This window comes from Pseudomonas sp. Pse35, assembly GCF_024519715.1.
GTDB lineage: Bacteria > Pseudomonadota > Gammaproteobacteria > Pseudomonadales > Pseudomonadaceae > Aquipseudomonas > Aquipseudomonas paracarnis.
Genome location: NZ_JALJRP010000034.1, coordinates 1 through 57,671 on the forward strand (window position 1 = coordinate 1; position 57,671 = coordinate 57,671).

A 57,671-nucleotide genomic window follows, 5' to 3' on the forward strand; every position below is an offset into this window, starting at 1 on the left:
CGGGAGCAAGCTCCCTCGCCACAGTTACCGATTCTGTCTTAACTGACTGGCATTAGCCCCATGGGCGCCTGTTTTTTATCACTCACCGTTTCAGCTTTTACGCTGCTGCGCCATTTCACGCTTGGGTCCGAACATCGCCCACGCAATCAACCCCAGCAACGGCACGAACAGCAGCACCACGACCCACAACCCCTTGGTCTCCCATCCGCCAGTGCTGCGCAAAACGATATTGATCGCCCAGAGTTCCAAGAGCAGCAGAACCACCGCCAATACGATCCAGATATATTCAATTTGCATGATTCACCTCCTGAAGTCTAAGCGTTAGGTCAAGCAGATGCCCCAAGGGTTCCATTAGAATTTTCCTGGCCACACTTTCTGGCCGCCCGTTGCGCTGGAGCGTCAGCAACCGGTTGTGCGTTGTGCAATCTCAACGCGGCCCGACCATGCAAGCTGCACGACCTCCAAGCATACAAAAAAATACAACCAACTGATTTAGAAGATAATTTTTAACCATGAAAGTTGGTACGCCTGATGCAACCTTCCTCACCACGAGGCGTGCACTTCGACACGCCCGCATACCCCCCCGTGAGGTTACCTATGAATGCCATCGACCTGCTCAAAGCCGACCATGAACGCGTCAAGACCCTGCTGACCCAGTTAAGCGAATCCACTGAACGCGGGGTAAAAAAGCGTACCGAGTTGTTGGCCAAACTCGAAATGGAGATCACCCTGCATACCCAACTCGAAGAAGAGACCCTCTACCCCGCGTTCAGGAAAGCTGGTGGCAAGGAACAGGACATCATGTACCACGAAGCCAAGGAAGAGCACCGTACCGTCGACTCGCTGGTACTGCCGGACTTGAAGAAAACCGACCCCTCGTCCACCGAGTTTTCCGGTCGCGTCAAAGTGGTCAAGGAGTTGCTTGAGCACCATATCGAAGAAGAAGAAACCGAGATGTTCCCTCAGGCCAAGAAACTGCTGGGTAAAGCGCTGCTCGAAGAGCTGGGAGCCGAGATGGAAGCGATGAAGGCCGCGCACAAAAAAGCCATGGCGAAAAAACCGCTGGCGGCGTAACGGCTACCTCCTCGCAGCAAGGTTCGCGCGACAGTGACCCACAGGCCCTGTCGCGCTATCGATTTGCACCGATGATTTCTCCTCGCTCACTCAGCGATCCGGCCGACCGAGCCGGCCTGGCGCCCCATGCTAGCGTGCCATTGCCCTTGGCAGTGGCCGGGGGCTTTCAGGAGATTCATCACAATGGACACGCACTCCCCCACCTATACCCACCTGTTCAAAGAGGACTGGCACCTGCTGTGTTCGGCCTCTTCCATGGCGGCAATCGACTCCCCGATCGCCTACCTGAAGGCGTTATACCTGTTTGCCCAAGCGCTGGAAAAAAGCGGTAAAGGCAAACAGCCCAAGATCACCCTCGACCGGCGACGCCCCGAACTCAAGACACTGCCCCTGGACGAACGCGGCCTCAGCGCTGTGATTCCTCAACTCTCGATGATCAACGAAACCCTGTCCCGCCAGATCGACGCTCATCTCAAACAAACCCGCCGTGAATACCGCGGCCGCTCCCTTGATGAGGTGCTCGGCAGGCAACGCTTCCCCTTCGTGCTGCCGTTCGAACGCGCGCATCGCCAGTGCTGGCTCGGTTTGTCCGGCGGCAAGCCACAATTGGGCGAACTCAGTTACCGCATCAGCCTCAAGCTGCCCACCAGCCAGCGCGCGCAAAACACTTACGGCGTGGTCCGGCACGAGGCCTATGAAGCGCAACGTTTGCTGTCCGGGCTGAGCCCTGCCCAGCAGGTGTTATTGATCGAGCCTTTGTTAATAAGAACAGGAGACGTACAGGCAGAAGATTTTTTTACCCAGCACTATGGTACCCAGGAGCAGCCCCTTGAGGAGTTGTCCCACTGGTTGCAGAAAACCGGACTCACCGCCGATCAGACCGAAGCGCTACTGGCCTGCGGCAAGTATGTGCCGGTGCTGTCGAGCAATGTTCTGGCAAGCGCCCTGCCAACGCCGCCGGCCAAGCTGCGCCTGCACAACGGTGCCGCGTACGTGAACGGGCCGATCACCGAGGCCGGCGCGACCCAGTCGCCCCTGTCGATCAATGCGCAGGACAAGGATGGTGCGCGCCTGCTCAATACCTCATGGGAACGTTATCAGCGCCTGCACCGAATGATCCGCCTGCAACGCTGGACGCAATTGCCCTTCGACGCACTCGACGCCCTGTCGACGAGCGTGGTGCGGCGTGAACACGAGGGCGACCCGGCGCAGCCCGCCAACGACAATACCCTGCGCGCACTGGGCGTCTATCGCTATCTGGAGCGCCGCTACAGCCTGTCATTGCAAGCCTTTGCCGCCGTGCTGGATGAGATACCGGTGTGGGCACCCGGCACTCGTCTGTCGCTGTACGACCAGCTGTTCAATCCCGGCCCGTTGCCAGGCCAGGCATTGACCCTGGACAGGCCGACCCTGGCCTTGAGGGAGGAAATCCCGACAACCCTGCGCCACCAGCTCTGCACCGGCCTGCACCTGAGCGACACCCCAGCCTCGTTGCACTGGCTGATCAAGCAGGCCCGCCTGCATCTACCCGCTTCTTGCCCGACGCTTACGTTTTATAGCGCGCTGTATCGCCAAACCCGTATCGCGCGATTGTTCGGGCTGTCAGTGCTCGACAGCTACCATGTGGCGGCGCTGCTGGGCGGTAAGGATTACACCGCACAACTGGTCAACCCGAGCCTGCGTCGCTCCGGCGTCAATGCCCCTGCCGACCTGCTCGATGTGCTGATGCAAATGGACTGGCTGGTCCGCTGGCTCAACGACACGGGTCAAACGGTTGATCAGCTTCGCCGCCAATTGCTATTGGATGCCCAATCCCCACCGCCCCACGTGCAGACGTACATCACCCAACTCGATGAGGTAATCGAACTGACCCGCCATGGCCTGTTGGCGCAAGAAGACCTCGCTGACCTGTCATTGCCCCAGCCCGAGTCTGACACCAAAGCGGCGCCCATTGCCTGGCATGCCCTCATCGTACAAGGGCTGCTGCACAGCCAACCGCTGCTCAAGCCCGCGCCGCCCAAAGAACTGCCCAATGGGCTGGTGCAGCTTATCGAAGCCCAGACCCTGAGCCTCGACCCAGAACGCAACACGGCTCTGCACAGCGATGCCAAACAGGCAGTGACCAAGAAGCTGGGCGCGTTCTACCCACAAATGCAGCCGCTGAAAGCAAAAATCGACACGCTGCTCAACGCTCCCTCACACCTTGCCGGTGACCCCGCCGCGTACCTGCAATGGCGCAAACTCGTGGTTCGACAAATTGCCCGAACCGCCACTGCCGAATCCACCACGGAGCTGCACAAAAATGTATTGCTGAGCCTGCCGGATGCCGAAGTGTCCTTGGGGCTGGCAGTGAGTCGTGAGGCCTTGCAGACCTTCGTGCTCCATCCGCACTGGCTGAGCCCGGACCACACCGCGGCCTCGCTGCTCAAGCTGACGCTGAGCACGCTGTACCTGCTGCAACGCTTTGCCCATTGCCTCAGCACCTACGGGCTGGCCCAGGACAGCGTGCTCGCCTATTTACAATGCGCCAATTCATCCTCCGTCGAAGGCTCCGCCATAACTGACAATGGGGCTTGCACCTCGCAACTGGCCGCATTGCTCAAGTGGGATGTCGATGAAATCAACCTGCTCGTTGAATCTCTGCCTGCCAAACAGGTGAGGACCCTGGCCGACCTGGACTGGCTCCTGCGTTGCCATGAAGCCGTCAGGCTCACCGGCCTTTCCGCCAGCGCCTTGCTCAAGGCTGCCGACCTGCATGCCACCTTGATGAATGAAGACTGGCAACACGTTGGCTCGGCATTGATCGCCACAACCCCCTAACCCCGTTGTATTTCGCCTGGTTCAAGGAATGACCATGTCTGACACCCTCACCCAACACCTCAACGAACACCTGCGCGACGCGATGCTGGGGTTCTACCTCAACAGCGTGCTGCCTGAAGACACGGCAGTGGCCGATACCGTCAAGACCGTAGACGATATCTATACCTATTGGCTGCTCGACCCCCAGGTCAGCCATACGGTGCCCACCACCCGTATCGCCAGCGCCATTGCCAGCCTGCAGCAGTACATCACAGGCATTTACCTGGGCCTGGAGCCCGGCTACGACGAACAGGGCATGAGCGCTGACGAGCAGAGCGAGTGGCGAGACCAGTTGCTGTCCTATTCACTGTGGCGTGCCCACCAGCAACTCCAGCACTACCCGGCCACCTACCTGAGCCCTGCATTGCGCCATGACAAAAGCGACAACTTCAGGCAACTGGAGAACCAGCTCAACCAATTTCGCATCGAGCCTGCGCCGCTGCAGACAGCCGTCCACAGTTACCTCAGCCGCTTCGAAGCACTTGCCAACATCAAGACCCTCAATGGTTATATCGACGGTGATAAAGACAGCTTTGCCAGCAGCACTTATTACTTCACCGGCAAGTCCAGTCCGGAAAACACCTATTACTGGCGCACGCTGAAAATGGCCTCGGGCGACGCGGCCACTCCGCCAGCCTGGTCCTCCTGGCAAAAGATCCCGCTGTCGATTGACGATAACGTCCCCGAACAGACGATTCGCCCGGTGGTGTTCAACGGGCGCCTCTTCGTGGTGTGGGCCCAATGCATCAACCCGACGTCCTCGTCGAGGGACATCACCCCGATTGGACGAGGTGATGTCGAATCGGAGAGGGAATACCAACAACGGCTGGAAACCCGGATAAAGACCACCTATCTACAGTTGCGCTTGTACTTTTCCTATAAAAAACTGGATGACAGTTGGAGCGTGCCGCAGGCCTGCATTCAGGAATACAGCCTTGCACAGGGCCTTGACGAATTGAGCTCGGAAGACCTGATGAGTGCCACTGCGTCCATCGCCGTACTCGATTCAAAAAGCCAACCGCCGTCACTGTTCCTGGGCCTGAGCGCACAGCCGAACCATCAAACGGCTTCCTCGCACAACGGCGTGCATCGGCATTTCTTTCAAGCGGTACGGCTGGATCAGCACTTCAACGTCCATTGGCTGGAAACCCTGGGCAGCACTCGGCGGATGTTCTCCTGGCATAAAGAGTCTGAACTGGCCGGGCGGTACCAGGCCCTGTTCGGGCACCACAACAGGTCAAGATTTCAATTCAGGGCGCCCGAAACGGTCCAGGTCAAAGTTCACTCCCTGACCAACAATGCGCCCCATGGCACCACCCATGGCTGGAATTACGAAGACAATCAACAGCATATCCGCAGTCTTTCGGCTGAGAGCGATATCCGGTTCAACCGAACGACGTCAGTACTGGAGGTCACCACTCGCCTGGCGAAACGCTTCGAACCGCACCGCACTGTCAGGTTCAGCAAGGCAGACGCAATGGCCAATTTGACCATCACCCTCAGCAGCAGTGGTCCTGCCCAGAACGAGATGCTGGCGTTAGGCCCCACTGCCGAGATTTTCCTGGAAAGCGCCAGGCTGGCAACCTTTTCCAACGTGCGCATCGACTTGACCCTCAAGTGCAACGAGACCGGCGTCAGCTATGCCCAATTCATAAAAAATGCAGCGAATCAGCCGACAACCTTTACCCTGCCGCAGATTGAAAAAGATCAAGAAACCCCGAAAAGCGCGACATTCAATCTGCGCGACCAACGCATTAGCCAAGAAGCCTTCGATTATTTTTTCAATACGCCGGACGCCACCTATACCGTCATTCTCTCGTTCTACAACAATCAAGCGGAGTCCAGCAGCCATGCCTACGACTTGGTACTGGACAAGGTCCAGGTCCAGCAGAAACAACGCCTGTACAAACCCGTGTTGATGTATCCCAGACAGGGAGACAGCGCTTTACCGGAAAGCCCTCATCGCAATAACACGGTACTCGTCGGCCTGGCAGACGCCTCTCGGCGCACCCTGCGCGACACGTTCACTGAACTCTCCGAAACGCACACGCTTGAGGCGCAGATCGAACTCTCCCCCTCGACCTTGCACCCCTACGACGAGGACTCCACTGACACGACGGCTTCCACATTGACGCTGATTCACGGCGTGTTGCTACTGGAAAGCGATGTGCATTACCCCGACCCCATCATCCTGGGCTACGCGCTGAAAACCGCGACTTTCACCCTGCCGCCCGATAACAGCACCCCCATCATTCCACTGGCTCCGTTTATCCGGCGACTCGCTACCCCGCCCTATGGCACGGCAGAGTTCATCGACTTCAGCGGGTCCACTATCGAGTCTCTCGATAAGCCTGAAAACAAACGAGCGCCCATACGCACCAACACCTGCGTGGCCGGGCTGCTGGCAAAAACCGCGGGCGCAGGTTTGCATGAGCTGTTTGCGTTGGCGCCGGATGCCTGGCGCGAGCCGCCCTTGCCAGGCGAGAAAAAGCCCAGTCCACTGGACTTTCACGGCCCCCATGGCACCTATTACTGGGAGTTGTTTCTTTACCTGCCCTGGCTGTTGGCACAACGCCTGAACCAGGAGCAACAATACGCCGAGGCCGAAACGTGGATACGCTACGTGTTCGATCCCGTACACCCATCCGGGTTCTGGCGCCTGCCTGCGCTGCTTACCAGTGCGCCACAACGCCACGACGTCTCGTCCGTGTCCCACCCATTGGCGACAAGCAGCGCGGTACATTTTCGTCAGGCGCTGTACCTGCTGTACGTCGACATCCTGCTCAATCGCGGGGATGCGGCCTACCGGCAAATGACCCGTGACGGCCTGGCCGACGCCAAGTTGTGGTACATCCGCGTCAAGGGCTTGCTCGGGCCAAGGCCGCCGCTCAACCCGGTCGATCCCTGGGCAGCCACGACCCTGGACAAACTGCAAAACCCTTCCACGCTCGACAGCACGACAGTACCTGCGGGCACCTCGCGGCTGTGTCGGTCCCTGAGCCCTGATTTGCTGCTGCGCTGGGACAAGATCGAATCTCGCCTGCACAACCTGCGCCATCACCTGGATCTGACCGGCAAACCCTTGAGTCTGCCGCTGTACGCCGCGACCCTGACGCCTCAAACGCTGCTTGCCGCGTACCAGCAAGGGGCGGTCGGCGCCAGCCTGCGCCCGTCCCTACGCACCGCCCAGGCCGCGCACTATCGCTTCCAGGTGCTGCTGGGACACGCCTTGCAAGCGGTCGACAACCTGATCCAGTTGGGGACGACCTTATTGTCGTTGTTCGAACGCAAAGAGCAGGCCCAGTACCTGGAAACCCAGCAGCAGCAAGCCTGGGACTTGGCGAGGCTGGCCGTCGAGCAACAGGCCCAGGCCGTACAGTTCGATGCGAGGAACCAGGAGGCGCTGTTGGCAGGACGCCGCATGGTCGAAGCGCGGGTGGCGTTCTTCGAACAGCAGCTCAAGCGAGGCATCAGCCCGGCCGAGGCCCAGGCCACCCAGGAGTACCAGGACAGTGCGCGCTGGGACACCGCCGCCGCCGTGGCACAAGCCGGCGCGGGGCTGGCGATGCTGATACCGAATATTTTTGGCACCTCCAACGGCGGCGTGCGCTACGAGGGCGCTTTTCACGCCCTGCACGCGGCGTCCCAAGGCATTGCCAATGAAAAGCGCGCCAACGCTGCCCAACTGGACCGCACCGACCTGTTTGCCCGACGCGCCGCCGAGTGGGCCCATTCGCTTGAACAGGCACGCCTTGAGCTGGCCCAGGTCGACGCCCAACTGCAGGCTTATACCGAACAGCAAGCCCATACCCGCTTGCAACTGGCCCTGGCCCAGACCAGCCTGACCCAGGCACGAAGCCTGTACGACCAGCTCGGCAAACGCTTTACCAACGCCCAACTGTATCAATGGCTCAATGGCCAACTTTCCACTTTCTACTACCAAGCCTATGACTCGACCCTGTCGCTGTGCCTGGCGGCCGAGGCCTGCTGGCAGGAAGAACGGGCTCAGTGGGACAAGCACTTCATTCAAACCCAGCATTGGACCCATCAATATCGAGGCTTCAGCGCCGGCGAAGCGCTCAAGCAAAATCTACTGAGCATGAGTAACGCCTACGTCACCCACAACGAACGTTTGCTGGAGATCACTAAAACCGTGTCGCTGCGCCATCTGCACAGCCAAGACCCGATGGCCACGCGCGACATGCCCTGGGCCGCGCTTAAAGCCGACCTGGTAAAAACCGGCACCTTGACCTTTGAACTGACCCTCAAGCTGTTTGACGACGACTACCCAGGCCATTACCTGCGGCGTATCAAGCACGTCAGTGTGTCCCTGCCCGCCACGCTGGGCCCCTATGAAGACATCAAGGCCATCCTGACCCAAACCGCCAATACCACGCACGTCACCCCAGCGACCAGACACACCGAAGCCGCGGTAAAAAAAGACCTGCGCGCCAAACAGCAAATCGCCCTGTCCAGCGGGCTCAACGACAGCGGATTGTTCACCTTGAACTTCGACAGCGACGAGCGTTACCTGCCGTTCGAATACACAGGAGCGATCTCCACCTGGCAACTGACCTTTCCCAACCATGCCCGGCAAAACGCTCTGCTCGAATCCCTCACCGATATCATCGTGCACCTGCGCTACACCGCTAAAAACACCGGAGGTCAACGATGAGCGTGCAGTCGCCCGAACTCTTGGAACCTAAGATTCCTGCGTTGCCCAAGGGCGGTGGCGCCATCCAGGGCCCCGGCGCGCAATGGGGCGCCGTGGGCACACGGGGTGAGGCGTGCCTGGAGGTGCCCTTGCCCATTTCGCCGGGCCGTGGCTTCACGCCGGCCTTGAGCCTGGGTTATCGCAGCGCCCAAGGCAACGGGCCCTTCGGCCTCGGCTGGGCGATGTCGGCAGGCGCCATCAGCCGTGATACCCGCAAAGGCGTACCGGCCTACGGTGATGACGACCGTTTCATCAGCCCCCAAGGCATCGACATGATCCCTGAGCGTGATGCCGACGGCGCAATTCAGGCCACGACCTGGGACCACTATAACGGCCTGGCCCTGGGTGAATCCCACCGAGTGGTGCGCTATTTTCCGGTGATAGAAGCGCGCTTCGACCGTATCGAGCATTGGTCTTGCGACAGCGACAAGGCCGGGTTCTGGTTGGTTCAGGGGGCCGACGGCTGCGTGCACCTGTTCGGCAAGACTCTGATCGCGCGCTGTGCAGACCCGAACGACGATCTACGTGTTGCCCAATGGCTGTTGCAGGAAAGCCTCAACCCCCTGGGTGAGCAGATCTATTACCACTACAAACACGACGACCAGCCGCCAAGCGCCGCCAGGGACTATCGCGCCCAGCGTTATCTGGCGCGGGTGTGCTACGGCAACCTCAAGCCCCTTGAGCACCTGGCGCTGTGGCGCGCGGACGCCCTCGCTGACAAGCAATGGCACTTCGAACTGCTGCTGGATTATGGTGAACGCCACGCTGGCCTGAGCCAAGTGCCGACCTATGCCGAACAACACGCCTGGCCGGTCCGCAACGACCCGATCAGCAGTTATGCCTATGGCTTTGAACTCGGCACCCTGCGGCGGTGCCAGCAAGTGCTGATGTTTCATTACTTCCCCGACGAGCCGAGCCTGGGCGCCGAGCCGGTGCTGACGCGGCGTCTGTTGCTGGAGTACACCCATCGCCACGCCATCGGCAGTTGCCTGAACGCCGTGCACAACCAGGCCTTTGACGCCCAGGGGAACGCCAGTGCCTGGCCGCCCCTGGAACTGGCCTACAGCGCCTTCGTGCCGACGCTGGACGCCGCGCGCTACCAAGCGTTCGACGCCATGGCGGGCGTCAACGATGGGCAGCATTATCAACTGGTGGACCTGTACCGCGACGGTTTGCCGGGCATCCTGCACCGCACCGATAAAAGCTGGTATTACCGCGAGCCGCTCAGGGCCCCCGGCACAGCCAGCAGCAATGCGCTGATCTATGGTCCATGGCAGGCCCTGCCACGCATCCCCCTCGCCGATACCGTCCAAGCCACGCGCCAGGCACTGGCGGATCTTGACGGCGATGGGCATCTGGAATGGGTGGTGGCGCAACCGGGGCTGAGTGGTTTTTTCAGCCTCGACTCGCAGCGGCAATGGTCGGGTTTCGTGCCTTTTGCGTCGATGCCCCAGGAGTTTTTCCATCCCCACGGGCAACTGGCCGACCTGATGGGCAGTGGGAGGCTGGACCTGGCCTTGATCGGCAGCCGTAGCGTGCGCCTGTATGCTCAGCGCCAGGACGGCGGGTTTGATCCTGGCCAGGAGGTGCGCCATGCGCCCGACGATGAGGGGCTACCCACCCTCAGCCATTCGCCGGCTGAATTGATCGCCTTTTGCGACCCCCTGGGCAGCGGCCAACAACACCTGGTGCGTATCCGCCATAACGAAATCAAATGCTGGCCCAACCTCGGCCGTGGACGCTTCGGCAAAGGGTTTGTCTTCGCCACACTGGCGTTCGACCACGCCAGCTTCGATGCCGCCCATATTCGCCTCGCCGACCTGGATGGTTCAGGCGCGGTGGACCTGATTTACCTGGCGCCTGAACACGTACAGATCTATATGAACCGCGCCGGCAGCGGGCTGGCATCGGAGCCACTGACATTGCCTTGGCCCGAGGGCGTGCGACATGACGCGACGTGCCAGGTCAGCTTTGCCGACCTTCAAGGCCTGGGCTGTTCCAGCCTGATCCTGAGCGTGCCGCACATGACCCCCCAGCACTGGCGGTATGACTTCGTCAGTCTCAAACCGTATTTGTTAACCGCCACGCTCAACAACCGGGGGGCCACCACCCAGCTGAGCTACCGCAGCAGCGCCCAGGAATGGCTCGACGAAAAACAGCACTGGCAAACCCTGGGAGTGCCCCAAGGCAGTAGCCTTGCGTTCCCAGTGCAGGTGGTCAAGCGGCAACAGCAAAAGGACCTGGTCAGCGGCAACCGCTCCACCCAGTATTTTCGTTACCGGCAAGCCTGCTATGACCGTGAGGAGCGCCAGTTCCTCGGCTTTGGCCTGGTGTTGCACACCGAGCAACCCCCTACGGCCGATGCGCAGCCTGGGGTGTTGACCAAACGCTGGTTCCACACCTTTGAGCCCTCGCAGGAGGCTTTTTACCCGGGCGACCCACAGGCGCCCGCGCTGGGGCCAACCCTGCTGGGCCAGTTGGAGGCCGGGCGCACGGGAGACACGCTGATCGCCACGCCCGTCGCAACCACCCGCCGCGCGATGCAGCGTGCATTGGCGGGGAGCCTGCTGCGTGAAGAGGTGTATGCCGCCGCCGATGCGCCACCCCAGGCAGTGCCCTATTCGGTGCAGCAACAGCGCTATCTCATACGGCAATTAAGCCCGTCGGCCAAGGCCGGCGAACCGGCGGTGCTGCTGCCACTGTTGCTGGAGTCGCTGACCTGTCGCTACGAGCGCCAACCGGACGACCCGTGCTGCCGGCACATCCTCAATCTGCGCTGGGACCGCTACGCCGGCAATCTGCACAGCGTGGTGGTCGACTATGCCCGTCGCAGGACAGCCAGCGACTCCCCACCGCCTGGGCCAGCCCACCAGCAGCAGTGGTGGCGTGACGCACACGACTCAGCGCAGCAGACGTATTACCTCAACGAAACCCGCGCCCGCTTCATTCACCTGGACGCCGCGCAGCGCTGGCGCTTGCACTTGCCCTACCAGCAACGAAGCAACGTGCTGGTGCTGAGCAAAGAGGCGTTAGCGATTGAAAAAATAAGCTATGAACACTTCATCGCGCAGGGCCCGTCCGATCCATTGGGAACAGCGGCCGAACGCAGGCTGGGGGGGCTGTCGGTGCAGCACTACTGCGTGGCGGAGCACACCGAACCCTTGCCGGCCGGCACCGCGAGTTTTCAGGCGCTGCCTGCCTATATCGAGACGGCCGAACTCGATCAGCAAGCGCTGGAGGTATATGAGGGCCGCACTGTCACTGCTACGCTCAGTGCACAGCACTATCGGGCCATGGCCGCGTTCCTGTCACCGGACCCCGGGCAGGACGAGGCCATCACCCTGTGGTCCCTCGGCCAGGGTTACACCCGCTACGGCCAGGCCGAAATGTTCTATCGGCCTCGTCGGCATCAGGCGAGCCTGAGCCATGGGTTCACGCAGTCCGAGTACGACCGCTATGGGCTGTACATCATCAAAGTGCAATTGGCGGACGGCTGCACGACCCAGGCGCAGTACGACTACCGCCTTGGCCTGCCGGTGACGGTGACTGACGCACAACGTACACAACGCTACGCGCACTACGACGCCCACGGGCAGCTGCTGGCGACCGGCCTCAAGGGAGAGGAGCAAGGAAAGCCCGTCGGCCATGACGCCCCAACGCCCTTCATCCGCACGCCCGATACAGGCCCGGCGCAGGCCCTGGCTGATCCGAAGGCGGCGTTGCTCAACGCTCAAAGCGCGTGCTTCTACGACGTGTTCAGTTGGATGGGGCGCATTCCACCCGCCAGCATCCAGGCGCAATGGGTAAGCAACGGTTACCTGCTGCCCAGCGGGCATATTCGTGCCTCGGCGTTGGCACGCCTGAACAGCCTGAGCGCTGCGCTCCCCCATCATCAAACCCTCAAGCGCCTGATTCAGGCGGCCAGGCAAGTGCCGGTGCACGTCGTGGTACTGCACGCCGACCATTGGCAAGGCACGTCGCAAACGGCGCAGATCCAGGTAGCCCTCGCCTTCAGCGACGGCTTTGGCCGCGTGCGGCAAACCCAGGAAAAGGCACAACCGGGCCCGGCCTTTGCAGTCGATGACGCCGGTATGTTGAGCGCGGGTGCCGAGCCAACCGATGCCACTCGCCGTTGGCGGATCAGCGGCCGTGTGGAGTATGACAATCAGGGTTGCCTGGCGCGCACCTGGCGACCTTACTTTGCCGACCGTGCCGGCTATATCGACGATGCGGCCTTCAACACCTTGCGTCCCAGCGAGCAGCACTTTCATGACGCGTTGGGGCGCCCGGTACGCGTGCTCAATGCCAATGGCGACACGCGGCGCCAGACCTACCACGCCTGGTACAGCATCGCTGAAGACGAAAACGACACGCACGCGCCGGCCTGACAACAGAGCCGGGCCGTTACACGGCCCGCGCTCCTTGGCCTGACGTTGCGCGTATTAACGGCGGTGAGGGTCCATCACCCTGACCGCCCGATAGTTAAGCCCACTGATGTGCTGGATCATCACCCGATAGGCGCCACGACCGCGCTGCCCGCGATAACGCGGCAAGTCAAAACTGCGGACATTCTGCCCACCCGCCATGGCATGGCCGGTATGAAAATCCAGTGTGCGGTCTTCCAGCCGATCAATCACCCTTCTGAGAATTTCACCTCCCGGGCCATGTAATTCATTCTGAATAGGTGTGACGTCAATCTCGAGGGGCTCAGGCACCAGCCCGGAGGAAGGTCCCGGGCTTACCGGCTGCGCGGCGGGCACCTCAGAAGCGGAGCCTCTGCGGCCCACGCTCGTGACCCTGGTTTGCGGTTGTACTTCGGTGTGGGTCAGCCCAGCCGCTGGCAGCGGGCTGGCGCCCACTTTGCGTGCCGGGGCGCGCAGTTCTATGCCTACAAACCCCAACCTGGCAAGCGTAAAGCTAGGGTTACGCTCCGTTCGTGAGGCTGTTTCAGCCCGGTCCCGATGCTCGGTGGGCCCAACGTACCCATAGAGACCGCCCCGCGCTGCCGGGGTCAGCCCGTAGGACAGACTTTTAGTGTCAGCGGTAGCCAGACGGTGTTCCAGGAAAAAGTCCGCCAACTCGCTGACTTCATGTTCGGTAGCGCCCTGTCGGCGGCCCAGCTCTTGCGCACCGACCGTTACGGACTGCTCATAGAACGCTCTGCGCTGAACGTCAGTGGTGCCTAATCGCTGAAGCGCGTAAAGCGCCACGCCCACCACACCTGAAATCAGCCCGAAATAAGCCAGTTCAGCCCTATAGCCTATCTCTACCCCTACTCCGTGCCCGATCAACAACACCAGGAGCAGAACCGTCACCACCTCCAGCATCGAGCGGCGCTGCAAACCGTCTTCGTCTACATAACCCATGGGGTTGTTCCCCACCATCGCATACAGGTTCAACCCATCCACATCCCCCGCCGGGTCAGCGCTGATCCACCGCAACAACCACGGCGCGTAGTACCTGAAGCCGTAGTAATACAGCCCGCTGGCGTCGCGCTCCTTGCCCGAATAACGTCGGGTTTTATAGTTTGCCTCCAAGGCACTTTTTGCCGCCCACCAGGCAGTTGCGCCGAAGGGGTAATAACTTTCCTGGCTCAACAGGCCGGCTGCCTCGTCCAGCTCCAGAGTGCCGCTGCCCAAATGATCGTCGAGGCTGAACCGCAGTTGCTCGTCCTGCATCTCGTCGGGGCGCTGCTGCTCCCACTGCAGCCCTCTGACCGAATGCCGCCCGCCCGGAGCAAGCACCACGTTCAACCACTCGCCATCCGGCCCGTGGCGATGCAGCTCCAGCCCTGGCAGATAAAGCACTTCATGGGTGTGAGTCTGCGTCTTGCCATGTGCCACGCGACGCTTGATGACTCGCTGGCCGGTGCCGTCATACAGATACACCTCATCGTCATGTTCGCCATTGTCACGCAGCACCTGCGCAACGCGAACCAACTGGTTGCGCCCATTCCAGGTCAACGCCTGACCAGGCGCCAGTGCCTGGAGATTGCCACGTTGGTCGAAGCCGTTGCCCAGGCCCGGCGCCTTTGCGCCCTCGCGGGCAATCACGCTGTGATTGCTGTGTTCGCCCACCTGCATCCGTTGGGTATAACCGCTGCCGGTGCTGGGCACATGGCGCATCTGAGTCAGGTTACTGGCCGAGTCGTAGGCATAGTGGCGGGTGTAGTTGCCCCAGAGATTGTCGTCTGTGGCGCCGAACGTGATTCGCCCCGGCAGTGCGGATGCGCCAGTATTGCGCGCGTTTTCACGACCGGTGGCCTTGATCAATCGCGACAGGCTGTCGTATTCGAATGTGCTTACTGCCTCCACCTGCACGTTGCTGGCCCAGCGGGTCGGCTGCGCCGCATCGCGGATGCGCAACACATTGCCGACCCGGTCGTAGCTGTAGAAGAGGTCTTGCAGTCGCTTGCCTGCCGAATCCTTGAGGTGGGCGCTCAAGCGTGTCAAACGTCCATCGGTGTCCGAATACTCGGCAACGCTGAGCACGCCATTACCCAAGCGTTCGCTCAACACCTGGCCCGAGGCGTTGACGCTGCGTTGATCCACCAGGGTCTTGCGCGCTCCGCTTTTGAACAGGATCTCGCTTTTCGTCAATTGGCCGTCGACACCGTATTGAGATTGCTGGCGATTGCCGCGCGCGTCGACCTGCTCCAGGCGTTGCCCCAGCGCATCGTGCTGCCAGGTGGTGGTGAAGGTCTGGGCTTGCAACTGTGCATCCCGCTCACTCACGGGCAGCGGCCAGTCGGGCGCGGTGTGCGACGTGCAAAGGCGCCGGGTTTGCTCGGTGATGTTGCCTTGCACGTCGTAGCGCTCAACGAGCAACGTGCCTGCCGGGTCATCGTGACGAATCATGCGCCCACAGCGATTGCGCGCCGCCTCCGTGGACGTCATGCCCGCGTAACTCATGCGCTCGACACAGCGTTCAACTGCCGCCTCCTCCGCGCGCTCGAATACCGCGACGGGGCGCAGCAACGGGTCGTATTCGAACCGCTGGCGCGTGCCTCGACTGTCCCACTGTTGCACGACCTGGCCGCCACTGCCGAGCAAGCGCGTCTGACGGCCCGCATCCGCGCTGTCGGTGCTCAGCACTTGCCCGCTCAAGCTATAACGATGAGACAGATTGGGCAGCACGTCGGGATCGGCAGCGTGCAACTCGAACAGCCTGGGGTCCCACTGTTGCTGCAACAGGCCGCGAGCGTCGAACACCTGCCGCGTGACCTGCGCGCTGGGTGATTGCTGCGCGGTATTGCGATGGTACGCCACGCTGCGCACGGTCAACCCTCGCGGGTCGACCACCGTCAGCGTGGGCGTGTTGTGATGCAAAGAAGACATAACCTGATGACCTGGAAACCAAAGAAGCCTAGAGCCTAGTCATCAAGCCGGTGCCAGCCTGCGGGCTCCGCACGCTGCGCAGTGTGCGGCGCTTCCGAGGGTGTCGTGAGGCTTACCGGACGCGGCGCTTCATGGCACCGGCAGCCAACCGCTGAAAGCACCTTGGGCACCCAACGGGGACCAGGCAAAATCCCAGGCGGGCGGCGGCAATGCCGGTCGCGGCGCGGCTATCGAAGGGTGGCCCTTCCAGTCGAACAGGGTGCAATCGCGCCAGCTCAAGACAATGCCTGCCGCCGGGCTGTCATCCGTCAGCACCCAGCGCGCAGCAGCGGCGGCCATGAAGGCCTCGATCGGCTCCTCATCGACCTGCGTGCGGTACGTCGAACTCAGCAACCAGCGGCATACGTTCAGATGGTACGTCCAGTCCAGCGGCGGCTGGTTGCGATAGGCCCAGGTCATGAAGGCGCGAAACAGGTTCAAGCCCTCCGGTGGGTCGAGCTTGAGCAACGCCGGGCAGATGTCGAACAAGGTATGCCAGTGAGGCAGCAGGCGTGCATCCAGGTGCACGAAGCAGCGCGAATTACTCGGGTAATCAGACAGCGCCGGTTGCGCACGCAGGCGCCGCGACGCCTTGCTGACCAGGCGGCCGGCGCCGGCAGGCAATTGAGGGTTCATAGAGTGTTCTCACAATCGTGACGAGAGAATGCCTCCTGGTTACAGGAAGCCCAAGGCACACGTCAGGATGCGGGAGAAGCGCGGGGGTTGGCCGAGGGCCAGGAATAGCGTGGCGGCGCCTTATTGCGCCGCTCATGGGCGACACGCGGGGCTTGGGTGAGGCCGAGCAGCCAGGCTAGGCCGATCAGAAACACCAGGGCAACGGTAACCGCGTTGCACACCGGGCAGGCAAAGTAGTTCGAGATGTTGCTGGAGGACGGGTTCGCCAACCCTTTGTCGGAAATTGGCGACTGACCGCCGTCCACCGAACAGAACAGCCCGCCGATGCCGTTGAGCTGCTGCCCCATCATCTGGCCATGCCCCAAACCGCAGGCGAACAGGTTCATCAGCACGCAGAAGTACAGGGCCCAGGCGATCAGTGAGCGGTCAGAGTGGCGCAATTTCATGGCGGCGACTCTACCACCGAAGCCATAAAAGAAAGAAATGCGACGCGCCCCTGTGGCAGAACGTCGCAGATTACGCGCGCCGGCCAGGGTTGCTAGACTCTGCACCCTTCTCGTTACTCCTTTTCAAAGCCTGGCGGAGCAGCTCCACGGCCCTACAGGCGTTTCACAGGATGCACAGTTGATGAGTACGTTATTCACCCGCCGCAAAGTGCTGACCGGCATGGGCCTATTGGGTCTGGGCAGCCTGCTGGGCGGCTGTGACTACAGCCCCAAGCTGAACTTCAAGTACGGCAAGGACCTCAGTGACAAGATCATGGGCCGCACCTTCAAGCTCAAGAACACCGACGGCGAAACCGTCACCCTGAGCTCGTACCGCGGCCTGATGCCGGTGGTGTTCTTCGGCTTCACCCAGTGCCCGGCCGTCTGCCCGACAGCCCTGGCCCGCGCCGCCCAGGCCAAGAAGCTGATGGGCCGCGATGGCAAGATCATGCAGGTGGTGTTCATCACCCTGGACCCCGAGCGCGACACCCCCGAAATTCTCGACAACTACGTCAAGGCCTTCGACCCAAGCTTCGAAGCGCTCTACGGCACCCCGGAAGAAATCGCCGTGGCCGCCAAGGAGTTCGGGATCTTTTATGAAAAGATCCCCGCCGGCGACACCTATACCCTCTCCCACACCGCCACCAGTTTCGTGTTCGACACCCGTGGCAACCTGCGCCTTGGCTTGCAGGCATCCCTTACCGCTCAAGAGTGCGCAGAAGACCTGCTCACCGTCATGGAGGTCTGCTAATGACTGCCGTTCAACACCTCAAGCGTCTCACCCTCGGTCTAACCCTGCTGGGCCTCGCTGCCCACGCCAGTGCCCAGGTACAAGTCACTGACGCCTGGGTACGCGCCTCCGTAGTGGGCCAACCGTCCAGTGGCGCCTTCATGACCCTCACAGCCGACAGCGACAGCAAACTGTTGAGCGTGGCATCGCCAGTGGCCAAGGACGTGCAGATTCATGAGATGAGCATGAAGGACGATGTCATGCGCATGGGCCCGGTGGGCTCGGTGGCCCTGCCTGCCGGCAAAGCCGTCAAGCTCGACCCCAACGGCTACCACGTCATGTTGATGGGCCTGACCGGCCAGATCAAGGAAGGCGACCAGGTACCACTGACCCTTACGGTAGAAGATGCCAAGGGTGAAAAGCAGGCCGTCGAAGTGAAGGCAACGGCGCGTGGGCTGGATGGCATGGACCACAGCAAGATGGACCATAGCAAGATGCATTGATTGCGCAAACAAGCCTGCAGCTCTTGCTCTGCTCCCCGGTAACGTTGGTTGAGGGTTGCCCCTCATCCATAGAATCTCCCACAGTTTGATTGCCGGGAGTGATCAGATAGGCTGTCAGGCCGCCCTCCCCAGGAATCATCGGTAATGCTGTTTGTCGTCATGCTCGGGGGCAAGCACCCGCGGGCCAGGATCGAAGTACACGATGTGGTGTTCGCCGTGGCGGACACCCTGCAAGCCACCTACCCGCAATTACGCGACGCCTGGTTCGGCAGCCCCAAAGGCGTACACATCGATTCATGGATGGCCGTCGATGGCGTCGACGGCTGGAAGGTTGAACTGAGCCACCTGGCGCCCCACGGCGATGCACTCCGCCTGTACTTCATCAACCTGGGCGGTTACGAAGCCAATAGCTTTGGCGAGTCCCATCACTACCTACTTGTGGTCGCCCGTAACAAAAAGGAGGCCATGGGCAAAGGCAAGCAGCAGATGCTCAGCCACTGGTCCCAGGCCCACACCGACGCGGTGCTGGATATCGACGACTGCCTGCCCATCGACCTGGTGGACGGCCGCTATATCCACCTGGTGCAAGCGGCGCACCGCCCGATCGTGCAGCGCAACGACTACCTTGTGCTGCCTTGAATCCTCACGGCGAAAACAGTGCCGGCTGAAACCCAGTGGAACTTTGCCGAGAAATAACCGCCTGAATCCGGTACGCTCACCGTTTTTTACTCTAGGAGTTACTCACCATGGCCAAAGCCACCGCCCGTCACATCCTCGTTGCCTCTGAAGACAAGTGCAACGAACTCAAGGCCCAAATCGAAGGCGGCGCTGATTTCGCAGAAATCGCTAAAGCCAACTCCAGCTGCCCATCCAGCCGCCAGGGCGGTGACCTCGGTTCGTTCGGCCCAGGCCAGATGGTCAAAGAATTCGACACCGTGGTCTTCAGTGCCCCGGTCAACACCGTGCAAGGCCCGGTGAAGACTCAGTTCGGCTACCACCTGCTGGAAGTCACCAGCCGCCAGGATTGATTCAATCCGCGCTGATGCTATAAACAACGGCCCGCCCTTTGGTGGGCCGTTGTGCATCTGATGACTGGCGATGCCCAGGCCGTTAGCGTACAAATCCTTATGACTCTTACCCGGCGCTCAAGGCTGATAATGCGATTGGCTTTTTCATCTCTGCTCTGTTCCACCCTGGCCTTGCTAATGGCCAGCACTGCGGTGATCGCAGCCCCGCAAACCTACCTGACGGTGTACGGCGAGCCCGCCAAATACGCCGAAGGTTTCAGCCATTTCGACTATGCCAACCCCAACGCTCCCAAGGGCGGCAGCCTGCGGCGTTCCGCGCTGGAGGTGGGGCGGTTTGACCATGTGCTGCCGTATATCGACAAAGGCATCGGCGTATCCCAGGTCGACGGCTGGGTGTATGCGCCCTTGGCGTTGCGCTCGCTGGATGAGCCTTACACCGTTTACGGCCTGGTGGCGCAAAAGATGGAGCGCGCCGACGATGGCCTGTCACTGCGCTTCTACCTGAACCCCAAGGCGCGCTTTGCCGATGGCAAGCCCATCACCGCGCAAGACGTGCGCTACAGCTTTGACGTGCTGATGACCCAAGGCAGCTTGCGCTTTCGCACGCTATTTGCCGACGTGAAGCACGTCGAGGTCGAAGGTGAGCGCCAGGTGCGCTTTGACTTTTCCAGCAACGAAAACCGTACCCTGCCCCTGGATATCGCTACCTTGCCGGTGTTCCCCGAGCACTGGTGGAAGACCCGCGACTTTGCCAACGGCGGTGGCTACGAAGCGCCACTGGGCAGCGGCCCTTACAAGGTCAGCAAGATCGACTCCGGCAGTACCATCACCTTCACCCGTGACCCCGACTGGTGGGGCAAGGACTTGCCGGTCAGCCGCGGCCTGTACAACTTCGATCACCTGAGCCTGGAGTACTTCGGCGACACCGAAGTAGCGCGACAAGTGCTACGCGGCGGCGCCTATGATTTCAACCGTGAATTCTCCGCCACCGGTTACTCCATCGGCTACAACGGCCCGGCCCTGGACGATGGCCGCCTGCAGCGCGCGCACCTGGCCAAGGAGATGCCGCAGCCGGCCCAGGGCTATGTGTTCAACGTGCAAAAACCGATATTCAAGGATCGCCGCGTGCGCCAGGCCCTGGCGATGCTGTGGGATTTTGAATGGGCCAACCGGCAGATGATGCGCAACCTGTACATCCGACAGCAGAGCTATTTTTCCAATAGCCCGCTGGCCGCCAGCCAGTTGCCCACCCCGCAAGAACTGGCGATCCTCGAACCCCTGCGCGGGCAGATTCCCGACGAGGTGTTCACCCAGGTGTTCAAGGCCCCGGTCACCGATGGCAGTGGCATGATCCGCGACAAACAGTTGCAAGCCTTGGCCCTGCTGGAAGACGCCGGCTGGAAACCTGTGGGCGACAAACTCGTCAATGCCCAGGGCGAGCCACTGGAATTCACCTTCCTCAACGTCCAGAACGGCCTCGAACGCCTGTTGCTGCCCTACAAACGCAACCTGGCGCAGATCGGCATTACCCTGAACATCCGCCGCATCGACTCCTCGCAATACGTCAACCGACTGATGGCCCGCGACTACGACATGATCGTCACGGGTTTCCCAGTCACCACCTCGCCCGGCATGGAGCTGTACAACTATTTCGGCTCTGCCGCCGCGTTCGATTCGGGCGCCAACAACTACATCGTACTCAAGGACCCGGCCGTCGATACGCTGATCCATGGCCTGGTCAAGGCCGACACCCAGGCGAAGATGCTCACCTATGCCCACGCCCTGGACCGCGTACTGCAATGGAATTACCTGTGGATCCCCAACTATTACCCACCGGGCACCTCCGCCGCATGGTGGAACCGTTTCGGGCGCCCGGCCATCGAGGCGAAGAACGACGAAGCCTTGGAAACCTGGTGGGAAGTCAGCCCCACCCCGCTGACGAACGAACAAATGCAGGCTGAGTTGAAAAAACGCGGAGAGGCCCACTGATGTTTGCCTATATCGTACGGCGCCTGCTGCTGATCATCCCGACGCTGGTGATCATCCTGCTGGTGAACTTCGTAATCGTGCAGGCCGCGCCCGGCGGGCCGGTGGAGCAAGCCATCGCCCACTTGCAAGGCATTGGCGGCGGTGGTGTAGCCGGCGCATCCGGCGAAGGCATCAGCGGCTCGCGAGCCAGCCGCGGCCTGGACCCGAAGCTGATCAAGGACATCGAGAAACAATACGGCTTCGACAAATCCGCGCCGGAACGCCTGTGGTTGATGCTCAAGAACTATGCCCAACTGGACTTCGGCAACAGCTTCTTTCGTGGCGCGACGGTGACTGACCTGATCCTGGAAAAGATGCCCGTCACGATTTCCCTTGGCCTGTGGGCCACGCTGATCACCTACCTGGTGTCGATCCCGCTGGGCATACGCAAGGCCGTGCGCCATGGCAGCAGCTTTGATATGTGGAGCAGCACGGCCATCGTCATCGGTTACGCGATGCCGGCGTTCCTGTTTGCGATGTTCCTGATCGTGGTGTTCGCGGGCGGCACCTCGCTGAACTGGTTCCCGGTACGCGGGCTGGTCTCGGAAAACTTCGCCGAACTGAGCACCGTGGGCAAAATCGCCGACTATTTCTGGCACCTGGTACTGCCAGTAACGGCGCTGGTGATCGGCGGCTTTGCCACCTTGACCATCCTGACCAAGAACTCGTTCCTCAATGAAATTACCCGCCAGTACGTGGTCACCGCCCGCGCCAAGGGTTTGAGCGAACGCCGGGTGCTGTACGGTCACGTGTTCCGCAATGCGATGTTGCTGGTGATCTCGGGGATTCCCCAAGCGTTTATCAGCGTGTTCTTTGCCGGTTCGCTGCTGATCGAGGTGATCTTCTCCCTCGATGGCCTGGGCCGCATGAGCTACGAGGCGGCCGTGTCCCGCGACTACCCGGTGGTGTTCGGCTCGCTGTTTATCTTCACCCTGTTCGGCCTCTTGATAAAACTCATCGGTGACCTCTGCTACACCCTGGTGGACCCGCGTATCGACTTCGCCGCGAGGAACGCCTGATGCTCAACCTCTCCCCCGTGGCCCGCCGACGCTTCGAGCGCTTCAAGAAAAACCGCCGTGGCTGGTGGTCGCTGTGGCTGTTTATCGGCCTGTTTATCCTGACCCTGGGCGGCGAGTTGATCGCCAATGACAAGCCCCTGGTGCTCAGTTTCAAGAACGAGCTGTATTTTCCGGTGTTCAAGCGCTACACCGAGCAGCAGTTCGGTGGGCAGTTGCCGTTCCAGGCGGACTACCGCAGTGACTACGTGCAAAAGCTGATCAAGCAGGATGGCGGCTGGATGCTGTTCCCGCCGATTCCGTTCAGCGATGACACGCCCAACTACGAACTCTCCCGCCCTGCCCCGAGCCCGCCGTCGGCGGTGAACTGGCTGGGCACCGATGACCAGTCCCGCGATGTGTTGGCCCGGGTGATCTTTGGTGCACGGGTGTCGATCCTGTTTGCCCTGGCCCTGACCGCCATCAGCGCCGTCATTGGCATTGCCGCCGGGGCGTTGCAGGGGTACTACGGTGGCTGGGTGGACTTGCTCGGCCAGCGCATCCTCGAGGTTTGGTCTGGCCTGCCGGTGCTGTACCTGCTGATTATCCTGTCGGGGTTTGTGGAGCCGAACTTCTGGTGGTTGCTGGGGATCATGGCGCTGTTTTCCTGGTTGGCCCTGGTGGACGTGGTGCGCGCCGAGTTCCTGCGTGGGCGCAACCTGGAGTACGTCAAGGCCGCACGCGCCCTGGGCCTGGGCGACGGCAAGATCATTCGCCGGCACATCCTGCCCAACGCCATGACCGCGACCCTCAGCTATTTGCCATTTATCTTGACCGGGGCGATATCCACCTTGAGCGCTCTGGATTTCCTTGGCTTCGGCATGCCCGCCGGCAGCGCCTCCCTGGGCGAGCTGATCGGCCAGGGCAAGCAGAACCTGCAAGCGCCGTGGCTGGGCTTGACGGCGTTTTTCACCCTGGCGCTGATTCTGTCGTTGCTGGTGTTTATCGGCGAGGCACTGCGTGATGCCTTCGACCCCCGCTCATGAGTGACTGCGTATGAACCTGATCGAAATCCGCGACCTGTGCGTCGCCTTCAACGGCCAGACCGTCGTGCGCAACCTGAGCCTGGACGTGCGCCCGGGCGAGTGCCTGGCGCTGGTGGGCGAGTCGGGCTCGGGCAAGTCGGTGACGGCCCATTCGATCCTGCAACTGCTGCCGCAAGCCGGCACCGAAACCCTGGGCTCCATCAAGTATCGCGGCCAGGAACTGATCGGCGCCTCACCGAGCACCTTGCAAAAATTGCGCGGCAACCGCATTGCCATGATCTTCCAGGAGCCGATGACCTCCCTCAACCCGCTGCACAGCATCGAAAAGCAGATCGGCGAAACCCTGCTGCTGCACAAGGGCCTGGGCGGCAAGGCGGCGCAGGCGCGCATCCTCGAACTGCTGGAACTGGTGGGCATCCAGAAACCCCAGGAACGGCTCAAGGCCTACCCCCATCAATTGTCCGGCGGCCAACGCCAGCGGGTGATGATCGCCATGGCCCTGGCCTGCGAGCCCGAACTGCTGATTGCCGACGAGCCCACCACGGCGCTGGACGTGACGGTGCAGCGCAAGATCCTGCTGCTGCTCAAGTCCTTGCAACAACGCCTGGGCATGTCGCTGCTGCTGATCAGCCATGACCTCAACCTGGTGCGCAGTATCGCCCAGCGGGTCTGTGTGATGCGTGCCGGCGAAATCGTCGAGCAGGCTGACTGCCAGGCCTTGTTCACCGCACCGCAGCATCCCTACAGCCGCCTGCTGCTGGACGCCGAGCCCTCGGGCGATGTGCTGTGCAGCGAGCCCCGTGAGACGGTACTGGAAGTGGATGACCTGAGCGTGCAATTCCCCCTCGGTGGCGGGCTGTTCCGGGCCAAGACCTACCTGCGCGCGGTGGACGGCATCAGCCTCAGCGTGCAGCGCGGCAAAACCCTGGGGATTGTCGGCGAGTCCGGTTCCGGCAAGTCCACCCTGGGCCAGGCGATCCTGCGCTTGCTCGACTCCAGCGGCGGCATTCGCTTCCAGGGTGAGGCCCTGGACCCGCTCAACCATCAGCAGATGCGCCCATGGCGCAAGCAGATGCAGGTGGTGTTCCAGGACCCCTATGGCAGCCTCAGCCCGCGCATGTCGGTGCAGCAGATCATCAGCGAGGGCCTGGAAGTACACGCGCCGTGCAGCCTGGCCGAGCGTGACGCGCAAGTCATCCAGGTGCTCAAGGACGTGGGCCTCGACCCTGCCAGCCGACATCGCTACCCCCATGAGTTTTCCGGTGGCCAGCGCCAACGCATCGCCATTGCCCGCGCCCTTGTACTCAAGCCAGCGCTGATGCTGCTCGACGAACCGACCTCGGCCCTCGACCGTACAGTGCAGAAACAAGTGGTGGCGCTGCTGCGCGAACTGCAGGACAAATACGGCCTGACCTACCTGTTTATCAGCCATGACCTGGCGGTGGTGCGGGCCATGGCCCATGACATGATCGTGGTCAAGGATGGCAAGGTGGTAGAGCGTGGCGCGAGCCATGATGTGTTCGAATCGCCCCAACACCCGTACACCAAAGAACTGCTGGCAGCAGCGCACATCCCTTTGTGAGGTGAGATTGTTCCCACGCTCTGCGTGGGAACACAACCCGAGACGCTCCGCGTCGTGTCTTGGCCCTACGCCGAGTGACGCAGAGCGTCACGGTAGACATTCCCACGCAGAGCGTGGGAACGATCATTAACAGGATTCTGTACCCATGAGTACCAGCCTCAAGGACTACCAACAGGTTCGCGGCCTGGCCATCCAGTCGCTGTTCGAGATCATCGAGCAGTCCAGCGAGGGCACAGTCATCGTCGACCGCGATGCGAACATCGTGTGGATGAACGAGCGTTACGCCAAGCGTTTTGGCCTCAAGAGCGCCGACCAAGCCATCGGCCAGCCTTGCGAGCAGGTGATTTCCAACAGCCTGCTGCGCCAGGTGGTGCGCAACGACCGGCCGATCCTGCTGGATATCCAGGACACTCCCAAAGGCCCGCTGGTGGTGATGCGCCTGCCGATCCACGACGAGGCCGGGGCGGTGATCGGCGCGATTGGGTTTGCGCTGTTCGATGAACTGCGCAACCTGTCGCCGCTGATCGAGCGCTACCTGAGCATGCAGCAGGAGCTGGCCTCCACGCGCTCGCTGCTGCGTTCGCGGCAAAGCAAATACAACTTCGCGCACTTTATCGGCACCAGCGCCGCCAGCCTTGAGGTCAAGCGCCGGGCGCGGCGCAGTGCGAGTGCCGATTCGCCGGTATTGCTGCTCGGGGAGACCGGCACCGGCAAGGAGCTGCTGGCCCAGGCCATTCACGGCGCATCGCCACGGGCGCACAAAGCCTTTGTGAGCGTCAACAGCGCGGCGATCCCCCATGATCTGCTTGAAGCCGAATTCTTCGGCACCGCACCCGGCGCCTTTACCGGTGCCGACCGCAAGGGTCGCCCCGGCAAGTTCCAGATTGCCCAGGGCGGCACGTTGTTTCTCGATGAAATCGGCGACATGCCGCTGCCACTGCAAAGCAAATTGCTGCGGGTGTTGCAGGAAAAGGAATTCGAACCGGTGGGCTCCAACGAGATGCTGCACAGCGATGTGCGGGTGATTGCCGCGACGTCCATCGACTTGGAAGCGGCGATCAAGCGTGGCGAGTTTCGCGCCGATCTGTATTACCGCCTCAACGTGCTGCCGATCCAGGTGCCGCCGCTGCGTGAACGGCTGGAGGATATTCCGGCGCTGAGCGAGGCGATCCTTGAGGAGTTGCGCAGCCAGCACGAACTGGACCGCGATGCCCTGGCGCTGTTGGCCCAACATGCCTGGCCGGGCAATATCCGCGAGCTGCGCAATGTGCTGGAGCGGGCGGCGTTGCTGAGTGATGACTTGGTGTTGAATGCCGAGGAGATACGCACAGCGATTGGCACTTTTACGCCGGTTGAACGCCGTGCGCTGGTGTCGATGGAAGAAGAGACATTCAGTGCGGCACGGGAACGGTTAGATCGGCAGGTGATCGCAGCCGCGCTCACGGCGTGTGAAGGGAATGTGGTAGAGGCAGCCAAGCGGTTGGGGCTTGGGCGGTCAACGTTGTATAAAAAAATGCTGGCTCTTGGAATAACCCAGTCTCATTAAAGAGACTAGATTCCCACTATGGAGACAATCCTGTGTGGGAGCTGGCTTGCCTGCGATAGCGTTGGTTCAGCTAGGGAATATGGCACTGTTACACCGCTATCGCAGGCAAGCCAGCTCCCACAAGGGATCTCCACTCGTCTCTCGATTGAGACTGCCTTCTGGAAAACCGTCGTTAAAAAGTAAATAAATCTATATATATCAACAAGTTATAAATCTGGCACACATCTCGCTATAGCTTCCTCCCACAGCCTCACCCACAACAATAACAATCCGATGGAGACACACCATGAGTGTGATCATTGCCCTGGCCGCGCTCGCGCTGCTGATGCTGGCCGCCTACCGTGGCTATAGCGTTATCCTGTTCGCCCCCATCGCCGCCCTTGGCGCGGTGCTGCTCACCGACCCGTCCGCCGTCGCACCTGCCTTTACCGGGGTGTTCATGGAAAAGATGGTCGGTTTTATCAAGCTGTATTTCCCGGTATTCCTGCTCGGTGCGGTGTTCGGCAAGCTCATTGAGCTGTCGGGGTTTTCGCGCTCGATCGTGGCCGCTGCGATCCGCTTGCTCGGCACGCGCCAGGCGATGCTGGTGATCGTGCTGGTCTGCGCCCTGCTCACCTACGGTGGCGTGTCGCTGTTCGTGGTGGTGTTTGCGGTGTACCCGTTTGCCGCCGAGATGTTCCGCCAGAGCAATATCCCCAAGCGCCTGATCCCGGCGACCATCGCCCTCGGTGCGTTCTCGTTCACCATGGACGCCCTGCCCGGCACGCCGCAGATCCAGAACATCATCCCCAGCACCTTCTTCAACACCACCGCCTGGGCAGCACCGTGGCTGGGGCTGATCGGCACGATCTTCGTGTTTTGCGCCGGCATGCTCTACCTCGCACGCCAGCGCAACAAGGCCCAGCGTGCCGGTGAAGGCTATGGCACCGAGCTGCGCAATGAGCCGGAAACCGCCGACAACCTTGCCTTGCCCAACCCATGGGTCGCGCTGTCGCCGTTGATCCTGGTGGGGGTGATGAACCTGTTGTTCACCCACTGGATCCCGCAGTGGTACGGCAAGACCCACAGCCTCAGCCTGCCGGGCATGAGCGCGCCGGTGACCACCGAAATCGCCAAGCTCACCGCGATCTGGGCGGTGCAGGCGGCATTGCTGGTGGGGATTATCGTGGTGCTGGTGTTCGGCTTCTCGGCGATCAAGAGCAAGCTGGCCGAAGGCAGTAAAAGCGCGGTAAGCGGTGCATTGCTTGCGGCGATGAACACCGCGTCGGAATATGGGTTTGGCGCCGTGATCGCCTCGCTGCCAGGCTTTCTGGTACTGGCGGACTGGCTCAAGGGCATCCCCAACCCGCTGGTCAACGAAGCGATCACCGTGACCTTGCTGGCCGGTATCACCGGCTCCGCTTCCGGCGGCATGAGCATCGCCCTGGCGGCGATGTCCGAGAGCTTCATTGCAGCCGCCCACGCGGCCAATATCCCCCTTGAGGTGCTGCACCGAGTCGCGGCCATGGCCAGCGGCGGCATGGACACCCTGCCCCACAACGGCGCGGTGATCACGCTGCTGGCGGTCACCGGGTTGACCCACCGCGAAGCCTACAAGGACATTTTTGGCATCACGATCATCAAGACCCTTGCGGTGTTCGTGGTGATCGGCACTTTCTACGCCACCGGCATTGTGTGAGGTTTTCATGACAACTTTGAATGGCAAGACCGCCCTGGTCACCGGCTCCACCAGCGGCATCGGCTTGGGGATTGCCCTGAGCCTGGCCAAGGCCGGCGCCAACCTGATTCTCAACGGCTTTGGCGACGCCAGCGCGGTGATCGCCCAGGTGCAGGCCTTTGGCGGCAAGGTCGGGCATCACCCGGCAGACGTCAGCGACCCCGCGCAGATCGCCGACATGCTCGCCTACGCCGAGCGCGAGTTCGGTGGCGTGGACATCCTGGTCAACAATGCCGGTATCCAGCATGTGGCAGCGGTAGAAGACTTCCCTGTGGAGCGCTGGGATTCGATCATCGCCATCAACCTGTCCTCGGTGTTCCACAGCACACGCCTGAGCTTGCCGGGCATGAAGACCAAGGGCTGGGGGCGCATCGTCAATATCGCCTCGGTGCATGGGCAAGTCGGCTCAGTGGGCAAGGCGGCGTATGTCGCGGCCAAACATGGGGTGATCGGCCTCACCAAGGTGGTGGGCCTGGAAACCGCCACCAGCAATGTCACCTGCAACGCCATCTGCCCGGGCTGGGTGCTGACGCCGCTGGTGCAGAAGCAGATTGATGATCGCGTGGCCACTGGGGTCGACCCACAGCAAGCGCAGCAGGATCTGTTGGCAGAGAAACAGCCGTCGCTGGAGTTTGTGACGCCGTCGCAACTGGGGGAACTGGTGTTGTTCTTGTGCAGTGAAGCCGGCGCCCAAGTGCGCGGCGCGGCCTGGAACATCGATGGTGGCTGGCTGGCCCAGTAAACCCGTGATGACCGTGCCCACGCTCTGCGTGGGCACGCAGACCGGGGCGCTCCGCGCCCCAAAAGCGGACGCAGAGCGTCCAGTCAGGCATTCCCACGCAAAGCGTGGGAACGAGAAGAGGCAGCTTATGTCCGAGATCCTCTGGCAACCCTCCCCGGAACGCATCGCCAACACGCGCATGGATCAGTTCCGCCGCTTCATCAACCAACGGCACGGCGTGCAGCTCGACGACTACCCCGCCCTGCACCAATGGAGCATCGACCAGCGCCCGGATTTCTGGCAGGCGATTGTCGCGTTCTTCGACGTGCAGTTTCGCAGCCCATCCAGCGTCACGCTGATCGAAGACATCGAGATGCCCAGCGCCCAATGGTTTCCCGGCGCCACTCTGAACTTCGCCGAACACCTGTTGCGCCGGCGCGACGATCATCCTGCGGTGGTGGCTGTCAGCGAAGACGGCCAACGTGAACAATTGAGCTATGCGCAACTGGCGGAACAGGTTGCCGGCCTGCAAAAAAGCCTGCGGGCGGCCGGGGTCGGCATAGGTGACCGGGTGGCCGCGTGTATGCCCAATACCTGGCAAACCCTGGTGGGCATGCTCGCCACCACCAGCCTCGGTGCGATCTGGTCGTGCTCCTCGCCAGACTTCGGCACCCAAGGCGTCATCGACCGCTTCGGCCAGATCGAGCCCAAGGTGCTGATCACCTGCGCGGGCTACCGCTATGCCGGCAAGCGCATCGACCAGAGCGCCAAGCTCAATGAGATCCTTGAACGCCTGCCCTCCCTGCAACAGCTGATCATCGTGCCTTACGCCAAGCCCGAAGCGCAGGCTGGGGACTACACCACCCACGCCCACGTCGCGCTGTGGGACGACTTCTATCAAGCCGGCGGCGAACCGGAATTTGTCGCGGTGCCGTTCGACCACCCGCTGTATATCCTTTATTCCAGCGGCACCACCGGCATCCCCAAGTGCATCATCCACGGCACTGGCGGCGTATTGCTGACGCACCTCAAGGAACACGGCCTGCATGCCGACCTGAACCGCGAGGACTGCCTGTTCTACTACACCACCTGCGGCTGGATGATGTGGAACTGGCTGGTGTCGGTGCTGGCGATCGGCGCCACCGCGGTGCTGTACGACGGCTCGCCGTTCCACCCCGGCCCCGAACGTTTGATCGACCTGATCGATGCGGAAAAAATCAGCGTGTTCGGCACCAGCCCCAAATTCCTCGCCACCCTGGAAAAGTCCGGGTTGCAGCCGCGCCTGAGCCACGATCTGGGCAGCCTCAAGGGCTTGATTTCGACCGGCTCGCCGCTGTCGCCCCAGAGTTACGACTACGTGTACCGCGAGATCAAAGCCGAGCTGTGCCTGTCCTCGATGTCCGGTGGCACCGACATTGTCTCCTGCTTTGTGATCGGCAACCCGGTGCTGCCGGTGCGGCGTGGTGAGATGCAATGCAAGAGCCTGGCCATGGCCATCGAAGTGTGGGACGACCAGGGCCGGCCCCTGATCGGAGAGAAAGGCGAACTGGTGTGCACTCGGCATTTCCCTGCCATGCCCATCGGGCTGTGGAACGACCCGCAGCAGCAGAAACTGCGCGCTTCGTATTTCAGTCAGTTCCCCGGTGTATGGGCCCAGGGTGACTATGCCGAGCAACGCGCCAACGGCAGCCTGTTGATCCACGGGCGTTCCGATGCGGTGCTCAACCCCGGCGGCGTGCGCATTGGCACCGCCGAGATTTATCGCCAGGTGGAAAAGGTCCCGCAGGTGCTGGAAAGCCTCGCCATCGGCCAGCATTGGCAGGACGACGTGCGCGTGGTGCTGTTTGTGCGCCTGGATGATGGAATTGAACTGGACGAGGCGCTGCAACAGCAGATCCGCCAGGTGATTCGTGCCAACACCACACCGCGCCATGTACCGGCCAAGATCCTCGCTGTCACGGATATCCCCCGCACCATCAGTGGCAAAATCGTCGAATTGGCGGTGCGCAACGTGGTGCATGGAGAGCCGGTGAAAAACACCGATGCCCTGGCCAACCCCCAGGCACTGGAGCAATTTCGCGACAGAGCTGAGCTGGCTTATTAGATGAAAGGTTTCAGCGCTGACGCAGCGTTTTGAAGAAAAACCCTCAAGGCATGCTATTTTTCCGGGGTAGCCACCCGTTGCCGCTCCTTGGGATAATGGGTGTTGTCATTTTTCAAAGCGTCATGCTCAGGGCTTTTTATGAATGGAACATCCACCGGTAGCGAAGCCGCTGCGTTGATCAAGCGGCTGGACTGGGCGCAAAGCCCACTCGGTGAGGCCAGTGAGTGGCCGCAAAGCCTTCGCACTGCCGTTGATATCGTCGTGCATTCGCCCATGCCGATGGTACTGCTGTGGGGCCCGCACCTCACGCAACTCTATAACGATGGCTTTGCACACCTGATTGGCAGCAAGCACCCCGGCGCCTTGGGCCAGCCGGCGCACCACACTTGGCCTGAGCTTGAAAGCTTCGCCGCGCCGGTGTACGACGCCGTGCTCGGCGGCCAGGTACGCACCTTCAGCGAGCAACGCTTTGTGCTGCACCGCCAGGGCTGCGATACCGAAATCTGGCTGGATCTGACCTACAGCCCGGTGCGCGATGAAAGCTGCCGGGTAGCCGGCATTCTGGTCACGGCCATTGAAACCAATGAGCGACGCAGCAAAACCCTCGAACTGCAACAGCGCTCCGAAGCAAGCCTCAAGGCCCAGCACAACACCGAGCAACGCCTGCAACTCGCGTTGGCGGCCACCGACGCGGTGGGTACCTGGGACTGGGATATCGGTGAAGACCGCTTCATCGCCGACGCCCATTTCGCCTACCTGCATGGCGTCGACCCCAACGATTCAAGCCTGCTGCCCATCAGCGCCTACCTGCACGGCGTGCATCCCGAAGACCGGGGCACGGTGACGCGCAGCATCAAGCATTGCATCACCCATGGCACCGAGTACGCCGAGGAATACCGCCTGCAACAGGCCGATGGCCAGGTGCGCTGGGTGTTCGCCCGTGGCCGCTGCTACAAGGATCAACAGGGCCGGCCGGCGCGGTTCCTCGGCGCCGCGCTGGACCTCACCGAGCGCAAAAACACCGAGCAGGCCTTGCGCCAGAGCCAGACCGAGCTGCAACTGATCATCAACGCCATGCCGGTGTTGATCGGCTACGTTGACCACGAACAGCGCTTTCGCCTCAACAACAGCGCTTACCTCGAGTGGTATGGCAAGACGCCCCAGGAGCTGTACGGCAAGACCATCCGCGAAGTGCTCGGCGACGAGGTGTATGCCGGGCGCGCAGACAAGATCGCCGCCGCGCTCAAGGGCAAGGCGTGCAGCTTCATGACGGTGACGCCTCATCGCGATGGCCGCCCCCGCCATGCGCTGATGAAGTACCTGCCGCGGTTTAGCAGTGACGGCTCGGTGAATGGTTTCTACATCTTTGTGATCGACGAGACCGAACGCAAGCTCACCGAAGAGGCCCTGCGCCACCTCAACGAGAACCTTGAAGAACGCGTGGCCCAGCGCACCCAGGCGCTGGCCGAGGCCAACCAGCGCCTGCAGAACGAGATGTTCGAGCGCGAGCGTGCCGAAGATGCCCTGCGCCATGCGCAGAAGATGGAAGCGGTCGGCCAGCTCACCGGCGGTATCGCCCATGACTTCAACAACATGCTCACCGGCATCATCGGCAGCCTCGACCTGATGCAGCGTTACATTGCCGCCGGACGCAGCGACGATATCGGCCGTTTTGCCGATGCCGCCGTGTCCTCCGCCCATCGCGCCGCCGCCCTCACCCACCGGCTGCTGGCGTTCTCGCGACGCCAGTCGCTGGACCGTCGCCCCACCGACCCCAACCAACTGGTGGCGTCCCTGGAAGACCTGTTCCGGCGCACCAAGGGCGCGCATATCGAACTCAAGGTACAACTGGGCAAGGACATCTGGCCGGTGAACACCGACGCCAGTCAACTGGAAAACGCCCTGCTCAACCTGGTGATCAACGCCCGCGACGCCATGCCCGACGGCGGCGAGCTGCTGATCGAAACCGCCAACAGTTACCTGGACGGCACCGACATCACCACCCTGGAACCGGTCAAGGCCGGCGACTATGTGATGCTTGGTGTGAGCGACAACGGCAGCGGCATGGCGCCGAAAATCCTCGCCAAGGCGTTCGACCCGTTCTTTACCACCAAGCCCATCGGCCAAGGCACTGGCCTTGGGTTGTCGATGATCTACGGCTTTGCCCAGCAATCCGGCGGCCACGTGACCATCCAGAGCGAACCGGGCCAGGGCACCTGCGTGCGCCTGTACCTGCCGCGTTTGTATGGCACGGCGCTGGAAAGCAGCCTGCCCGCCAGCCTGACCGAAGCGCCCGTGGCCCTGGCCGGTGAAGCGGTGGTGGTGGTCGAGGACGACCCGGCGGTGCGCATGCTGGTGGTCAATGTGCTCGACGAACTGGGCTACACCGCGCACCAGGCGGCGGATGCCCGTGCGGCGCTGCCGTTGCTGGAGTCGGATTTGCGTGTGGACTTGCTGGTGACCGACGTTGGCTTGCCCGGCATGAACGGCCGGCAACTGGCGGAAATCGCCCGCCAGCATCGCCCCGGCCTGCGCGTGCTGTTCATGACCGGTTATGCCGAGAAAGCCGCCGAACGCCAGGGGTTCCTGGAGGACGGCATGGACATGGTCGCCAAGCCTTTTTCCATTGACCTGTTGGCCAACAAAATCCGTAGCATGATCGGCGTCGAGGCCTGAGTTCAGGCATAATCGCGCGCCGTCGCACAGCTGGTAGAGCCCCATGAAAGCCCAAGCCCGTCATATCCTGGTGAAAACCAGCGAAGAAGCCGAACAACTCAAGCAGCGCATTGCCAAGGGCGAAGCCTTTGATGTGCTGGCCAAGAAGTACTCCACCTGCCCGTCGGGCAAACGCGGTGGTGACCTGGGCGAAGTGCGGCCCGGGCAGATGGTGGGGGCGATTGATGCGGTGATCTTCAAGAAACCGGTGAAGGTGGTGCATGGGCCGATCAAGAGCAAGTTTGGGTATCACCTGGTGCAGGTGTTTTACCGGGATTGATACGGCTACCTCCGATCGTTCCCACGCTCTGCGTGGGAATGCCTCACTGGACGCTCTGCGTCCGCTTCTGGGACGCAGAACGTCCCGGGCTGCGCTCCCACGCAGAGCGTGGGAACGATCAGTGATCATCTCGGTATCAGCGCCCCGGGCACCTGAATCACCCGGCTTGCCAACCGATGCCCCGCCAGTGCGGCGTCTTGGGGCGAGTCACCCTTGAGCCGAGAGGCCAAATACGCCGCACTGAACGAATCCCCCGCCGCCGTGGTGTCCACCACCTTCTCCACTTTCAACGACGGCACCGCAAAGCGCTCGCCCGCGCAACGGATCAGGCACGCATCCGCTCCCCGCTTGAGCACCACTTCTGCAATCGACGGGTACGCCGCAAACACCTGCTCGCTATCCTCATAGCCAAACAACGCGCGCTCGTCATCCTCGGTGAGCAAGGCAATGTCCACTTCGGCCAACACCCTGCGATACGCCTCACGAGCCGTTTGCACATCGGCCCACAACCGGGGCCGGTAGTTGTTATCGAACACCACCCTGGCGCCGCGCCGGCGGGCTTCGATCAGCGCCTGCAGTAAACGCTCACGCCCGATGTCTCCCAGCACGGCCAAGGTAATGCCGCTGAAATACACCACATCATAGCCCGGCAGGGCCGCCAGCACCGGCTCGGCGGCAGGCGTGGTGAAGCAGTCGCGCACGGCCGCCTCGTTGCGCCAGTAGAGGAATTTACGTTCGCCCTGGGCGTCGGTCTGGATGCAATACAAGCCCGGCAGGCGCCCAGGCAGACGCTGGACCCTGTCCAGGCCAAGGCCTTCGGCGTGCCAATGCTCACACATGGCATCGCTGAAGCTGTCATCGCCCAGGGCGGTGACGTAGTCAACGCTGCCGGCATCGCCCAGCTCGCGGCGCAGGTACACCGCGGTGTTCAAGGTGTCACCGCCGAAGCTCTGGTGCAGGCTGCCGTCGGCGCGGTGTTGCAGTTCGATCATGCATTCGCCGATGAGGGCGATGCGGGGGTGGATGTTCATGGCAAAGTTCTCAGGTGTGCTGGAGGGCCCCATCGCGGGCAAGCCCGACTCCCATATTCGACTGCATTCCTTCAGTTAAAACGCGGTCACTGTGGGAGCTGGCTTGTCGGGTCGCCGCATCGCTGCGATAGCCGCGACTCGGTCTAGAAGCAGGTATGCAGAGACTCGACCACCTGCAACTGCTCATCCACCAGGCACCCCACCTGCCACTTGTCAAAGGTCAGGCAAGGGTGGGACGTACCAAAGGAAATGATGTCGCCAATACGCAATTCAACCTCCGGCGCCACAGTCATGAACGCATGCTGGTCCATCACCGCCGTGACCTTGCACCCGCTCACATCATCACCTTGCGCCGGCACGATCCCGGCCCTGTAGCGCTTGAGCGGCACTGGCAAACCGGCGTCGTAGGCCACGTCGCGCTTGCCCAGGGCAACCACCGCAAAACCAGGCTCCGGCAGCGACTGCACATGCGCCCAGACTTCCATTGCCGGGCGCAGGCCCTCGTTGAGGTCGCTGCGGCGTTCGAGTACGCAGCACTGCGCCTCTTTATAGATGCCATGGTCGTGGGCCACGTAACTGCCAGGGCGCAACACGCTGAGGAAGCGGCCGGCGGCGTTCTGCGTTTCGAACGACTCGGCGATCAGGTCGTACCAGGCCGAGCCCGATGCGGTGATGATCGGCTTGGGCAGGTCGAACAGGCCGCTGTCTTGCAGTTCCACCGCCAGGCTCACCAGGCTGGCGGCGAAGGCGCGGATACCGCTGATGGCGTGCTCGCCGTGGATCACGCCTTCGTAACCCTCGATACCGGTGAGGGCCAAGGCCGGCTGGGCCTTGATCGCCTTGGCCAGGTCGCGCACTTGCTGCTCGCTGCGGCAGCCGCACCGGCCACCGACCACGCCGTACTCGATCATCACGTTGAGGCGCTGGCCACGGGCGGCGAAGAACAGGCCCAGGTCGGCGACGTTGTCCGGGTGATCGACCATGCAATGGAAGTCAAAATCCTTGTCGGCCAGCAGGTCTGCGATCAAGGCCATGTTCGCCGCGCCCACCAGTTGGTTGGCCATCAGCACGCGACGCACGCCGCTGGCGTAGGCGGCGCGGGTCTGCACGGCGGTAGCCAGGGTGATGCCCCAGGCACCGGCGGCGATCTGGCGCTGGAACAGCGCGGGCATCATGCTGGTCTTGCCGTGGGGCGCCAGCTCGGCGCCGCTGCTGCGGACAAAGTCCTGCATCCAGCGGATGTTATGTTCCAGGGCGTCACGGTGCAGCACCAGGGCCGGCAGGCTGACATCGCGAACCAAATGGGCACCGACGGCGGCGGCACCTTTTTCAACGGCATTGAGGGCAGACATGGAAAACTCCTATTCGTTGATGCGCCGGGCCAGGCTGTTGGCACTGTCGATCAGTACCCGGCGATAGTCGTGGTAGTTTTTGCTCGCATCAGCCCGGGGGGCGACGATGCACAGGGTCGCGATGCTGATGCCCTGGGCATCGCGCACCGGGGCGGCAAAGCAGTGGGTGAAGGTGTCGGCCACACTGTCGAAGGAGAAGAACCCATCCAGGCTGGCCTGGCGAATCTGCGCCAGAAAGGTGTCCAGCGGCAGGCGCAGGCCATCCGGCAGGATGAAATCGTCGGGATCGATCAGGTCGACGATCTGCTGATCGCTCAAATGCCCCAGCAACAAGCGTCCCGAGGCAGTCCACGGAATGGGCGCGTTTTCACCTATGTCCGAAGAAATACGGAAATGCCGCTGGCCCTCGCGCATCAGCGCCACCGTGTATTTGCGCCCGTTGAGCAGGCACATCTGCGCGGTTTCGTGGGTCTGGCTGACGATCTCCTGCAAGGCGTGGTCGGCCTCGCGGGTCAGGTCGAAGTGACGCAAGTGTGCCTGGCCGAGGAAATACAGCTGGCGCCCCAGATACACGTGGCCGTCCTTGCCCACGGTCTCCAGGATGCGCCGCTCCAGCAACGACGCCACCAGTTCGTAGACCGTGGATTTGGGGCTGCCAATGCCGCTGGCAATATCATTCGGGCGCAGGGGTTGGCCGATTTCCTTGAGAAAATCGAGGATATCGAACGCACGGTCCAGGCCTTTGGCGCGGCGTTTGATGGTGTCTTCGGTCATGGCAGTACTCGGTCCCGTTCCAGATGATCGTTCCCACGCTCTGCGTGGGAATGCATGCGGTGACGCTTTGCGTCACATGCGCGGACGCAGTGCGTCCAAGGCGGTATTCCCACGCAGAGCGTGGGAATGATCAGTTAGGCCTTTTTCTTGTAGGCCACGCAATCGATCTCGACCTTGCAATCGACCATCATATTGGCCTGCACGCAGGCGCGCGCCGGGGCGTGTTCCGGGGTGAAGTATTCGCCGAATACCTTGTTGAAACTCCAGAAGTCCCGTGGGTCTTCCAACCATACGCCCACCCGCACCACATCCTTGAGTTCGTAGCCGGCTTCTTCGAGGATCGCCACCACGTTGCGCATCGTCTGGCGGGTTTGCTCGATGATGCCGCCACTGATGATTTCACCGTCCACCGCAGGCACCTGGCCCGACACGTACAGCCAGCCATCGGCTTCCACCGCGCGGGCGAACGGACGTGGCTGGCCGCCACCTGCGGTGCTGCCGGTGCCGTAACGAGTAATGCTCATAAAGTTGCTCCTTGTTAAAAACGAATGTTCTTGAGAAATTCTGCCAGTCGCGGCGACTGCGGCCGTTCGAAGATGTCCTTCGCACTGCCCTGCTCTTCAATGCGGCCCTGGTTCATGAAGACGATCTGGTCCGAGACCTCATAGGCAAAGCGCATCTCGTGGGTGACCAACAACATGGTCATGCCCTCCTCCGCCAACCCCTTGATCACGCTGAGCACTTCGCCCACCAACTCCGGGTCGAGGGCCGAGGTGACTTCGTCGAACAGCATCAGGCTGGGGTTCATGGCAATGGCCCGGGCAATGGCCACGCGCTGTTGCTGGCCGCCGGACAATTGGCCAGGAAAGTGGTTGCGGCGCTCCAGCAGGCCGACGCGGTCCAGCCATTTTTCGGCCAGCGCCACCGCTTCATCCTTGCCCATTTTCTTGACCTTGAGCAAGCCGAGGGTGACGTTTTGCAGCGCGGTCAGGTGCGGGAACAGGTTGAATTGCTGGAACGCCATGCCGGTCATTGCGCGGTGCTGGGCGATCACCCGCTCCGGGTGGCGTACACGCTTGCCGCCGACATCGCTGTAGCCAATGGACTCGCCATCCAGGGTGATCTGCCCGCCCTGGAACTCTTCCAGCAGGTTCACGCAGCGCAGCAAGGTGGTCTTGCCCGAGCCGCTGGAGCCGATCAACGTCACCACATTGCCGCGCTGCATGGACAGGTCGACGCCCTTGAGCACTTCCACCTGGCCGTATTGTTTACGCAGGCCACGAATGTCCAGCAGCGCTGGGTTGGTTTGAGCTTGGTTCATGGCAAGGCCACCCGCTTTTCAATGTAGCGCCCGAATAATTCGATGGCGTAGTTGATGACAAAGAACAGAAAACCGGCGAACAGGTAGAACTCCAGGGTCATGAAGGTGCGCGCGATCACCTGCTGGGTACTGAGCAGCAATTCGGCCACACCGATCACCGACAGCAAGGTGGAAGCCTTGACGATTTCCGTAGAGGAGTTCACCCAGGTCGGCAAGATCTGCCGCAGCGCCTGGGGCAGCAGCACATAGCCCAGGGACTGATAGAACGTCAGGCCAATGGCCTTGCCCGCTTCCAATTGCCCACGGGGAATGGCCTGCAGCGCGCCGCGCACGATTTCCGATACATGGGAGCCACAGAACAAGGTAAGCCCCACAGCACCGGCCTGGAACGCACTGATTTGCCAGCCAAGGGCCGGCAGCATGTAGAAACATGCCAACACCAGCACAAACACCGGCGTGCCACGGATCAAATCGACATACAGACGGAACGGCGCACGCATCCAGAACTTGCCGTAGGTGAGGATCAACCCGGCGACGATGCCGATCAGGGTGCCAAAGACAATCGCCAGCGCCGAGACCGCCACGCTGGCCTGAAAGCCGGCCCAGAGGGTCTCGCGGGCGATCCACAATTCATGCAGCCAACTGGGGGATTCGTACATGAGGCCCTTCCTTAACGACGGATAGCCAAACGCTGTTCCAGGTAACGGAGCAGCATGGCAATCAGGTAACAGGCAGCCACGTAGAGCGCGGTCGTGACCAGCCAGGTTTCAATCACCCGGTAGCTTTCGACGTTGATCTTGCGGGCGTAATAGGTCAGCTCCGGCACCGCGATCGCGGCGGCCAGGGAGGTGTCCTTGAACAGCGAGATGAAGTTGTTCGAGAGTGCCGGCAACACGTTGCGCAGCATCACCGGCACGGTGATGTAAGCGCGAATCCGCCACTCCCCCAGGCCGATGGCCAGGCCGGCTTCCCGCAAGCCCTTGGGAATATTCACCAGGCCTGCGCGGAACACTTCGGTGAGATAGGCACCGGCATACAACGACAGGGTGATGATGAACGAGGGAATCTTATCCAGGCGAATACCCAGGGAGGGCAAGGCGAAGTAGATCAACAGGATCAACACCAGGATGGGGGTGTTGCGCACCACGGTGACATACACCGAGGCAAGAATACGCAACGCACGGTGCCTGGAGAGCATGGCAAACGCCATCAACAGGCCGATCACGCAGCCGATGGCGATCGACAGCAACGCCAACTGCAACCCCAGGCCGAGCCCCGCCAGCAAGGTGTCGAAATCACGCCAGACGGCGGCAAAGTTCAACTGATAGTTCATGGTCAGCAGCACCTGAAGGGGGCGTGTTCAGACACGCCCCTGTTGTTGCGGGTCACTTGAATTCCACGGGAAAACCAATCGCCGGTTCTGGCAGTTCCACGCCGAACCACTGCTTGAACGAGGCTTTGTAGGTGGGGAATTCCACACCGGTCATGGCTTCGTGCAGCGCGGTGTTGACGAAATTCAGCCAGTCCTGGTCGCCGCGCTTGACCGCGCAGGCATAGGTTTGCGGGCTCCAGGCGTAGGTGGGGCTGCGGTAGCGGCCAGGGTTCTGCACCATCAGGTATTTGACCGAGGACTGGTCGGTGGCAGCAGCATCGGCGCGGCCTGAGTTCACGGCCTGGTACATCAGGTCAACGCTGTCGTACTGATCAACCTTGGCCTTGGGCAGTGCCTGGTGCACCAACTCTTCGGCATACACGTTCTGCAGCACGGCCACGGTGACGTCGTCGCCCGCCGCCTGCAGGTCTTCGATTTCCTTGTATTTGCTGTTATTGGGCAACAGCAGGCCGACGCCTTCCCGGTAGTACGGCAGGGTAAAGGCCACCTGCTGCGCACGGCTGGCGGTAACGGTGATGAACTGGCAGCTCATGTCGACCTTGTCGGTGAGCAGGTTGGGAATACGTGCATCGGACGACTGCACCACAAACTCCACCTTGCTCGGGTCATTGAACAAGCCTTTGGCCACGATGCGGCCGATGTCGATATCAAACCCCTGCAATTTGCCATCCGCTCCCTGGAAGTGCCACGGCGCATTGGTACTGCCTGTACCTACGATCAAGTGCCCACGCTTGAGCACATCATCGAGCTTGCTGTCCGCCGCCTGCACCACGCTGGCGAGGGAAGCCGATGCAGCGACGAGAAAAACACACGCTTTGAATACGGAAGGTCGGTGATGCATGACAAGCACTCCAGGGAGGGTGTATTCCGCTATACCGGAACTTGGTATGTAACAACGGAATAGACAGCAGAAAGTGTGCCATAGGTGCTCATGGAAAGACATGCGTCCCACAAATGCCTTATGGATCAGTCAGATAGCGGCCTGACGGGAATACGGCGCCTGCCTGTGAGTACAAACGCTTTGCTACGCAAGACCTCAAACCCTGTTACTGCGCACCAATACCGAACGCCTGGGCTAACCTCTAAGAGCGTGCTTGCTCGCCCTTACATGGAACCCTGACTGATGAAACTGCGATATATCTTGCCCGTGCTTCTGCTCGGGGTGGCTGGCAACGCCCTGGCCAGTAGCGACCGTCGTGAATGCAAGGAAGAACTGCAGAAACTCAAGGAAGCCTTCAGTACCGACTACACCGCCCAGAATCACCATGGCTATCGCCGGGCCAAGGCCTCCCGTGACAATGAGGAATACGAGAAGTGCGCGAGCCAGGCCCGCAAGGCCAGGGAGCGCATAGAGCGCGAGGCAGACCTGTGAAGATTGACAGTAGACGGTGATAAGCCACGGGCTTAGCGTTGGCAAACACCCACGCGGCTTGAAGGGAGATCACCATGGGAATGGCCACCCGCATCATTTCCAGCGTCACAGCGTTCGAACGCGTACTGAATACACCGCGCCCGGTGTTCCTCCTGTTTGTATCAGAGCACTGCCCCGCTTGCGCGCAGGCAGGCTCCGTGTTCGAACAGCACGCCTGGCAGCATCCCTGGGTCGTGAGCCTGGTACTCGATTGCGCCCATACGCCGAGGCACCCTGACGTGTCAGGCACCCCGACGCTGCTGATCTATCGCAAGGGCGCCCTGGTGGAACAACACAAAGGTTTGGGCCCCCTTGAAGAACAAGAGCAGTACGTGAAGAACATCTTCAGCCGTTATGACCTGAGCAAGGGTGCAAGTGCACTTGCGTCACTCGACGCTCCTCCACTTCAGCCACGGTCAAACGCCAGCCTTCATGTTCCAGGCTATCGCCCACCACCGGCAGGCGGTCAAGCAGGCTCATCACCAAACCTGCCAGGGTTTGATAATCCTCGGTCGTCACCGCCTTGAAGCCCGTGCGTTGACGCACCAGGTTGAGGTTCAAGGCGCCATTGGCACGGAAGCCATCGCCTTGCTCGACAATATCGGGCCCTTCGATTTCGCTGGCATCGGGCAATTCACCGGCGATGGATTCCAGAATATCCGTCATGCTCAATACGCCCATGAAGTCGCCGAATTCGTTGATCACGAAAGCGATGTGAGTGGACTCCTGGCGCATCTGCTCCAGGGCATTGAGGATCGAAAAACTGTCCAGCAGGTTGATCGCCCGACGCGCCAGGTGTTCCAGGTTCGGCTCGTTGCCCGCCAGGTACTCCTTGAGTAACTCCTTCTTGTGCACAAAACCCAGGGGCTCATCCACCGCACCGTTACGGATCAACGGCAGACGCGAGTAGGACGAGTGCATCAGTTTCAGACGGATCGTCTCGGGGTCATCCGCCAGGTCGATGCAATCAACCTTGGCCCTTGGCGTCATCAGGGTGCGAATCGGCCGCTCGGCCAGTTGCAGCACGCCGCTGATCATCACCCGTTCGCGTCGGTCAAACAGCGGACCCTGCGCAGCATCCGGCTCGCCCAGCAGGTCAGCCACGTCTTCACCCACCTCTTCCACCGCCAGGCTGCGGCCGCCCAACAAGCGCATCACCGCATGGGCGGTACGCTCACGCACCGGCAACACGCCCTGCGCCGACTTCTTGCGACGGGCTCGGGCGATCTGGTTGAACACCTCGATCAGAATCGAGAAGCCAATGGCCGCGTACAAGTAGCCCTTGGGAATATGGAAGCCCAGGCCTTCGGCGGTCAGGGCGAAACCGATCATCATCAGGAAGCCCAGGCACAGCATGATCACGGTCGGGTGCGCATTGACGAAACGGGTCAGCGGCTTGCTCGCCACGATCATCAGGCCGATGGACACGATCACGGCGATCATCATCACCGCCAGCTCGTCGACCATGCCCACGGCGGTAATCACCGCGTCGAGGGAGAACACCGCATCCAGCACCACGATCTGCGCGACAATAGGCCAGAACATTGCGTAAGCCACACTGCCCTTGTGCTGCGCCACATGGCCTTCAAGGCGCTCATGCAATTCCATGGTGGCCTTGAACAACAGGAACACACCACCAAACAGCATGATCAGGTCACGGCCGGAGAAGCTCTTGTCGAACACCTCGAACAGCGGCTGGGTCAGGGTCACCAACCAGGAAATACTCGCCAACAGGCCCAGGCGCATCAGCAGCGCCAGGGATAAACCGATCAAACGTGCACGGTCACGCTGCTCCGGCGGCAACTTGTCCGCCAGGATCGCGATAAACACCAGGTTGTCGATACCCAGCACCAGTTCCAGCACAATCAAGGTCGCAAGGCCGAGCCAGGCCGTAGGATCCGCTAACCATTCCATTTATAAATTCTCTGTCTTTAAAGTGTTCAGAACGCCGGGCACGGCAAAGTGCGGTCATGCGACCGGGACAAGGTTAGTTGACGGAATACGGGGTGCTTCAGCGGGAACAGCGACAGCGGTTGTCTTGGGGAAAGACGACTGGGAGGCTCCGAGAGGGTGTTCATGCAAGTCCTGAAATGACAAAAGGACTTGAATCCTACATTCGAAATACAAATTTCCCACAACGCAAAACTATTACAAAACCTGTAAACCCCCCATCAGAAGCACAGCAACTCTTGTGGGAGCTGGCCTGCGATGCCGGCACCTCGATGCATGATCGTTCCCACGCTCTGCGTGGGAATGCCGCCTGTGACGCTCCGCGTCCCACCCGCGCAAGGATGACGCGGAGCGTCACAGGATGCGTTCCCACGCTGGAGCGTGGGAACGATCTGTATCAGGTTTTACGAGTGGCATCGTCCAGCGCCAGGATGGTGTGGGCATTGGTGACGGTGGTCGCCAGCGTATTGATCACCCCCGAACGCAACGCCCCCAAGGTCGCCGCCGCCTTGGTGTTCTCGCTGGCAATCGCCACCACATCCGGGATGCGAAACAGCTCCTGCACCGTCAACCCGATCACGCGCCCCTGGATGGCGTTGACCGCCGGCTGGCCGTGAATGTCGATAAAGTCATAGCCCATCATGTCGCCCACGGTGCCAGACAACCGCGCCTGGGCGATTTCCTGGGGCGAGAACCAGCCCATGCGCACCATGTTGCTGTTCTCGCTCATGTCGCCGATGCCGATCAGGGCGATATCGGCACGGCGGGCGCGGTCAAGAGTCGAACGCACCGTGTCGTTGTTGATCAGCACCCCGCGCAGTTCCGGGTTGGCCACCAGCGCCGGGGCGTACAGGCTTTCACTTTCGCCACCAAAGCGCAGGGCCAGGCGTCGGCAGATGTGGTCAGGGTTCATGTATTCACCGGCCTTGAGCGAACCGCCGATGGCACACACGAAGGTGCAGTTGCGGGTCACCGGCAGAAACACGTTATCGGCCACCGCGCCGACGTTACGCCCCATGCCCACCGCAACGATCATGCCGTCGCCCAGGGTCTTGTTGAGGTAGTTGGCCACCAGGCTGGCGACCGCCGAGCGCTGGGTGTCGGGGTCGCTGTGGTCGACCGCAATCAAGGCGCGGTCGAGCTTGAAGCGCTCCACCAGTGCCCGTTCCAGCTCGTTGTTCATTGCCGGGTGCTGCAGCACGCGCACCTCGACAATCCCTTCATCGCGCGCGCGCTTGAGCAGGCGGCTGACTTTTGCCCGCGACAGGTCAAAACGCTTGGCAATGGCCTCCTGAGTGACGTTCTCAAGGTAATAGAGCATCGCCACTTCGGTCATCTGATCGATATCACTGGCCATGCGCTGGGTACTGTCACTCATGGGGACGGGCTTCCGTTTCGGCGTCAAAGGCGCATTCTCCCGACTCTTGCCCTGCGCCGTCCACTACTGATGCCCATCGCGCTCGATCGCATTGATGCGCTCGACCTTGGCCCCGGACCGCGCCGCTTCGAACTCCGAGGCCAAAAACGCACTGACGATGCTTTTGGCCAACTCCGCACCGATGACCCGCGCACCGATGGAGAGGATTTGCGCATCGTTGCTCTTGCGCGCCCGCTCCGCAGAGTAGGTGTCATGGGCCTGGGCCGCACGGATGCCCAGAACTTTGTTGGCCGAGATGGCCATGCCTATGCCGGTGCCGCATACCAGCACGCCGAGGCGCTGTTGCCCGGCATTGATGGCGGTGGCCACGGCCAGAGCGATGTCCGGGTACAGCACCGGCGCCGTTGAATGCGTACCGAAGTCGGTGACCGGGTACCCCAACGCCTCGATATGGCGCTTCAACAACTCTTTGAGCTCAAAACCCGCTTCATCACATCCGATAGCCACCGGGAAAGGTGTGTTCATGGCGCCAAACTCCACTGATCAAATGATCACTTAGTGAAATATCTCTCACTCATTTCGCAAGCATTCACCCCTTACTGTCAAGCGAGATTTAACTGACCTGCCAGTCAAAGCCCTATAGCAAGGCAATAAACGCGTCAAAGATGAGAATCACACCTTTTAAGTGAAAGAGATTGACTGATCAGAATTTCATTTGATACACATATGATCACAGCGAAACATGACTGTGCGACCTAATAAGAATTCACAGCACGAGGACACGCCGATGGCCACGCCATTACTGCTCCAGGCTGAACACGTCGCCAAGGCTTACGCCGGGGTACCAGCCCTGCGCGACGGGCGCCTTTCTCTGCGCGCCGGCAGCGTCCACGCCCTGTGCGGCGGCAACGGTGCCGGCAAGTCAACCTTCCTGAGCATCCTGATGGGCATCACCCAGCGTGACGCCGGCAGCATTCTGCTCAACGGCGCACCGGTGCAGTTCAATCGCCCGAGTGAAGCCCTGGCCGCGGGGATCGCAATGATCACCCAGGAGCTCGAACCCATCCCCTACATGACCGTCGCCGAAAACATCTGGCTGGGCCGCGAACCGCGCCGCGCCGGCTGCATCGTCGACAGCAAGGCCCTCAACCGCCGCACCCGCGAACTGCTCGAAAGCCTGGAGTTCGATGTCGACGCCACCAGCCCCATGCACCGCTTGAGCGTGGCGCAGATGCAATTGGTGGAAATCGCCAAGGCGTTCAGCCATGACTGCCAGGTGATGATCATGGACGAGCCCACCTCGGCCATCGGCGAGCGCGAGGCCGAAACCCTGTTCAAGGCGATTCGCCGCCTTACCGCGCGCGGTGCCGGCATCGTGTACGTGTCCCATCGACTGAGCGAACTGGCGCAGATCGCCGATGACTACAGCATCTTCCGTGATGGCGCCTTTGTGGAAAACGGGCGCATGGCCGATATCGACCGCGACCACCTGGTGCGCGGCATTGTCGGCCAGGAACTGACGCGCATCGACCACAAGGCGGGCCGCGAATGTGCGGCCAGCACCTGCCTGCAAGTCGACAACCTGAGCCGCAACGGTGAGTTCCACGACATCAGCCTGCAGCTGCGCCGTGGCGAGATTCTCGGCATTTATGGGTTGATGGGCTCCGGGCGCAGTGAATTCCTCAATTGCATCTACGGCCTGACCGTGGCGGATTCCGGCAGCGTTACCTTGCAAGGCAAGCCCATGCCCATCGGGCAGCCCAAGGCGACCATCGACGCCGGCATGTCGCTGGTTACCGAAGACCGCAAGGACAGCGGCCTGGTGCTGACCGGCAGCATCCTGTCGAACATTGCACTGTCGGCCTATAAGCGCTTGTCGAGTTGGTCGCTGATCAACGCACGTAAAGAAGCGCAACTGGCCGAGGAGATGGTCAAGCGCTTGCAGATCAAGACCAGCTCCCTGGAGCTGCCGGTAGCATCAATGAGCGGCGGCAACCAGCAAAAGGTGGTGCTCGCCAAATGCCTGTCCACCGAGCCGGTATGCCTGCTCTGCGATGAACCCACCCGCGGCATCGACGAAGGCGCCAAACAGGAGATCTACCACCTGCTCGACCAGTTCGTGCGCGCCGGTGGCGCAGCCATTGTGGTGTCGTCGGAAGCACCGGAACTGCTGCACTTGAGCGACCGCATCGCCGTCTTCAAAGGCGGCCGGCTGGTCACTATCAGCACCGACACCGCCCTTTCCCAGGAAGCCTTGTTGAGTCTTGCCTCATGAATGCCAAAACCATCGTTGCTCCCGTTACTGCCGCGCCGCGCAACCGCTTGCGCCTGTCCCTCGACCGCTTCGGCCTGCCGCTGGTGTTTATCCTGCTGTGCGTGGTGATGGCGTTTTCCAGCGAATACTTCATGACCTGGCGCAACTGGATGGACATCCTGCGCCAGACCTCCATCAACGGCATTCTCGCCGTGGGCATGACCTATGTGATCCTGACCAAGGGCATCGACCTGTCGGTGGGGTCGATCCTGGCGTTCGCCGGGTTGTGCAGCGCCATGGTCGCCACCCAGGGTTATGGCCTGTTGGCGGCGGTCAGCGCGGGGATGTTTGCCGGCGCGATGCTCGGGGTGGTCAATGGTTTCATGATCGCCAACCTGTCGATCCCGCCGTTCGTGGCCACCCTCGGCATGCTCAGCATCGCCCGGGGCATGACCTTTATTCTCAACGACGGCAGCCCGATCACCGACCTGCCCGACGCCTACCTGGCCCTGGGCATCGGCAAGGTCGGCCCGGTGGGCGTGCCGATCATCATCTTCGCCGTGGTCGCGCTTATTTTCTGGATGGTGCTGCGCTACACCACCTACGGCCGTTATGTGTACGCAGTGGGCGGCAATGAAAAAAGCGCGCGCACATCGGGTATTGGCGTGCGCAAGGTGATGTTCTCGGTGTACGTGGTCTCGGGCCTGCTCGCCGGGTTGGCCGGCGTGGTGCTGTCGGCACGCACCACCTCTGCCCTGCCCCAGGCCGGGGTTTCCTACGAGCTGGACGCGATTGCCGCGGTGGTGATCGGCGGCACCAGCCTGTCGGGCGGTACCGGCAGCATTGTCGGCACCTTGTTCGGGGCCCTGTTGATCGGCGTGATCAACAACGGCCTGAACCTGCTCGGCGTGTCCTCCTATTACCAGCAGGTCGCCAAGGGCCTGATCATCGTGTTTGCAGTACTGATCGACGTGTGGCGCAAGAAGAAACGCTGAAGAACGACCCATAACAATAACTGGAGTTCTACTTATGAAACTGGGTACCACCCTGGCCGCTGCGGCGGCCCTCTCCCTGCTCGCCAGCAGTATCGCCCTGGCCGCCGACGGCAAGACCTACAAGATCGGCGCAGCCGTCTATGGCCTCAAGGGTCAGTTCATGCAGAACTGGGTCCGCGAGCTCAAGGAACATCCGGCCGTCAAGGATGGCACCGTGCAGTTGACCGTGTTCGACGGCAACTACGACGCCCTGACCCAGAACAACCAGATCGAAAATATGGTGACCCAACGCTACGACGCGATTCTGTTCGTACCGATTGATACCAAGGCCGGCGTCGGTACCGTCAAGGCCGCCATGAGCAACGACGTGGTGGTCATCGCCTCAAATACGAAAGTAGCCGATGCCAGCGTGCCGTATGTGGGCAACGACGACGTGGAAGGCGGCCGCCTGCAGGCCCAGGCCATGGTCGACAAGCTCAATGGCAAGGGCAACGTGGTGATCATCCAGGGCCCGATTGGCCAGTCGGCGCAGATCGACCGGGAAAAAGGCGAGCTGGAAGTGCTGGGCAAACACCCGGACATCAAGATCATCGAAAAGAAAACCGCCAACTGGGACCGCGCCCAGGCCATGACCCTCACCGAAGACTGGCTCAACGCCCACCCCAAGGGCATCAATGGCGTGATCGCCCAGAATGACGACATGGCCCTGGGCGCCGTGCAGGCGTTGAAGTCCCATGGCCTCACCTCCAAGAATGTGCCCGTGACCTCTATCGACGGCATGCCGGATGCGATCCAGGCGGCGAAAAAGGACGAAGTCACCACCTTCCTCCAGGATGCCCAGGCCCAGTCCCAAGGCGCGCTGGACGTAGCGTTGCGCGCCCTGGCCGGCAAGGACTACAAGCCACAATCGGTGATCTGGGAGCGCTATGCCAAAGACGTGAAATGGGGTGACGGCACGGCCAAGAATCACATTCTGCCGTGGGTGCCGGTGACCAATGCCAATGCGGACGCGCTGTACAAGCAAGTCAGCGGCGGTAAGTAGTTTGATCGTTCCCACGCTCCGCGTGGGAACGCATCCCGTGACGCTCCGCGTCACTTAACATCGGAACGCAGAGCGTTCCACGCGGCATTCCCACGCAGAGCGTGGGAACGAGGAGTCATTCATGTCTGGTTTCTGGAACCAAGCCTTCGACCTCAGCGGCCGTTGCGCGGTGATCACCGGTGGCGCCGCCGGCATCGGCCTGGCCTGCGCCACCTTGCTGGCGGAACGCGGCGCAAGGGTGGCGCTGCTGGACCGCGACCCGGCCGTGGTCGAGGTGGCCGCCAGCCTGGGTGCCGGGCACCTTGGCATTGCCGTCGACCTCGGGAGGATCGACCAGATACAACCGACCGTCGACAAGGTGTTCGCGCATTTCCAGCGCCTGGATTACCTGATCAACAGTGCAGGCGTGGTGCTGCTGGACAAGGCCATCGAGGTCAGCGAAAGCGCCTGGGACACCACCCTGGACATCAACCTCAAGGCCAGTTTTTTCATGGCTCAGGCCTGCGCCAGGCACATGATCGCCCAGGGCAGCGGGCGCATCGTCAACCTGGCGTCCCAGGCCGCCGTGATTGGCCTGGACCGTCACGTTGCCTACTGCGCCAGCAAAGCCGCCATCGTCGGCATGACCAAGGTATTGGCCATGGAGTGGGCGCCGCAGATCAACGTCAACGCCATCTCCCCGACCATCGTCGAAACCGCCCTGGGCAAAAAAGCCTGGGCCGGCGAGGTCGGTGAGCGGGCCAAATTGCAGATTCCGGCAGGTCGCTTTGCCCAACCCGAAGAAATCGCCGGGCTGGCACTGTACCTGCTCAGCGACGCCGCACAGATGATCACCGGTGCCAACATGGTGATCGACGGCGGCTACAGCATTCAGTAATTCATCGTTATGTCGTGAGGTTTTGTCATGTCCACCGTCACCGAACGCACACCTGAACAACTCGCCCCGAGCATCCCGAAAACCATGCAGGCCGTGGTCTGCCACGGCCCGGAAGATTACCGCCTGGAAACCGTCGACGTGCCCACGCCCGGCCCCGACGAGATCCTGACCAAAGTCGAGCTGTGCGGCATTTGCATGGGCGATATCAAGACCTATCGCGGCGCGCCGTCGTTTTGGGGCGATGCCGAGCAACCGCGCTACGTGAAGCCGCCGATGATCCCCGGGCATGAGTTCGTGTGCCGCGTAGTCGCCCTTGGCCCGGGCGCCGAGAAGCGCGGCGTGGCCGTGGGCGACCGGGTGATCTCCGAGCAAATTGTGCCGTGCTGGGGCTGCCGCTTCTGCAACCACGGCCAGTATTGGATGTGCCAGAAGCACGACCTGTATGGCTTCCAGAACAATGTGCAGGGCGCCATGGCGCAATACATGATCTTCACCAAGGAAGGCATCATCCACAAAGTGCCGGAATCCATCGCCCCCGATGAAGCGATCCTGATCGAACCCCTGGCCTGCTCGCTGCACGCGGCGGAACGCGCCAACGTCGACCATGACGACATCGTGGTGGTCGCCGGCGCCGGCACCCTGGGCCTGGGCATCATCGGCGCGGTGCGGTTGCGCAACCCGAAAAAACTCATCGTGCTGGACATGAAACCCGAACGCGCCGCCCTCGCCCTGCGCCTGGGCGCCGATGAAGTGTGGAACCCGGCCGAGGTGGATGTGTTGGCGAAGATCCGCGAAATCACCGATGGCTACGGCTGCGACATTTATATCGAGGCGACCGGGCATCACAAGGCGGTGAACCAAGGCCTGGCGATGCTGCGCAAGCTGGGACGCTTTGTGGAATTCAGCGTGTTCAATGACGAGGCCACGGTGGATTGGTCGATCATCGGTGACCGCAAGGAGCTGGATATCCTCGGCTCGCACCTGGGGCCTTATATGTACCCAAGGGCCATAGACTTTATCGGCAACCGCAAGATCGATATGCGCGACGTGGTGACCCACAAGTTTGCGCTGGCGGATTTCAAGGAAGCGTTTGCGGTGATGGAGCGCGGCGATAAATCGCTGAAGGTTGTGCTCGAACCCTGATCTCAGTAACAACACAAAACCCTGTGGGAGCTGGCTTGCCTGCTCCCACAATGGAAGGGTGTCGCCCCTTAGAACAAGAACACAGGAACCCGCGTTATGAATCGAGTCATCAACGATCCCGACCAAGTGGTCGAAGACATGCTGCGCGGCATCCTGGTCGCGCACCCCGAACTGCGCCAGTACGAAAGCAACCCACGGGTCATTGTCAGGGCCAGACCGTCCGCCCAGGGCCGCGTCGGCATTGTCACCGGCGGCGGCTCCGGGCATGAACCGGCGTTCCTCGGCTATGTTGGCCCGGGCCTGGTGGATGCGGTGGCCGTCGGCGAGATTTTTTCCTCGCCCACCGCCAAAAGCTTTTTCGACGCCTTCCGCGCCGCCGACCATGGCGCAGGCGTGGCCTGCCTGTATGGCAACTACGCGGGCGACAACATGAACGTGAAGCTGGCAATGAAAATGGCCGCCAGCAAAGACATGCGCATCCGCACCGTGGTCGCCAACGACGACGTGGCCTCCGCGCCCAAGGCCGATATTGCCAAGCGTCGCGGCGTGGCCGGGGAGATCTTCATGTGGAAGATCGGCGGTGCCGCCGCTGCCCAGCATTACGACCTGGACGGCGTGATTCGGGTGGCGCAGAAAACCGTCGACCACTGCCGCTCGATTGGTATCGGCCTTACGCCCTGCACGATAGCCGCGGTGGGCAAGCCGAACTTCCAGATTCCCGACGGCCAGATGGAGCTGGGTATCGGCCATCATGGCGAACCGGGCATCGAAGTCATCCCGATTGAACCGGCCGCCGCCATGGCCGAGCGCATGCTGGCGCCGATCCTCGCCGACCGCGATTTCAACCAGGACGACAGCGTGGTGGTGCTGGTCTCAGGCCTGGGCGCCACCCCGGTGATGGAGTTGTATATTTTCTACGCAGAGGTGGAAAAACAGCTCAAGGCCAAAGGTTTGAAGATTCACCGTTGCTACGTGGGCAACTACTTCACGTCCCTGGAGATGATGGGCGTGACCTTGACCCTGCTCGGCCTCGACGCCGAGCTGAAAACCCTGATCGACCAACCCTGCCGCTCCATCGGCATGACCCAGGCGGAGTGAACCATGAGCCAGCATTTTTCCACCCATGACGGTAGCGCCATTGTCGCCGACCTGGTCAGCGTGATCGTGGCAAACCGGGAGTACCTCAGCGAAGTCGACGGCGCTATAGGCGATGGCGACCATGGCATCAACATGGCCAAGGGCTTTGCCCATTGCGGCCGCACGATCGAAGGCCGCCAACTGACCCTGGCCGAAGCCCTGGATGAACTGACCCTGAGCCTGATGGAAGGCATCGGCGGCTCCATGGGGCCCTTGTATGGCAGCCTGTTTATCGGCATGGCCGACGAAGTGCGCGGCAGTGAAGACATCGACGCCGCCACCTTCGCCCACCTGCTGCGCGGCGGCTTGACCTCGTTGCAGGACATCACCGAAGCGGGCGTGGGCGACAAGTGCTTGATGGACACGTTGATCCCGGCGGTGGAAGCCTTTGAACGGGCGCATGCAGCGGCGCGTTCTTTCAGCGATGCACTCGACGCGATGAAAAGCGCTGCTTCTCAGGGGCGGGATTCGACCAAGGACCTGGTGGCCAAGATTGGCCGAGCGAGTCGTTTGGGTGAGCGTTCCCTCGGCGTTCTGGATGCCGGGGCCGTATCGTGCTGCCTGATCCTTACGCAGTTGGCGGACTCGATTAAACCCCGTTTGACCTGACATGATCGTTCCCACGCTCCGCGTGGGAATGCAGCCTTGGACGCTCCGCGTCCCACCTACGCCAGGGTGACGCAGAGCGTCACTGGTGGCATTCCCACGCGGAGCGTGGGAACGATCGACAAGGGATTACCTGGTTTTCAGTACTGGGTTACCAGAACCGCTGCTGGGTCAAGCGACTCCACCAGGTCAACAGCACTCGGTCCACCGAGCCGCTGGCCGCCAGGCCCACGCGCTCCTGCAGGCTCTTACGCTCGGCATAGTGCAGGTGGAACACTTCGGCGGTCTTGGCCTTGGTAGCCAGGTATTCATCGCTGGTTTGCAGCTCATCAACCAGTTGTTTGTCGAGAGCGGCAACCCCCAACCACACTTCGCCAGTGGCCACCTCGTCAATCGCCAACTGCGGGCGGTAACGCGCGACGAAGTTCTTGAACAGCTGATGCGTGATGTCCAGGTCTTCCTGGAACTTCTCCCGGCCCTTCTCGGTGTTTTCGCCGAACACTGTGAGCGTGCGCTTGTATTCACCGGCGGTCAGCACTTCAAAGTCGATGTCGTGCTTTTTAAGCAGGCGATTGACGTTGGGCAACTGCGCCACCACGCCAATGGAACCGAGAATGGCGAAGGGAGCGCTGATGATCTTCTCGCCGATGCACGCCATCATGTAGCCACCGCTGGCCGCGACTTTGTCGATGCACACGGTCAACGGCACGCCGGCCTGGCGGATACGCGCCAGTTGCGAGGAGGCCAGGCCATAGCTGTGCACCATGCCGCCGCCGCTTTCCAGGCGTAGCACCACTTCATCCTTGGGCGTGGCCAGGCTCAGCAGTGCGGTGATTTCATGGCGCAGGCTTTCGGTGGCCGAGGCCTTGATGTCACCGTCGAAATCCAGCACGAATACCCGTGGCTTGGGCTCGGGCTTCTTCTTGTCTTTCTTCTTTTCAGCTTTGCTTTCGGACTTGCGCAGGGCCTTGAGCTGGTCCTTGTCGAGCAGGCTGGACTCCAGGCGCTCACGCAAGCCCTTGTAGAAATCATTCAGCTTGCTGACCTGCAATTGGCCGGCGGATTTACGACGACCTTTGCTGCGCAGTGCTGCAAAGCTGATCAGTACCACCAGAATAGCGACCACCAGGGTGACGGTCTTCGCCAGAAAGCTCGCGTATTCGGCCAAAAAATCCATATGTCTCCTTAAAAAATGCACTGCGCCAGGCGCGGATGGCCTCAGCATACCGACGCCACTGCGAAGGAGCCAGTGATCAAACCGCCAGCAGGCGGGCTCCAACGCGCTTTTAAAACAAGCGTATGTTTTTTCATTGACAGCTCGCAGGCATCCTCATAACCTCGCCAGACTTTCAACGTACCGGGAAAACGGACGTGGGCAGCATTTATCTGATTCGACATGGCCAGGCTTCCTTCGGTGCAGACGACTATGACGTCCTCTCGCCCATTGGCGTGGAACAAGCGCAAGTGCTCGGTCGCCACCTGGCAGACCTGGGCATTGCGTTTGACCGCTGCATCGCCGGCGACCTGCGTCGCCAGCAGCACACTGCCAGCGCCACGTTCGACCAGTACAGCGCCCTGGGCTTGCCGGTTCCGGCATTGGAAACAGACAGCGCGTTCAACGAGTTCGACGGCGAGGCAATCATTCGCGGCCTGTTACCCGACCTGCTCAGCAGTGAGCCGGATGCCGTGCACATCCTGCGCAATGGCCCGCAGAACCGCAGCGAGTTCCAACGCATTTTCGCCCTGATCATCGAACGCTGGCTGGCCGGCACCTATGATCCGCCCGGGCTGGAAAGCTGGCTGGGGTTTGTCGAGCGGGTCCAGGGTGGTTTGCAGCGGATCCTTGAAGCCGCCAACCACACCGACAAAATCGCCGTATTCACCTCCGGCGGCACCATCACCGCCCTGCTCCACCTGATTACCCGAATGCCTGCCGCCCAGGCCTTCGAAATGAACTGGCAAATTGTTAACACCTCGCTCAACCAATTGAAGTTCCGTGGTCGCGAGGTGGCACTGGCTTCCTTCAACAGTCACGCCCACTTGCAACTGTTGAAGGCGCCGCAGCTCATCACTTTCCGATGAACTGCGGCCAACCGTGACCCCAAGGTCACTGGACTCTACCCTTAAGGATCGAAACCATGACTGACGTAGCTAAAGCAGTAGAAGCAATGAAAGCCAAATTCAACCCAAGCGCTGCCGAAGGCTTGGACCTGGTGTTCGGTTTCCGTATCGACGACAGCAAGAATTTCTCGCTGGTGGTCAAGGACAAGACCTGCGAGCTCAAAGAAGGCGAAAACCCTGACGCGCAGGTCACCCTGGTGATGGACAGCGAGACCCTGGAAGGCATCGTCGACGGCTCCACCGACGGCATGCAAGCGTTCATGGGCGGCAAGCTGCGCACCGAAGGCGACATGATGCTGGCGATGAAGCTGAGCGAGCTGTTCCCTTCCTGATTCACGGGTAACCCTGAATCCTGATCCCGCCTCCCCAGGCGGGATTTTTTTGCCGGCATTCTCGCGGTGAATGAAGATCCCCTGTTGGAGCTGGCTTGCCTGCGATGGCATCTACTCCATTTGCCGGACGCACCGCGGTGCCTGCATCGCAGGCAAGCCAGCTCCCACAGAAAAGCAAATCCGTAGGACTGCTCAGGTTTTTGGCTGTAGCAACAACGCCACCAACGCGCTCCACCCGGTCTGGTGTGAAGCCCCCAACCCTCGCCCTGTCTCACCATGAAAATACTCATGGAACAACACCAGGTCACGACTGGCCGGGTCTTCCTGCAACTGCGCATACCCCGCCATCGACGGCCGCACACCGTTTTCATCTTTGAGAAACAGCCGCGTCAGCCGCTCGCTGAGGCTGTCAGCCACTTCCTCGAGAGACGCCAGATACCCACTGCCCGTCGGGTACTCCACGGAAAAATGCTCCGCGTAATAGCGATGAAATTCGCGCAACGATTCAATCAGCATGTAATTGACCGGCATCCACAGCGGCCCGCGCCAATTGGAGTTGCCGCCGTACAAACGTGAGTCGGATTCACCGGGTTGGTAACTGGCGCACAAGGTGTCGCCATTCATCTTCAACGCCAGGGGCTGCTCGGCGAACGCCTTGGATAGGGCGCGCACGCCAAAGGCCGACAAGAACTCCTGGTCATCCAGCATGCGTCGCAGCAAATCCTTGGTGCGTTCACCGCGCAGCAGCGCCAGCAACAGGCGGTTGCCCTGCCCCGGTTCGGTCCAGCGCGAAACCAACCTGGCCAGGTCCGGCCGATGATGCATAAAGCCCAGCAGGCGCTCGCGCAAGTCTCCCAGGCCCTCGTGCTCGCGCTGTTCCAGCACAAGCACCGCGAACAGCGGCATTAACCCGACGATGGAGCGCAGGCGCACCGGTTCGCTCTGGCCATCAGGACGGTGCAGTACGTCGTAGAAAAACTGGTCCTGCTCATCCCACAAGCCTTCGGCGCTGTCATCGACGCGGTTGATAGCGCCGGCGATGTAGAGGAAATGCTCGAAAAACTTCACGGCAATGTCCACGTACACCACATTGCGCTTGGCCAACTCCAGGCCGATGCGCATCAGGTCCAGGGCATAGGCCGCCACCCAGGCGGTGCCATCGGCCTGGTCCAACTGGTAACCCGGCGGCAACGGGGCCGAGCGGTCGAACAAGGCGATATTGTCCAGGCCCAGAAAACCGCCCTGGAACAGGTTGCGGCCCTCGGCGTCCTTGCGGTTGACCCACCAGGAGAAATTCAGCAGCAGTTTGTGAAAGATCCGCTCCAGGAAATCCATGTCGCCCACGCCGGTCAACGCCTTGTCCTGCTGATATACGCGCCAGCTGGCCCAGGCGTGCACGGGCGGGTTGGCGTCGTCAAAGCGCCATTCGTAGGCCGGCAATTGGCCGTTGGGGTGCATGAAGCGGTCCTTTACCAGCAGCAACAGCTGTTGCTTGGCGTAACCGGGGTCGATCAGCGCGATGGCCACCGCCTGGAAGCCTTGATCCCAGGAGGCATACCAGGGGTATTCCCAAGTGTCGGGCATGGACAAGATGTCGAAGTTGCTCAGGTGCCGCCAATGGGTATTGCGGATAAGCAGACGCTCGGGCGGTGGCGCGGGCTGGGCCGGGTCGCCGTCAAGCCACTGGTTCACGTCGAAATAGTACAGTTGCTTGGACCACAGCAGGCCGGCCAGGGCCTGGCGTTGCACATTGCGCGCATCGTCATCGGCAAGGCCCTGTTGCAAGACCGCGTAGAAGTCATCGGCCTCCTGGCGGCGCTGTTCGAATAGCTTGCGCGCATTGACATCGGGCGCGTCCAAAGGCGCAAAACGCAGGTAGAGGATTTTGCTTTCCTGGCCCGCCAGTTCAAGGGTGAAATGCGCGGCCACCTTGGTGCCGGCGTCCCGGCGAACGGCCGACCCAACCCCGCCCACCACGTAATCATTAATGCCATCCTTAAATGGCCCCGGCGCCGGTTGCCCGTCCAGTTTGGGCCGATTGGTTTGGTTTTCGCAGAACAGCCACTGCAACCCGTCCTGGCCCCAGGCACTGAGGTGGCGATCATCGAGTTCATGATGACGCGCCAGAACCCGCTCGCCGTCCAACCTCAAGCTGGGCTTGGGTGCATCGAAGGTCCAGCTCCAGTCATTGCGCGCCCAGAGCTGGGGCAGCACCTGCAGGCGTGTGGGTTGGTCCGAACGGTTATGCACGGTGACGCGCATGAAAATATCGTCGGGCTGATGCTTGGCGTATTCGACACTGACGTCGCAGTAGTGGTTGTCTGCGAACACACCGGTATCAAGGATTTCATACTCGGCATCCGCCAGCCCACGACGGGCGTTTTCGGCGATCAGGTCAGCGTAGGGAAAGGCCGC

45 protein-coding genes and 1 pseudogene (1 of these 46 running past the window's edge) are annotated in these 57,671 nt (G+C 61.4%); 29 read left to right on the forward strand and 17 right to left on the reverse strand.

What is annotated here, in order from left to right; translation table 11 throughout:
* Positions 1-90 precede the first annotated feature (90 nt).
* The gene (locus OC445_RS22440) at positions 91-297 is read right to left on the reverse strand and encodes a hypothetical protein (RefSeq protein WP_198791079.1); all 207 of its coding nucleotides are present in this window, start codon (positions 295-297) and stop codon (positions 91-93) included.
* A gap of 300 nt (positions 298-597) precedes the next feature.
* Here OC445_RS22440 and OC445_RS22445 point away from each other — a divergent pair, with 300 nt between their 5' ends.
* The 4 genes from OC445_RS22445 (at position 598) to OC445_RS22460 (ending at position 13,035) form a co-directional block, all read left to right on the forward strand.
* The gene (locus tag OC445_RS22445) at positions 598-1,074 is read left to right on the forward strand and encodes a hemerythrin domain-containing protein (RefSeq protein ID WP_198791080.1); all 477 of its coding nucleotides are present in this window, start codon (positions 598-600) and stop codon (positions 1,072-1,074) included.
* A 183-nt stretch (positions 1,075-1,257) separates the two neighbouring features.
* Complete coding sequence (locus tag OC445_RS22450) at positions 1,258-3,894, forward strand: Tc toxin subunit A (protein ID WP_262020363.1); 2,637 nt, start codon at positions 1,258-1,260, stop codon at positions 3,892-3,894.
* A gap of 34 nt (positions 3,895-3,928) precedes the next feature.
* Positions 3,929-8,608, forward strand: coding sequence for a neuraminidase-like domain-containing protein (locus tag OC445_RS22455; RefSeq protein ID WP_252950037.1), 4,680 nt, complete (start codon positions 3,929-3,931; stop codon positions 8,606-8,608).
* Positions 8,605-13,035 carry a SpvB/TcaC N-terminal domain-containing protein gene (locus tag OC445_RS22460; RefSeq protein WP_262020364.1) on the forward strand — a complete coding sequence of 1,477 codons (4,431 nt, stop codon included), beginning with the start codon at positions 8,605-8,607 and terminating at the stop codon, positions 13,033-13,035. The genes OC445_RS22455 and OC445_RS22460 overlap by 4 nt, the downstream gene beginning before the upstream one ends.
* A gap of 54 nt (positions 13,036-13,089) precedes the next feature.
* On the opposite strand, the gene OC445_RS22465 is transcribed toward OC445_RS22460, so the two are convergent.
* From OC445_RS22465 to OC445_RS22475, 3 genes are all read right to left on the reverse strand, one after another.
* Complete coding sequence (locus OC445_RS22465) at positions 13,090-15,984, reverse strand: RHS repeat-associated core domain-containing protein (RefSeq protein WP_262020365.1); 2,895 nt, start codon at positions 15,982-15,984, stop codon at positions 13,090-13,092.
* A 129-nt stretch (positions 15,985-16,113) separates the two neighbouring features.
* Positions 16,114-16,659 carry a putative natural product biosynthesis protein gene (locus OC445_RS22470; RefSeq protein ID WP_054896537.1) on the reverse strand — a complete coding sequence of 182 codons (546 nt, stop codon included), beginning with the start codon at positions 16,657-16,659 and terminating at the stop codon, positions 16,114-16,116.
* A 62-nt stretch (positions 16,660-16,721) separates the two neighbouring features.
* Complete coding sequence (locus OC445_RS22475; protein WP_054918556.1) at positions 16,722-17,105, reverse strand: DUF2946 domain-containing protein; 384 nt, start codon at positions 17,103-17,105, stop codon at positions 16,722-16,724.
* A 181-nt stretch (positions 17,106-17,286) separates the two neighbouring features.
* Between OC445_RS22475 and OC445_RS22480 the strand changes: the two genes are divergently transcribed.
* The 14 genes from OC445_RS22480 (at position 17,287) to OC445_RS22545 (ending at position 34,139) form a co-directional block, all read left to right on the forward strand.
* The gene (locus OC445_RS22480; RefSeq protein ID WP_034125726.1) at positions 17,287-17,895 is read left to right on the forward strand and encodes an SCO family protein; all 609 of its coding nucleotides are present in this window, start codon (positions 17,287-17,289) and stop codon (positions 17,893-17,895) included.
* The gene (locus OC445_RS22485) at positions 17,895-18,377 is read left to right on the forward strand and encodes a copper chaperone PCu(A)C (protein WP_054896538.1); all 483 of its coding nucleotides are present in this window, start codon (positions 17,895-17,897) and stop codon (positions 18,375-18,377) included. Before OC445_RS22480 ends, OC445_RS22485 begins: the two co-directional genes overlap by 1 nt.
* 144 nt (positions 18,378-18,521) lie before the next feature.
* Positions 18,522-19,016 (forward strand): DUF1543 domain-containing protein, encoded by a 495-nt coding sequence (locus OC445_RS22490; protein WP_034125728.1) that lies wholly within the window; start codon positions 18,522-18,524, stop codon positions 19,014-19,016.
* Positions 19,017-19,123: 107 nt separating this feature from the next.
* Positions 19,124-19,405: a peptidylprolyl isomerase gene (locus OC445_RS22495; RefSeq protein ID WP_034125729.1), complete on the forward strand. Its 282-nt coding sequence runs from the start codon at positions 19,124-19,126 to the stop codon at positions 19,403-19,405.
* A 129-nt stretch (positions 19,406-19,534) separates the two neighbouring features.
* Positions 19,535-21,394 (forward strand): extracellular solute-binding protein, encoded by a 1,860-nt coding sequence (locus tag OC445_RS22500; RefSeq protein WP_054896539.1) that lies wholly within the window; start codon positions 19,535-19,537, stop codon positions 21,392-21,394.
* Complete coding sequence (locus OC445_RS22505) at positions 21,394-22,452, forward strand: microcin C ABC transporter permease YejB (protein ID WP_005788805.1); 1,059 nt, start codon at positions 21,394-21,396, stop codon at positions 22,450-22,452. The genes OC445_RS22500 and OC445_RS22505 overlap by 1 nt, the downstream gene beginning before the upstream one ends.
* The gene (locus tag OC445_RS22510; RefSeq protein ID WP_034125731.1) at positions 22,452-23,474 is read left to right on the forward strand and encodes an ABC transporter permease; all 1,023 of its coding nucleotides are present in this window, start codon (positions 22,452-22,454) and stop codon (positions 23,472-23,474) included. The genes OC445_RS22505 and OC445_RS22510 overlap by 1 nt, the downstream gene beginning before the upstream one ends.
* A 10-nt stretch (positions 23,475-23,484) precedes the next feature.
* Positions 23,485-25,056: an ABC transporter ATP-binding protein gene (locus OC445_RS22515; protein ID WP_054896540.1), complete on the forward strand. Its 1,572-nt coding sequence runs from the start codon at positions 23,485-23,487 to the stop codon at positions 25,054-25,056.
* A 145-nt stretch (positions 25,057-25,201) separates the two neighbouring features.
* The gene (locus OC445_RS22520) at positions 25,202-26,602 is read left to right on the forward strand and encodes a sigma-54 interaction domain-containing protein (RefSeq protein ID WP_198791085.1); all 1,401 of its coding nucleotides are present in this window, start codon (positions 25,202-25,204) and stop codon (positions 26,600-26,602) included.
* Positions 26,603-26,888: 286 nt separating this feature from the next.
* On the forward strand, positions 26,889-28,280 hold the full coding sequence (locus OC445_RS22525; protein WP_054896542.1) for a GntP family permease: 1,392 nt from the start codon (positions 26,889-26,891) through the stop codon (positions 28,278-28,280).
* 7 nt (positions 28,281-28,287) lie between these two features.
* Positions 28,288-29,061, forward strand: a complete 774-nt coding sequence (locus tag OC445_RS22530; RefSeq protein ID WP_213159352.1) for a 3-hydroxybutyrate dehydrogenase — start codon at positions 28,288-28,290, stop codon at positions 29,059-29,061.
* A 127-nt stretch (positions 29,062-29,188) separates the two neighbouring features.
* On the forward strand, positions 29,189-31,144 hold the full coding sequence (locus OC445_RS22535) for an acetoacetate--CoA ligase (RefSeq protein WP_252950041.1): 1,956 nt from the start codon (positions 29,189-29,191) through the stop codon (positions 31,142-31,144).
* A gap of 138 nt (positions 31,145-31,282) precedes the next feature.
* Positions 31,283-33,820 (forward strand): PAS domain-containing protein, encoded by a 2,538-nt coding sequence (locus OC445_RS22540; RefSeq protein WP_034125737.1) that lies wholly within the window; start codon positions 31,283-31,285, stop codon positions 33,818-33,820.
* 43 nt (positions 33,821-33,863) lie between these two features.
* Positions 33,864-34,139 carry a peptidylprolyl isomerase gene (locus OC445_RS22545; RefSeq protein WP_003174397.1) on the forward strand — a complete coding sequence of 92 codons (276 nt, stop codon included), beginning with the start codon at positions 33,864-33,866 and terminating at the stop codon, positions 34,137-34,139.
* Between the two features lie 125 nt (positions 34,140-34,264).
* On the opposite strand, the gene OC445_RS22550 is transcribed toward OC445_RS22545, so the two are convergent.
* The 8 genes from OC445_RS22550 to OC445_RS22585 form a co-directional block, all read right to left on the reverse strand.
* The gene (locus OC445_RS22550; protein ID WP_262020366.1) at positions 34,265-35,170 is read right to left on the reverse strand and encodes a sugar kinase; all 906 of its coding nucleotides are present in this window, start codon (positions 35,168-35,170) and stop codon (positions 34,265-34,267) included.
* A gap of 143 nt (positions 35,171-35,313) precedes the next feature.
* Complete coding sequence (locus OC445_RS22555; protein ID WP_054918566.1) at positions 35,314-36,522, reverse strand: amino acid deaminase; 1,209 nt, start codon at positions 36,520-36,522, stop codon at positions 35,314-35,316.
* Positions 36,523-36,531: 9 nt separating this feature from the next.
* Positions 36,532-37,296 (reverse strand): IclR family transcriptional regulator, encoded by a 765-nt coding sequence (locus OC445_RS22560; protein WP_003191821.1) that lies wholly within the window; start codon positions 37,294-37,296, stop codon positions 36,532-36,534.
* Positions 37,297-37,430: 134 nt separating this feature from the next.
* The gene (locus OC445_RS22565) at positions 37,431-37,820 is read right to left on the reverse strand and encodes a RidA family protein (protein WP_057014351.1); all 390 of its coding nucleotides are present in this window, start codon (positions 37,818-37,820) and stop codon (positions 37,431-37,433) included.
* A 14-nt stretch (positions 37,821-37,834) separates the two neighbouring features.
* The gene (locus OC445_RS22570; protein WP_020301585.1) at positions 37,835-38,617 is read right to left on the reverse strand and encodes an amino acid ABC transporter ATP-binding protein; all 783 of its coding nucleotides are present in this window, start codon (positions 38,615-38,617) and stop codon (positions 37,835-37,837) included.
* The gene (locus OC445_RS22575) at positions 38,614-39,276 is read right to left on the reverse strand and encodes an amino acid ABC transporter permease (protein ID WP_034135844.1); all 663 of its coding nucleotides are present in this window, start codon (positions 39,274-39,276) and stop codon (positions 38,614-38,616) included. Before OC445_RS22575 ends, OC445_RS22570 begins: the two co-directional genes overlap by 4 nt.
* A gap of 11 nt (positions 39,277-39,287) precedes the next feature.
* Entirely contained in the window at positions 39,288-39,950 is a 663-nt protein-coding gene (locus OC445_RS22580; RefSeq protein WP_019817612.1) for an amino acid ABC transporter permease, read from the reverse strand.
* 52 nt (positions 39,951-40,002) lie between these two features.
* The gene (locus tag OC445_RS22585; protein WP_054896548.1) at positions 40,003-40,851 is read right to left on the reverse strand and encodes a transporter substrate-binding domain-containing protein; all 849 of its coding nucleotides are present in this window, start codon (positions 40,849-40,851) and stop codon (positions 40,003-40,005) included.
* Between the two features lie 282 nt (positions 40,852-41,133).
* Here OC445_RS22585 and OC445_RS22590 point away from each other — a divergent pair, with 282 nt between their 5' ends.
* Both OC445_RS22590 and OC445_RS22595 read left to right on the forward strand, forming a co-directional pair.
* Positions 41,134-41,382: a hypothetical protein gene (locus OC445_RS22590; protein WP_034125743.1), complete on the forward strand. Its 249-nt coding sequence runs from the start codon at positions 41,134-41,136 to the stop codon at positions 41,380-41,382.
* A gap of 80 nt (positions 41,383-41,462) precedes the next feature.
* Positions 41,463-41,744 (forward strand): annotated as a pseudogene (locus OC445_RS22595) (thioredoxin family protein); the annotation flags it as partial.
* Positions 41,745-41,766: 22 nt separating this feature from the next.
* Here OC445_RS22595 and OC445_RS22600 read toward each other — a convergent pair.
* From OC445_RS22600 to rpiB, 3 genes are all read right to left on the reverse strand, one after another.
* Positions 41,767-43,335 carry a TerC family protein gene (locus OC445_RS22600; protein WP_034125744.1) on the reverse strand — a complete coding sequence of 523 codons (1,569 nt, stop codon included), beginning with the start codon at positions 43,333-43,335 and terminating at the stop codon, positions 41,767-41,769.
* Between the two features lie 433 nt (positions 43,336-43,768).
* Entirely contained in the window at positions 43,769-44,749 is a 981-nt protein-coding gene (locus OC445_RS22605; RefSeq protein WP_003191835.1) for a sugar-binding transcriptional regulator, read from the reverse strand.
* Between the two features lie 63 nt (positions 44,750-44,812).
* Positions 44,813-45,274 carry a ribose 5-phosphate isomerase B gene (rpiB, locus tag OC445_RS22610; protein WP_019817614.1) on the reverse strand — a complete coding sequence of 154 codons (462 nt, stop codon included), beginning with the start codon at positions 45,272-45,274 and terminating at the stop codon, positions 44,813-44,815.
* A gap of 262 nt (positions 45,275-45,536) precedes the next feature.
* Here rpiB and OC445_RS22615 point away from each other — a divergent pair, with 262 nt between their 5' ends.
* From OC445_RS22615 to dhaL, 7 genes are all read left to right on the forward strand, one after another.
* A complete protein-coding gene (locus tag OC445_RS22615; protein ID WP_259284157.1) occupies positions 45,537-47,024 on the forward strand; it encodes a sugar ABC transporter ATP-binding protein in 1,488 nt (495 codons plus the stop codon).
* Complete coding sequence (locus tag OC445_RS22620) at positions 47,021-47,998, forward strand: ABC transporter permease (protein WP_014718193.1); 978 nt, start codon at positions 47,021-47,023, stop codon at positions 47,996-47,998. The genes OC445_RS22615 and OC445_RS22620 overlap by 4 nt, the downstream gene beginning before the upstream one ends.
* 34 nt (positions 47,999-48,032) lie before the next feature.
* Positions 48,033-49,040 (forward strand): substrate-binding domain-containing protein, encoded by a 1,008-nt coding sequence (locus OC445_RS22625; protein WP_262020367.1) that lies wholly within the window; start codon positions 48,033-48,035, stop codon positions 49,038-49,040.
* A gap of 121 nt (positions 49,041-49,161) precedes the next feature.
* Positions 49,162-49,917, forward strand: coding sequence for an SDR family oxidoreductase (locus tag OC445_RS22630; protein ID WP_060767525.1), 756 nt, complete (start codon positions 49,162-49,164; stop codon positions 49,915-49,917).
* Positions 49,918-49,944: 27 nt separating this feature from the next.
* On the forward strand, positions 49,945-51,060 hold the full coding sequence (locus OC445_RS22635; RefSeq protein ID WP_019817618.1) for an erythritol/L-threitol dehydrogenase: 1,116 nt from the start codon (positions 49,945-49,947) through the stop codon (positions 51,058-51,060).
* A 96-nt stretch (positions 51,061-51,156) separates the two neighbouring features.
* Positions 51,157-52,158 carry a dihydroxyacetone kinase subunit DhaK gene (locus OC445_RS22640; RefSeq protein WP_236453315.1) on the forward strand — a complete coding sequence of 334 codons (1,002 nt, stop codon included), beginning with the start codon at positions 51,157-51,159 and terminating at the stop codon, positions 52,156-52,158.
* A gap of 3 nt (positions 52,159-52,161) precedes the next feature.
* On the forward strand, positions 52,162-52,806 hold the full coding sequence (dhaL, locus tag OC445_RS22645) for a dihydroxyacetone kinase subunit DhaL (protein ID WP_057977185.1): 645 nt from the start codon (positions 52,162-52,164) through the stop codon (positions 52,804-52,806).
* Positions 52,807-52,954: 148 nt separating this feature from the next.
* On the opposite strand, the gene sohB is transcribed toward dhaL, so the two are convergent.
* Positions 52,955-53,980 (reverse strand): protease SohB, encoded by a 1,026-nt coding sequence (gene sohB / locus OC445_RS22650; protein WP_057977182.1) that lies wholly within the window; start codon positions 53,978-53,980, stop codon positions 52,955-52,957.
* Between the two features lie 194 nt (positions 53,981-54,174).
* Here sohB and OC445_RS22655 point away from each other — a divergent pair, with 194 nt between their 5' ends.
* On the forward strand, positions 54,175-54,885 hold the full coding sequence (locus OC445_RS22655; protein ID WP_034135852.1) for a histidine phosphatase family protein: 711 nt from the start codon (positions 54,175-54,177) through the stop codon (positions 54,883-54,885).
* 56 nt (positions 54,886-54,941) lie between these two features.
* Entirely contained in the window at positions 54,942-55,256 is a 315-nt protein-coding gene (locus tag OC445_RS22660) for an SCP2 sterol-binding domain-containing protein (protein ID WP_034125754.1), read from the forward strand.
* Positions 55,257-55,448: 192 nt separating this feature from the next.
* On the opposite strand, the gene OC445_RS22665 is transcribed toward OC445_RS22660, so the two are convergent.
* A protein-coding gene (locus OC445_RS22665) for an MGH1-like glycoside hydrolase domain-containing protein (protein WP_262020368.1) crosses the window boundary here: on the reverse strand, positions 55,449-57,671 show its 3' portion. The gene runs 414 nt beyond the window's last position; only the last 2,223 of its 2,637 coding nucleotides appear in the window; its start codon lies off the right edge, out of view — the gene reads right to left on this strand; it ends in the stop codon at positions 55,449-55,451.

Coding starts and splice junctions, on each gene's coding strand:
- OC445_RS22440 (WP_198791079.1), bottom strand. CDS start 297: ATGCAAATTGAATATATCTGGATCGTATTGGCGGTGGTTCTGCTGCTC.
- OC445_RS22445 (WP_198791080.1), top strand. CDS start 598: ATGAATGCCATCGACCTGCTCAAAGCCGACCATGAACGCGTCAAGACC.
- OC445_RS22450 (WP_262020363.1), top strand. CDS start 1,258: ATGGACACGCACTCCCCCACCTATACCCACCTGTTCAAAGAGGACTGG.
- OC445_RS22455 (WP_252950037.1), top strand. CDS start 3,929: ATGTCTGACACCCTCACCCAACACCTCAACGAACACCTGCGCGACGCG.
- OC445_RS22460 (WP_262020364.1), top strand. CDS start 8,605: ATGAGCGTGCAGTCGCCCGAACTCTTGGAACCTAAGATTCCTGCGTTG.
- OC445_RS22465 (WP_262020365.1), bottom strand. CDS start 15,984: ATGTCTTCTTTGCATCACAACACGCCCACGCTGACGGTGGTCGACCCG.
- OC445_RS22470 (WP_054896537.1), bottom strand. CDS start 16,659: ATGAACCCTCAATTGCCTGCCGGCGCCGGCCGCCTGGTCAGCAAGGCG.
- OC445_RS22475 (WP_054918556.1), bottom strand. CDS start 17,105: ATGAAATTGCGCCACTCTGACCGCTCACTGATCGCCTGGGCCCTGTAC.
- OC445_RS22480 (WP_034125726.1), top strand. CDS start 17,287: ATGAGTACGTTATTCACCCGCCGCAAAGTGCTGACCGGCATGGGCCTA.
- OC445_RS22485 (WP_054896538.1), top strand. CDS start 17,895: ATGACTGCCGTTCAACACCTCAAGCGTCTCACCCTCGGTCTAACCCTG.
- OC445_RS22490 (WP_034125728.1), top strand. CDS start 18,522: ATGCTGTTTGTCGTCATGCTCGGGGGCAAGCACCCGCGGGCCAGGATC.
- OC445_RS22495 (WP_034125729.1), top strand. CDS start 19,124: ATGGCCAAAGCCACCGCCCGTCACATCCTCGTTGCCTCTGAAGACAAG.
- OC445_RS22500 (WP_054896539.1), top strand. CDS start 19,535: ATGCGATTGGCTTTTTCATCTCTGCTCTGTTCCACCCTGGCCTTGCTA.
- OC445_RS22505 (WP_005788805.1), top strand. CDS start 21,394: ATGTTTGCCTATATCGTACGGCGCCTGCTGCTGATCATCCCGACGCTG.
- OC445_RS22510 (WP_034125731.1), top strand. CDS start 22,452: ATGCTCAACCTCTCCCCCGTGGCCCGCCGACGCTTCGAGCGCTTCAAG.
- OC445_RS22515 (WP_054896540.1), top strand. CDS start 23,485: ATGAACCTGATCGAAATCCGCGACCTGTGCGTCGCCTTCAACGGCCAG.
- OC445_RS22520 (WP_198791085.1), top strand. CDS start 25,202: ATGAGTACCAGCCTCAAGGACTACCAACAGGTTCGCGGCCTGGCCATC.
- OC445_RS22525 (WP_054896542.1), top strand. CDS start 26,889: ATGAGTGTGATCATTGCCCTGGCCGCGCTCGCGCTGCTGATGCTGGCC.
- OC445_RS22530 (WP_213159352.1), top strand. CDS start 28,288: ATGACAACTTTGAATGGCAAGACCGCCCTGGTCACCGGCTCCACCAGC.
- OC445_RS22535 (WP_252950041.1), top strand. CDS start 29,189: ATGTCCGAGATCCTCTGGCAACCCTCCCCGGAACGCATCGCCAACACG.
- OC445_RS22540 (WP_034125737.1), top strand. CDS start 31,283: ATGAATGGAACATCCACCGGTAGCGAAGCCGCTGCGTTGATCAAGCGG.
- OC445_RS22545 (WP_003174397.1), top strand. CDS start 33,864: ATGAAAGCCCAAGCCCGTCATATCCTGGTGAAAACCAGCGAAGAAGCC.
- OC445_RS22550 (WP_262020366.1), bottom strand. CDS start 35,170: ATGAACATCCACCCCCGCATCGCCCTCATCGGCGAATGCATGATCGAA.
- OC445_RS22555 (WP_054918566.1), bottom strand. CDS start 36,522: ATGTCTGCCCTCAATGCCGTTGAAAAAGGTGCCGCCGCCGTCGGTGCC.
- OC445_RS22560 (WP_003191821.1), bottom strand. CDS start 37,296: ATGACCGAAGACACCATCAAACGCCGCGCCAAAGGCCTGGACCGTGCG.
- OC445_RS22565 (WP_057014351.1), bottom strand. CDS start 37,820: ATGAGCATTACTCGTTACGGCACCGGCAGCACCGCAGGTGGCGGCCAG.
- OC445_RS22570 (WP_020301585.1), bottom strand. CDS start 38,617: ATGAACCAAGCTCAAACCAACCCAGCGCTGCTGGACATTCGTGGCCTG.
- OC445_RS22575 (WP_034135844.1), bottom strand. CDS start 39,276: ATGTACGAATCCCCCAGTTGGCTGCATGAATTGTGGATCGCCCGCGAG.
- OC445_RS22580 (WP_019817612.1), bottom strand. CDS start 39,950: ATGAACTATCAGTTGAACTTTGCCGCCGTCTGGCGTGATTTCGACACC.
- OC445_RS22585 (WP_054896548.1), bottom strand. CDS start 40,851: ATGCATCACCGACCTTCCGTATTCAAAGCGTGTGTTTTTCTCGTCGCT.
- OC445_RS22590 (WP_034125743.1), top strand. CDS start 41,134: ATGAAACTGCGATATATCTTGCCCGTGCTTCTGCTCGGGGTGGCTGGC.
- OC445_RS22600 (WP_034125744.1), bottom strand. CDS start 43,335: ATGGAATGGTTAGCGGATCCTACGGCCTGGCTCGGCCTTGCGACCTTG.
- OC445_RS22605 (WP_003191835.1), bottom strand. CDS start 44,749: ATGAGTGACAGTACCCAGCGCATGGCCAGTGATATCGATCAGATGACC.
- rpiB (WP_019817614.1), bottom strand. CDS start 45,274: ATGAACACACCTTTCCCGGTGGCTATCGGATGTGATGAAGCGGGTTTT.
- OC445_RS22615 (WP_259284157.1), top strand. CDS start 45,537: ATGGCCACGCCATTACTGCTCCAGGCTGAACACGTCGCCAAGGCTTAC.
- OC445_RS22620 (WP_014718193.1), top strand. CDS start 47,021: ATGAATGCCAAAACCATCGTTGCTCCCGTTACTGCCGCGCCGCGCAAC.
- OC445_RS22625 (WP_262020367.1), top strand. CDS start 48,033: ATGAAACTGGGTACCACCCTGGCCGCTGCGGCGGCCCTCTCCCTGCTC.
- OC445_RS22630 (WP_060767525.1), top strand. CDS start 49,162: ATGTCTGGTTTCTGGAACCAAGCCTTCGACCTCAGCGGCCGTTGCGCG.
- OC445_RS22635 (WP_019817618.1), top strand. CDS start 49,945: ATGTCCACCGTCACCGAACGCACACCTGAACAACTCGCCCCGAGCATC.
- OC445_RS22640 (WP_236453315.1), top strand. CDS start 51,157: ATGAATCGAGTCATCAACGATCCCGACCAAGTGGTCGAAGACATGCTG.
- dhaL (WP_057977185.1), top strand. CDS start 52,162: ATGAGCCAGCATTTTTCCACCCATGACGGTAGCGCCATTGTCGCCGAC.
- sohB (WP_057977182.1), bottom strand. CDS start 53,980: ATGGATTTTTTGGCCGAATACGCGAGCTTTCTGGCGAAGACCGTCACC.
- OC445_RS22660 (WP_034125754.1), top strand. CDS start 54,942: ATGACTGACGTAGCTAAAGCAGTAGAAGCAATGAAAGCCAAATTCAAC.